Source organism: Halomonas sp. KM-1 (genome assembly GCF_000246875.1).
GTDB lineage: Bacteria > Pseudomonadota > Gammaproteobacteria > Pseudomonadales > Halomonadaceae > Halomonas > Halomonas aerodenitrificans.
Genome location: NZ_BAEU01000147.1, coordinates 1 through 57,094, shown reverse-complemented (window position 1 = coordinate 57,094; position 57,094 = coordinate 1). Strand labels below are relative to the sequence as shown.

The following is a 57,094-nucleotide window of genomic DNA, read 5'->3' as shown; positions in this document are numbered from 1 at the left end:
GGAGCCTGCGCTGCAAGCACTGGTGGAGGAGTGTCGCCGCCTGGATGACACGCCGCAGATCGAGACCACCCTGATGCTGCTGCGCCCGGGCCTCGAGGATTTCGACGACTATCTCGACTTTCTCGCCGTGGCCGAGGCGCTGCTGGTCGAGCAGGGCTATGAAGGCATCTACCAGTTGGCCAGCTTCCATCCCGATTACTGCTTCGACGGCGCCGAGCAGGATGACCCGGCCAATTTCTCCAACCGCTCGCCCTGGCCGATGCTGCACCTGCTGCGTGAGGCGGGGCTCGAACATGCCCTGGCCCACTATCCGGACCCCGAGGCGATTCCCGAACGCAATATCCAACGCATGCGTCAACTCGGCAGCGAACGCCTGGCCGCCGGGTTGGCGGCGCTGCGTGGCCAGATCCCCGACCGAGACTAGACGATATCCAGCGGCACCTTGCGCCCTGGCGCCGGAAAGGCTTCATCGAGCCGGGCCAGGGCTTCATCGGTGAGCTCGACCTGGAGAGCGGCGGCATTCTGTTCGACGTGCTGCGGCTGCACCGCCTTGGGAATGGCGATGACGTCGCGCCGGCCGTTCAGCGGGCGAATGGCCCAGGCCAGCAGTAGCTGGGCGGGGGTGATGCCGAGTCCGTCTGCCACTTCTCTCACCACCGGATGGCTGAACAGATCCTGGCGCAGCTGGCCAGCCTGGGCCAGCGGGCAGTAGGCCATCAGCGGCATGCCGAGTTGCTGCATCCGTGGCCGCAGGGCATGTTCGATGCCGCGCGAGCCGAGATGGTAGAGCACCTGATTCACCGCACACTCGCTGCCGCCGGGCAGTATCACCAGCGAGTCGAGCTCGTCTACGTCGAAGTTGGAGACGCCGAAGCGGCGAATCTTGCCCTGCTCGCGCAGGCGCTCGAAGGCTTCCAGGGTCTCCTCCAGCGGGATGCTACCGGGCCAGTGGAGCAGGTAGAGGTCGAGATGGTCGGTGCCCAGCCGCTGCAGGCTGCGCTCGCAGGCGGCAATGGCGCTGTCGCGTCCGGCGTTCCAGGGGTAGACCTTGGAGACCAGGAAGGCCTGGTCGCGACGACCGGCCAGGGCTTCGCCGACGACTTCCTCGGCACCGCCATCGGCATACATCTCGGCGGTGTCGATCAGCGTGAGACCCAGCTCCAGGCCCTGCTGCAGGGCGCGCACCTCGTCGTTTCGCGGTGCCAGGCCCTCGCCCATGTACCAGGTGCCCTGGCCGATGGCGGGCAGCTCGAGAGTTGGAGCATGAGCAGTGGCGGACAGGGTCACATGTGGCGTGCGGTGGTCGTTCATTACTGGCCTACAAGTATATTTTGGAAAATATTTTCAAAATTATTCGCCAAAGAGATGGCGAAGACAAGTCGATGCGCTATGGTGAGGGAGTGGCAGCGTCCCATGACGCTGTCGGCGTTTTTATTGCAGTTCTCCCATCGCAAGGAGTCGACCGAGATGAGCATCAAGAAAACCGGTAGCGCTGTGTGGCAGGGTAGCCTGAAAGAGGGCAAGGGTCAGGTCTCCACCGAGAGCGGTGTACTGAATGACGTGCCCTACAGTTTCGCCAAGCGCTTCGAAGGTGAAGCCGGCTCCAACCCGGAGGAGCTGATCGGCGCGGCACACGCCAGCTGCTACTCCATGGCGCTCTCCATGATCATGGGCGAAGCGGGGCTGACGCCCGAGCGTATTGCCACCGAGGCGGCCGTCACCCTCGAGCAGGACGCCGGCGGCTTCAGCATCAGCAAGATCCACCTCACCACCCGGGTACGCAGCCCGGGGGCCGATGAGCAGGCGTTCCAGGACGCCGCCAACAAGGCTAAGGAGGGGTGCCCGGTGTCCAAGCTGTTCAAGGCCGAGATTACGCTCGACGCTTCGCTGGAAAGTTGAGTCGTTCTCCGTGTGCCGGCGGCCACCCAAGGGTGGCCGCTGTCATGTTCAGGGCATGGTGCGCCGCGCAGCAACGACCAGGGCGCGAACCAGCCGCTGCTGAGGGCGATTGAAGATCAGCCACTCCGGATGCCACTGTACGCCGATCAGGAATTCGTGGTCGCGGGATTCGATTCCCTGCACCAGTCCGTCGCGGTCGCGGGCGACGATCTCGATGCCGCGCCCTGCTTCCTGCACGGCCTGGTGGTGCAGGCTATTGATGCGGCACCAGCTCACCTTGAGGATACGGCGCAGCTGGCTGTTGTCTAGGATGTCCACGGTCTTGCGCGGCAGCACGGTGCGGCGGCGCTTGAGCCCCTCATGGGTGGTGTAGATATCGGGGTCCAGAGTGCCGCCCAGGTGGACGTTGAGCATCTGGGCGCCACGGCAGATGCCCAGCACCGGCTTGCCCTGGGGAATGAAGCGCTCCATCAGCTCCAGCTCCAGCTCGTCGCGCTGCGGGTCGAGGCGCACGTCGAGCTGAACCTCGCCGCCGTAGAGATGGGCCTGGATGTCGTCGCCGCCGCCGATGATCAGCCCATCCAGGGCTTCCGGCAGCGGCCGTGAGGGAGAGAGTCGCAGTGGCCGTCCGCCGTGTCGCCACACGGCGAACCAATCGAACCACCAGGCGATGCGACTCTTGTAGTCCGACGTGGTGATGCCGATGAGGGGGCGTGTCATGAGGGGGAGCGGACCTCCTTGATCCAGGTGCGCAACTTCCCTGCCATGCGCGTCATGAGCGATTGCGTGTTGAGACTGACGAAGCGACCGGCTCGCTCGTGCAGCTCCCTGCGGTCGGCGGCGAGCCGTTCGACGGCGACCCAGCGGTTCCATTCCACCACCGCTCCCCAGCCGCGCTGCGAGAGCTGGGCATTGGGCAATCGATAGTGAAAGGTCGGCCTGGGCTTGATCAGAGTGTTGTGAATCAGCGGATCGGGGTAATCGGGGCGCAGGAAGGCGAACAGCGGGTAGAGGTCCAGCTCGCGATTGCGTGTCGGGTTGAAGCCGATGTAATCCGCGATCAGCGTATCCAGATCGGGTGCGTAGTCGGGCGACAGCACCTGGATGGCATAGTGCTTGGGGAAGGGGTTGGCATGCGGCAGCACCTCGCGGGTGATGTCGATGTCGATCTCCTTGCGCAGCCAGGCGGCCATCAGCAGATAGGCCTGCAGCTGACGCAGCAGGTAATCGGTCTCCAGGCTTGCCACCTCGGGGTTGAGATGCAGGCCGAAGCCGTAGAGCAGGCTGGCATCGGTGCCCTTGGCGCCATGGGCATGTAGCGCCGTGAACAGGTTGTCGAGCTTGTCCAGCTCGTTCCATGGCACCGGCGGACAGACGATCTCGGTCGGCACCAGCCCCATGACCACGTCGCCGATCAGCTCGCGAGTCTTGTGATGGAACTCCATGCGCATCTGGTGCCGCTGCCGCTCCCATTCAGTATCGCTGTGTGGGGCCTGTTTGGTCACTCGGGTGTCGGGATGGGCATACTGGGTATCGAGCTCGATGATGAACTCGCCCCAATGGGTATTCACGACCTTGAGACGATGAGGGCTGACCTGCTGTAGCTCGCCGCCGAACAGGTCGCGCACCAGTTCGCCCGTCTGCTGAGGGGGGAGCCCGGCAAACTCGATTTCGACACCGATCCGGCGGGGTTTGCCCTGAACGTTCAGCGGCTCGGGTGGTGATTGCGGCAGCATGAAGGCATCCTGTGCGACTCGAGAGTCTGAACGCCAGCCTAGCACAGAGCGGTGAGAAGCCGTCAGGGACCGATCCTTGTTCTACTGTTGTCCCTAGGCTTGAGTCCCAAGGCTTGGCAGAACGGACAAGGGAGTGTAAGCAATGCCAGTTGGTTTTATCCGAGCGGGGCTTGCCGGTGCCGTGCCGGTCATGATCCGTTTCGGGCTGTTGTTGAGTCTGCTGCTTGCGGCGGGAACGTTGCATGCTCAGACATTGGCCTTCGGCGGGCTGGGCCAGGATGACCAGGCCCCGGAGGAGACCCACGATGCCGAGTCGTTCCAGCAGTCGCTCAATGAAGTGATCGCGACGCTGGAGGACGAGGAGCGCCGCGGTGCGCTGCTCGGTGAACTGCGCGACATCCAGCAGGCCCACGGTGAGCACGCTGCCGACGACGGTGCCATCCAGCGCCAGGGGCTGCTCGGCGCCTTGGCCGAGACGATCAGCGAGTTCGGTGAGCAGGCCGAGGCGGGTGAGTCGCCGATCGACGACTGGCAGCGTCAGCTGGAGCAGGGCTGGGCGGAGCTCAGCGAGCTGATGGTGGATACCGGCACCAACACGCTGGTGCGTTTCGCCATCGACAGCGCCGTGATGCTCGGCATCTGGGCCGGCCTGCTGGTGATCCTGATCGCCCTGGGCAGGCTGCTGTTCAAGCGACGCGAGCTGCCGCTCGACCTGCCGCGCGAGCCGCGTGGCTGGCTGCTGGCGCTGCACTTTTTGCGGCGTATGCTGCCGTGGGCCCTCGCGTTCCTGCTGGTGATGGGTCTGGTGCAGGTGTTGCCACCCAGTCCGGGACGCACCTTGGCCCTGATCGTGGCCTATCTGGCGCTGTGCGGCCGCACGCTCTCCGTGGTGGTGGAGTGCGTGGTCTCGGTCTTCACACGCGGACATCGCTTCCCCGCCGTGTTGCTCCTGCAGCGCAAGGGGCTCAGGATGCTGTTCGTGATCGGCGCCCTGATCGCCCTTGGCGATGCGCTCAATGCGGCACGTCTGTCGCTCATCGTGGGCGAGGAGCTGGCAGCGCTGGGCTCGGTGCTGACCAACATGCTGGCTGCACTGCTCAGCATCCGCTTCATCTTCAAGTTCAAACGCGCCATCCGGCACCTTATCCGCAACCGCTCCTGGCGCGTACGCCGTGAAGGGGGCACCGGCATCGAGCTGGCGCGCATCGTTGGGGAGCTGTGGCACGTGCCGGCGCTGCTGGTGGTGGTGGGGTCGCTGCTAGCCATCTTCATCACCGTAGGCGACGTGGGGGGCGCCCTGGCTCGCTCGATCGTCTCCGCGGCACTGCTGGTACTGACGCTGGTGATCACCGGGTTGATTCAACGTCACGGCGAGCGGCGCGGCAAGCGTCGCCGCCTCAGCGAATATCGCCGGCGCCTGGAGCGCTTCGGCTACGCGCTTTCCCATGTAGTGGCGTGGATCGTCTTTGCCGAACTCTCGCTGCAGGTGTGGGGGGGCTCGCTGTTCGGCCTGGGCCGCGAGGGCGTGGCTGGCGTTCGGATTGGCCAGGCGCTGCTGGCCCTTGGTTTCACTGTGCTGCTGGCCTGGCTGGCATGGATCTTTGCCGATACCGCCATTCAGCGCGCCCTGATGTCTTCCGCCCGCTCGCGTGGGCGGCGCGTCAACCAGGCGCGGGCTCAGACCATTACGCCGATGATCCGCAACGTGATGTTCGCCACCATCGTGATCATCGCCGCCATCGTGGGGCTGGCCAATCTCGGCGTGAACGTCACGCCGCTGCTGGCTGGCGCCGGCGTGATCGGCCTGGCAGTGGGCTTCGGCGCCCAGACCCTGGTGCAGGATCTGATCACCGGTATCTTCATCATCATCGAGGATTCGCTGGCGGTGGACGACTTCGTGCAGATCAACGGCCACATGGGCACCGTCGAGGGGCTGACCCTGCGCACCGTGCGGCTGCGCGACCTGGACGGCATCCTGCACATCATCACCTTCAGTGCCATTCAGTCGATCCACAACATGTCGCGCCACTTCGGCATCGCCCTGATGCGCATCCGCATCCCCCACACCATGAAGATCGACGACGCCATCACCTTGATGCAGGAAACCGCCCAGGAGCTACGCCAGGACCCGATGATGCGACACCATATCTGGTCGCCGCTGGAGATGCAGGGGGTCGATCGCTTCGACGAGGGGGCTGCCGTGCTGCGCATGCGTTTCCGCACCGCACCGGTGATGCAGTGGGACGTGGCGCGCGCCTTCAACCTGCTGCTCAAGCAGCGCATGGAGGCCCAAGGCATCGACCTGGGCATGCCGCGTCTGAGTGTGAGCATGGAGGGCCAGCCGGGCGACCCCATGACGGATGAGCCGGCACCGGACGAGGGCAACGCGACCACCTTGCGCGATGCCAAGGGGCGCGCGCCGGGCGAGGCCGGCATCGCCGACCCCGATGGGGCGACCGGCCCGCAGCGTTCGTCGCCGGACTCCTCATAGCGATGGTCGAGTTTCTCGGCTATCGGGCCGGTCCGCGTTGGCGTGCGGACCGGTTTTCCCCGTACTATGAACGTCATACGGCCTTGCCTAGGCCTCTGGCACGAGGAGACGGGGCAACGTGATCACCGTCGAACGCAAGGACAGCTTCCACCTCAAGATTTCCCGCGTGCTGCAGGAGGAAACCTCGCACCGGTTGGATCTGTTCCTGTTCGTTCCCGGCGAACTCGGGCTCAATGAGCACGTCATCTCCGAAGATGCCTTCTACTACAGCGGCATCCACGTCAAGCGCACCTACTACAGCGACAAGCACCACCTGCCGCTGGTGCTCAGCCGCCTGGCCAGTCGTGGCAAGCTCAGCACCGAGCAGTATCGCCTGAGCCTGAGCCTCTATGCCTACCAATACGTGGTGGCGCTGGAGCGGGCGACCCAGAGCCTGCTCGACACCGCACGCAAGGTGAAGAAGGCCGAAGGCGAGGAGCGGGACGACGCGGGCGAATCCGGCACCGAGGAGAGCAAGAGCCGTGACGAGGAGAGTCGTGAGACGCTCTCCGATCCCACCTCGGTGGGGCTCGAGGAGCGCCTAGAGGAACTCTGCGAGCTGGCCCAGGGCATTCTGCGTCGACTGCGCCGTAACCGGCCCGGCGAGGACAACCTGCTCAAGTACTACGCCAATATCGACAACTACCTTTCCTGGTTCACCGAGCAGCGGCTGCTGGCGCTGTTGGCCCACCTGCCGCGCGGGCGCAACTACCGGGCCATCCGCGAACGCCTGCTGGAAATCGTTCAGGCCGAGAGCGAATACCGCGATCAGGAGGAGTACAACGCCTCGCGGGTGACGCGCGACCCGACGCGGATGTCCAACAAGATGCGGCTGCTGCGTCGCCTCATCGAGTACCCGGTCACCTTGAAGCAGAAGAGCCAGGAGCTGGGCGGCGCGGAGCAGAAGGCGGTGAAGGGGCTCGCCACTGGGCTGGTCATGATCTTCGTCTCGTTGGGGCTGCTCCAGGCGCGCGATGCCTGGGGCAACATCACCGCGCTGTTCGTGCTGGCCATGGCCGTGCTCTATGCCATGCGCGAGGTGTTCAAGGACGATCTGCGCAATACGTTGTGGCGCTGGCTGCGCAAGGGGCGCCCCAAGTGGCGGCGTCAGTACTTCGATGCCACCAGCAATGCCATGGTCGGGCGCCAGCTCGAGTGGTTCGACTACAAGCGCTTCAGCAAGCTCGACGAGCAGATCCAGCGCGTACGCCAACGCAACGTGGCGCAGCGCGAGGAGGTGGTGCTGCACTATCGCTCCAGCTCACGCATGTCGCCGACCCGGTTCCTGAGCGGCTATGAGCAGACCCGCGAAACGCTGTCGTTCGACCTCTCGCAGCTGACCCGCCTGATGGACAAGGGCAGCCACCATGTCTATCGGCTCAAGGACGGCCAGGTCAACAGGGAGTCGGTGGAGAAGCGGCATCTGCTCAACTTGGTGGTGCGGGAAGAGGTCGCTCATGCCGAGCCGATTCTGCAGCGCTGGAAGATCGTGATGAGTCGTTCGCGGATCGTCGATGTGGTCAAGGTGCACCAGGAGGGTGGGGAAAAGCGTGTGGTCGACACGGAAGCCCTCGCCAAGGAAGCATTGAATCTTCATCGCATATGAAGATTTGTCGCGCCGGGATTGCTGTAAGTCAAGATGGCGGGTTGTCTGCTCTGCTACTTTCGGAAATGTAGAAAATTGTGACGCCGAAAAAGTCGGACTAGATTTTAAGCAGGGACCAGCCAGGAGGATCCCGTCATGCACGCTGTCGATGTCATGACCCCAAGGGTCATCACCGTGTCACCCGAGACCGACGTTCGGGAAATCGCACGCCTGTTGCTCGAGCACAACATCAGCGCTCTGCCCGTGGTGGAAGACGATGGCAAGGTTCTCGGCATCGTCAGTGAGGGCGATCTGATGCGTCGCGTCGAGAACGGTACCGAACGACGCAAGTCCTGGTGGCTGAAATCCATCTTCGCCGGCGCCAACAATGCCAGCGAATACATCAAGTCTCACGCCCGCAAGGCGCATGAGATCATGACGCCCAACCCCATCACCATCGATGAAGACGAGCCGCTGCACCGCGTGGCCAAGCTGCTGGAGAAGCACCATATCAAGCGGGTACCGGTGGTACGTGACGGCAAGCTGGTGGGTATCGTCAGCCGTGCCAACCTGCTGCGTGGTTTCTCGATGACCGCACCCGATGCCGTGACGCCGGCCACCACCGACGACCGCGAGATCCGCGATGCCATTCTCGGGGAAATCGAAGAAAATACCGGGGTCTGGGTCGATCGTATCAACGTGATCGTAACCGAGGGCGCGGTGCAGGTCTGGGGCTTGGTCGAGAGCCAGGAGGAGAAGATGGCGGTACAGGTCGCCGTCGAGAATACCCCCGGCGTGAAGTCCGTGGAGAACAACCTCGGCATGCTGCCCCGCGGTATCGGTCACTTCTGAGCGTGGCAGGCCGTTGGCGGACAAAGCCTGACGCCAGCGGGGCGGCCCTGAGACCGCCCCGTGTGTGGGGATGACGAGCCGGCCGGCTCAGCCGACCTGCTTCAGCGCCGCTTCCAGATTGGCCAGGCTGCGCTCGGTCTCGTGCAGCTTGTCGAGACCGAACAAGCCGATGCGGAACGCCTGATAGGTCTCGCCCTCGTCACACATCAGCGGTACGCCGCCGGCTATCTGCACCCCGGCGGCGGCGAACTTGGCCACGATGCCGGGGTCGTCACTGTAGTAGACCACCACGCCAGGCGCCTCGAAGCCCGGGGCCGCCACGCTGCGGTAGCCGTAGCGTGACATCAGCTCGCGCACGCCTCGCCCCAGCGCCCACTGCTCCTCGCGCACCTTGTCGAAACCGTACTCGGCGGTCTCGTGCATGATGTCACGCAGGCGAGCCAGGCCATCGGTGGGCAGGGTGGCGTAGTAGGCGTGGCCGCCGTTCTCATAGGTCTCCATGATCCACAGCCACTTGCGCAGGTCGCAGGCAAAACTGGTGCTCACGGTCTCCTCGATACGCTCACGCGCCTGCTCGGAGAGCATCACCATGCCGCAGCAGGGAAGCCCACTCCAGCCTTTCTGGGGGGCACTGACGAGCACGTCGACGCCGATCTCCTGCATGTCCACCCACAGCGTGCCGGAAGCGATGCAGTCGAGCACGAACAGGCCGCCGACCTCATGTACCGCTGCCGCCACCCGACGCAGGTAGTCGTCTGGCAGCAGCAATCCGGCTGAGGTCTCCACATGGGGCGCGAATACTACGCCCGGGCGCTCTTCGCGGATGGTGCGCTCGACCTCCTCGATGGGTGCCGGAGCGAAGGGCGAGCGGTCGTCCTGCGCGTCGGCCCGACGTGCTTTGAGCACCGTGGTCGAGGTGGCAATGGCGCCCATTTCCAGAATCTGCGACCAGCGATAGCTGAACTGGCCGTTGCGCACGATCAAGCAATGCTGGTTGGTGGCGAACTGGCGAGCCACCGCCTCCATGCCGAAGGTGCCGCTACCGGGCACAATCGCCACGCTATGGGCCCGGTAGACCCTCTTGAGAGTCGCCGAGACGTCGCGCATCACCCCCTGGAAGCGTTGCGACATGTGATTGAGTGAACGATCGGTATAGACCACCGAGTATTCGAGCAGGCCGTCGGGGTCGACATCGGGCAGCAGTCCGGGCATGGGGGTCTCCCTTCTTTCAAGCGAGTGGCGAAAGCGTCATTGAGCCGGAAAGGATATGTGGTTTGCGGAAGGCGGGCCAGCGCAAAGCCTAAGTAACCTTGGAATCGACGCTGCCGGAAGCGGAAAGCAGCGCTGTCAACCGGGGCCGGTCAAGCGAATGGGGCTGGTCGAGAATGGCTCCGATCTACCGCAGGCCAGTGGGCCTGCGGTCGACGTAAGGGAGCATCACTTATGGCAGAAATAGACCTTGGCGGGTGGGATGTTGATCGGCTCGAAGGCGCTCTCCACGCGCGAGAAGATCTGGCGCAGGTCGGAAGAGACCTTGGGTGAGAACTGATAGATCAGCATGGATCCCCCTGTGGCCAGGGCTTTCTGGCTCTGCTGGAGGATACGCTCGCGGCAGTCGGCTGGCATGGTGCTGAAAGGCAGACCGGCGACCACATAGTCGGCTGCCGGCAGGCCCAGGCGCTCGAGTTCCTCCTCGATGTTTTCCGCCGAGCCGGCAATCACCTTGAGACGAGGGTCGGTCATGGAACGGTTCAGGAAGTCGACGAAATCGTCGTTGGTCTCGATGACCACCAGCGTTGCGTCGGGATGCAAGCGACCCAGGATCTCGTGGGTGATGGTGCCCACGCCGGGCCCGTATTCGACGATCACACGTGCTCGTTCCCAGTCCACGGGCTCCAGCAGCCGGCGAATGAGGAATGACGAGCTGGGGATGATGGAGCCCAGCATGCGGGGATGCTTGAAGAAATTGCGTGCAAAGAGTGTCAGTTGGGCTCGTCGTTCAGGGCCTGCCACGACCGGGGGTCGCTCTTGAACCGCCATGGGCATTCCTCCTTCAGTTGTAGCTGAACATGCCTCCACTCTAGGCCAGCCTAGGTCTGCATGAAAGGGTGGGCTTGCCTGGTGGGTTCAACCGAGTACCTGAATGGGAGGGGCATTTGCCTGTTGCGTTGAATTACGGCTAAAGAAGGATGTGGAATATACTTGACGATGTTCTTGGCGATGTTTAGCTTGAATGTTGAAACTTTCAGTGAACGTCTTGCATTATTCTTGACGTCTGCACCCCTCTGAAATCGCCATGGGTGAAACGATGCCTCACGACAAGACCAACGAATCGCACCCTCATCCGCCGCCCTTGATTACGTTTACAGGCGTTCAGAAGACTTACGACGGCGAGCATCTGGTGGTCAAGGATCTCAACCTGACGATTCGCCAAGGGGAGTTCGTCACGCTGCTGGGGCCCTCCGGCTCTGGCAAGACCACCTGCCTGATGATGCTGGCCGGTTTCGAAGTGCCGACCAGTGGCGACATCTTCCTGCGCGAGCAGCGGCTCAACAGCGTGCCGCCCCACAAGCGCAACTTCGGCATGGTGTTTCAGAACTATGCCCTGTTTCCCCACATGACGGTAGAGGAGAACATCCGCTACCCGCTCAAGACGCGTCGCATGCCGGCCGCCGAGGCCGACCGCAAGGTGGCTCACATTCTCGACATGATCCAGCTGCGCGACTTTGCCAAGCGCCGACCCACCCAGCTCTCCGGCGGCCAGCAGCAGCGCGTGGCGCTGGCCCGCTCGCTGGTCTTCGAGCCGCAGTTGGTGTTGATGGACGAGCCGCTGGGCGCGCTGGACAAGCAGCTACGCGAGCAGATGCAACTGGAGATCAAGCATCTCCATGAGCGGCTCGGGCTCACCGTGGTCTTCGTCACCCACGACCAGAGCGAAGCGCTGACCATGTCGGACCGGGTGGCGGTGTTCAACGATGGCGTGATTCAGCAGATCGACACCCCGACCAACCTCTATGAGCATCCCGCCAATGCCTTCGTCGCCCAGTTCATCGGCGAGAACAACACCCTGGCAGGGCGCATTCAGTCGGTGGAGGGGCGTCATTGCCGGGTCAGTTTCGGCGACGGTTTCAGCACGGGTGCGCTGATCGGCAGCGGACTCGCGGTGGGGGATGCCACGCGGCTGTCGATTCGCCCCGAGCGGGTCAAGCTCAACGGCTCCGCCCAGGGCCTGCCCAATCGGCTCCAGGCGCGCATCCGCGAGTTCATCTACCTGGGCGACCACTTGAGAGTCCGCTGCGAACTGGCCGACAACGACGAGTTCATGGCGCGGGTGCCGGTGGACGATTTCGAAAGCAGTATGCAGCCGGGAGATGTGATCGAACTCGGCTGGCGAGACGAGGACGTGCGCGCACTCGACGCCTCCTGCTCCGCAACAACGCAGTAAATTCAATAACAAAGGCCTTTGGCCGGGAGAAAGACAATGACTCAGCAGCGCTTCCCACTATCCCGCATCAGCCGTGGCATCGCCCTCGGCGGCCTGGTCAGCCTCGGTCTGGCGGTTTCCGCCAGCGCTCAGGCACTGACCGTGATCTCCTTCGGTGGCGCCTCCGGCGATGCCATGCAGAACGCCTACTACGGCCCCTTTACCGAGGAGACGGGCATCCGACTCACACCGGGTGACTACAACGGCGAGCTGTCGCGGATCCGCGCCATGGTGGAAACCGGCAACGTCAGCTGGGATCTGGTGGAAATGGAATCTCCCGAGCTGGTACGCGGCTGCTTCGAGGGTCTGTTCGAACCCATCGACTGGCAGCGCCTGGGGCTGGGCAGCGTGCTGATCGACGCAGCCTTCGACGAGTGTGGCGTGGGCACCTTCGTCTGGTCGACGGTGCTGGCCTACAACGCCGATGCGCTGGACAGTGCACCGACCTCCTGGGCCGATTTCTGGGACGTCGAGCAGTTCCCCGGCACACGCGGGCTGCGCCGTGGCGCCAAGTACACCCTGGAGTTCGCGCTCATGGCAGATGGCGTGGCCGCCGATGAGGTCTATGAGGTGCTGCGCACCGACGAGGGGGTCGATCGCGCCTTTACCAAGCTCGACGAGATCAAGAGCCACATTCAGTGGTGGGAGGCCGGTGCCCAGCCGCCCCAGTGGCTGGTATCCGGCGACGTGGCGATGACCTCTGCATACAACGGTCGCATTGCCGCTGCCCAGGAAGAGGGCAGCAACCTCGAGATCGTCTGGAACGAGAGCATCTACGACCTCGACTACTGGGCCATCGTCGCCGGCAGTGAACACGTCGACGAGGCCTATGCCTTCATCGAGTTCGCCAGCCAGCCCGAGAACCAGGCAGCTTACTCCAGCGAGATTCCCTACGGCCCGGTGCACCCGGAAGCCATCGCCCAACTGGATGAGACCCAGGCGCGACGCATGCCCACCTACGAGGAGAACATGATAGGGGCGTTGGCCATCGATACCGGCTTCTGGGTCGATCATGGTGAAGAGCTGGAGCAACGCTTCAGCGCCTGGGCGGCCCGCTGAGCGACGCCGAGCGGCGGCCTTGGGCCGCCGCCAGCCCTGCTTTCACTTCGGGCCCGCCCTAGGGCTGGGCCCGGCACGCTTGAACCATGGGGTAGGCGATGTCTGCGAACCTGTCGGCAACCATGTCGCCAGCCAAGCCTGGCGGTAATCTCAAGGCGCAGTTACGCCGTGCCGAACGGCTGCGCAAGCTCAAGGCCATTGGTCTGGTGGCGCCGCTGGCGCTGTTTCTGATCGTCGTCTTCGTGGTACCCATTGGCAACATGCTGTGGCGCAGCGTCGACAACACCGAACTCGATTCGGTGATGCCGCTCACGGCAGAGGGGCTGCGCCACTGGGACGGCAGCGGGCTGCCGGACGAGGCCACTCTGGTCGCCTTTGCCGCCGAGCTGCGTGATTCACGTCAGGGCGGTGGGCTGGGGCGCATCAGCCGGCGCCTCAACTACGAGGATTCCCGTTATCGCAGCCTGTTGATGAATACCCTGCGTGGCCTGCCGACGGTGGATGCGGTCGGCCCCGATACCGATTGGGTCGCGACCCTGACCGAGATCGATCCCGCCTGGGGCGAGACCGAGACCTGGCTCGGCATTCAGCGTACCGCGCCCACCACCACCGACCGCTACCTGCTGGCCTCGCTCGATCTGCAGCGTGGCACCGACGGTGAGATAGCGCGCGTCGCCGAGCGCGACCGCCTCTACCTGAGCGTGTTCCAGCGCACGCTGGTGATCGCCGGTGGCGTCACCCTGATCTGTCTGGCACTGGGCTTCCCGCTGGCCTATCTGCTGGCCACGTTGCCGGCCAAGACCAGCAACATGCTGATGATTCTGGTACTGCTGCCGTTCTGGACCTCGCTGCTGGTGCGTACCGCGGCGTGGATCATCCTGTTGCAGTCCAACGGCCTGGTGAACCAGAGCCTTATCTTCAGCGGGCTGATCGACTCGCCGCTGCAGCTGGTGTTCAACCGCATCGGGGTGTTCTTCGCCATGGTGCACATTCTGCTGCCGTTCATGGTGCTGCCGCTGTACAGCGTGATGAAGGGCATCTCACCGAGCTATCAGCGCGCCGCGGTGTCGCTGGGGGCACACCCCTTCGCCGCCTTCTGGCAGGTCTACGTGCCGCAGACCATCTCCGGCGTGGCAGCCGGCACCATCCTGGTCTTCATCATGGCGCTGGGTTACTACATCACCCCGGCGCTGGTGGGCGGGCCGGCCGATCAGATGGTGAGCTACTACGTGGCCTACTACACCAACACCACCAACAACTGGGGCATGGCGGCGGCGCTGGGCAGCCTGCTGCTGGTGGTCACTCTACTGCTCTACCTGGTTTACCACCGCCTGGTGAACCGCAAGCAGCTGATCAGGAGCTGAGCCATGTCGCTACCTCCCTACGCCTCGCCGGTAGAGAAAGTGTGGTTCTGGGTCTTTCGCATCTTCTGCGGCCTGATACTGCTGTTCCTGATCGCGCCGGTACTGGTGATCGTGCCGCTGTCGTTCAGCAGCGGCTCATTCCTGACCTACCCGCTGCCGGGCTTCTCGCTGCGCTGGTACGAGGCGATCTTCACCTCCTCGGCGTGGATGGGGGCGCTCAAGAACAGCCTGATCGTGGCGCCGCTGGCCACGCTGCTGGCGATGATCTTCGGTACCCTGGCGGCGGTGGGCCTCAATCGCGCCGAGTTTCCCGGCAAGGGGCTGATCGTGGCGCTGCTGATCTCGCCCATGGTGGTGCCGCTGGTGATCGTCGCGGTGGGCATGTACTTCTTCTTCGCCCAGGTCGGCCTGCTCAACTCCTACACGGGGCTGGTGCTGGCCCATACGGTGCTCGGCGTGCCCTTCGTGGTGATCACCGTCAACGCCACTCTTCAGGGCTTCGACTTCAATCAGGTGCGCGCCGGGGCGAGCTTGGGTGCCAACCCCATGCGGGTGTTCTTCACCATCGTGCTGCCGCAGATCGTGCCCGGCGTGGTGTCGGGCGGCCTGTTCGCCTTTGCCACCTCGTTCGATGAAGTGGTGGTGGCGCTGTTCATCGCCAGCCCCACCGAGCGCACCCTGCCGATCCAGATGTTCTCCGGCATTCGCGAGAACATCAGCCCGGCCATTGCCGCGATGGCCACCATTCTGATCCTGATCTCGACGCTGCTATTGGTTACCATGGAACTGTTACGACGGCGCAGCGAGAGGCTGAAGGGCAACCCCTGACCCACCACCCGCTGCAACCTTGCGCCCCGTCTCGACGGGGCGCAGTCGTGTCCTGAGTCCTCGGCACCCGCTGTGGCGGGACCCTGTATCGGAGCATTGCGTGAACGACTTCCTGATCGTTGGCGGTGGCGTCATCGGCATGCTGACCGCCTGCCAGCTGGCCGAGGCCGGCCATGGCGTTACCCTGCTGGAGCGAGGCCGCTGCGGCCAGGAGGCCTCCTGGGCCGGTGGCGGCATCGTCTCGCCGCTCTATCCCTGGCGCTACAGCGAGCCGGTTTCGCAGCTCGCCCGGGGCGCGGGGGAGCGCTATGCCGAGATGGCAGCGCTGCTGCGCGACGCCACCGGTATCGACATCGAGTACCGCCAGAAGGGGCTGCTCTACCTGAGCGTGGACGACGCCGAGCGTGCCTGCGACTGGGCGCAGAATCAGGGCTGGCCGCTGGAGCGGGTCGACGCGGACTTCATCTACCGCCAGGAACCCTGGCTGGTCGAGGGGCTGGGCGAAGGACTGTGGATGCCTAGCCTGGGCAGCGTGCGCAACCCGCGGCTGTGCCGGGCGCTGCGTGCACGCCTGGAGATGTTGCCCAACGTCCGGGTGGTGGAAGGGGCGGCCGTCGAGCGGCTGATCGTCGAGCGGGGGCATGTGCGGGGTGTCGTCGCCGGGCAGCAGCGTTTCGCTGCCGAGCGGGTGATCCTGTGCGGCGGCGCCTGGAGCGGCGTGCTGCTGGCCGACCATGACGTGGCGCTGCCGGTACGCCCGGTGAAAGGCCAGATGATGCTGTTCGCCACCCCACCCATGGCGGGCGGGCGACAGCTGCTGGAACGGGTGGTGCTCGCCGATGGCCGCTACCTGATTCCGCGCGGCGATGGTCGGGTGCTGGTCGGTTCGACCCTGGAGCAGACCGACTTCGACAAGAGCACCACCGAAGAGGCGCGCGAGTCGCTGTGGCAAAGCGCCGTGGCGATGCTGCCGGCGCTGGCTGAGTGCCGGGTCGAGCATCACTGGGCCGGACTGCGACCGGCGGCCCCGGACGGCATCCCCTTCATCGGCTCTGTGCCCGGCATCGACGGGCTATTCGTCAATGCCGGACATTTCCGCAACGGTTTGGTACTTGCGTCGGCGGCGACCGGGCTGCTGGTCGACCTGCTGCTCGAGCGGGAACCTGCCATCGACCCCACGCCCTATCGCCCGGCACGGCGTCTCGGGCGTGCAGGCTCAACCGCGCTGGGCGGCCTGGATCGCCGTCAGCGCGATGGTGTAGACGATGTCGTCGACCAGGGCACCGCGTGAGAGGTCGTTGACCGGTTTGTTGAGCCCCTGCAGCATCGGCCCCACGCTGACTACCCGCGCACTGCGCTGCACCGCCTTGTAGGTGGTGTTGCCGGTATTGAGGTCGGGGAACACGAACACCGTGGCGCGTCCCGCCACCGGCGAGTCGGGCGCCTTCTGGCGGCCCACGCTCTCGATGGCGGCGGCGTCGTACTGCAGCGGCCCGTCGATCAACAGGTCCGGCGCCTGTTCCCGAGCCAGCCGCGTGGCCTGACGCACCTTGTCGACGTCGGCGCCGCTGCCGGACTCCCCGGTCGAATAGCTGATCATGGCCACCCGCGGCTCGATGCCGAAGGCCTGGGCGGAGCGCGCGCTCTGAATGGCGATCTCGGCCAGCGCCTCGGCGTCGGGGTCCGGGTTCACCGCGCAGTCGCCGTAGACCACCACCTGCTCCGGCAGCAGCATGAAGAAGATCGACGACACCTGGCGATAGTCGGGCGCGGTCTTGATCAGCTGGAAGGCGGGGCGCACGGTGTTGGCGGTGGTATGAACGGCGCCGGAGACCAGGCCGTCCACTTCATCGAGCTGCAGCATCATGGTACCCAGCACCACATTGTCCTGCAGCTGATCCTCTGCGGTCAGCTCGTTCACCTTGCCGCGCCGGCGTTCCACCATGGGCGCCACGTAGCGGCTGCGAATGTGCTCGGGGTCGAGGATCTCGAGCCCTTCCGGCAGCTCGATGCCGCGGTTGCGAGCGACCTCCTCGACCTCCTCGCGGCGGGCTAGCAGAATGCAGTTGGCGATACCGCGGCGCTGGCAGATGGCGGCGGCCTCCACGGTGCGCGGCTCGCTGCCCTCAGGCAGGATGATGCGCCGGTTGGCGCGCTGAGCCAACTTGACCAACTGATGACGGAACGCCGAGGGCGACAGCCGACGGGTGAAGCCCCGGCTCAGGTGTTCCCTGAGCCATTGCAGATCCAGATGCCCGGCCACGAAGCGGGTCACCTGCTCGGCGCGCTCCAGATCGTCCATGGGAATGTCGTTGCCCATCCGGCCCAGGTTTTTGGCGGTGGTGAAGCTGTCGGTATCCACCGCCAGCACTGGCATGCCGGTCTTCAGCGCCGGGCGGCACATCTCGATCATGTTGTCGTTGGGCATGAAGCCGTTGGTCAGTAGCACGCCGGCCATGGGCACGCCGTTCATGGTGGCCAGCGCCGAGGCCAGCACGATGTCGTCGCGGTCGCCGGAGGTCACGATCAGGCTGCCGGGGCGGAATACGTGCAGGGCATTGGCGGCGCTGCGGGCGCACAGGCTGGTGGAGAGCACGCGGCGGTTGGCGGCGTCGCCCTCGTGCAGGAACCTGGCGTCGAGCGCCCGTGCCACATCGATCACCCGCGGTGCGATCAGTGCCGGGTTGTAGGGCACCACGCCGATCAGGTGGAAACGGTCGGTGGCCAGCGCCGGTGAGTGGCGGCGCAGTTCGTCCAGGAAGGTATCGTCGAGCATGACGCTGCTGGTACCGGGCGCCAGCGTGGGCTCCTCGCCGCCGGGCAGGTTCTGCATGCGCATCAGGATGCAGCCCAGGGTACGCGCCGAGCCCACCCCACCGAAGGCACTGGCATGCATGTCGAGCTGTTCGGCCAACGCTTCGGGGGCTGCGGCGTCGCCACTGCCGACCAGAATGACTCGTGCGTTGAGCGCATGGGCCAACTGGGCGTTGAGCTGGGTGGCGTAGGTGCCATGGGCGGTGGGGACTACACCCTCCACCACGATCAGATCGGGTGTGGTGCCGTCTTGGCCGTCCATGGCCTGATCGAAGAGTTCGATGACCTGCTCCATCAGCACGTCGAGACGGTCCTGTCGCAGCAGGCGCTCCATGTCAGCCTGGGCGATGGGGGCCGGCGGGCGCAGATCGAGGGTGCTGCTCACCAGCGCGGTGGAGCGGTCGGGGCCGGGTCCGTTCAGCTCGTCCTGGCGGAACGGCTTGAGAAAGCCCGTTTTCAGGCCGATGGTATCCAGCGCCTGCATCAGGCCCAGGCTGGCGGAGGTCAGCCCGACTCCCACCGCGGTAGGCACCATCAGCAGCACCTTGGTATGTGAACGTGCGTCGTGCGGCGTCATGCAGCGGTCTCTTCCAGTCGCTGGCGGGTTTCGGTGGCGATCTGCCCCTCTTCGTCGGTGGGAATGACCCACAGCTGGCGGCCACCGGCGTCGATGCGGCCCTCCTGGCCGCGGATCGTCTCGCTGTTGACGGTGCGGTTGAGCTGCAGCCCGAAGTGGGGCAGCAGGGCGACGACCCGTTCGCGTACCAGCGACGAGTTCTCGCCTATCCCGCCGGTGAAGACGAGACCGTCGAGACGGGGCAGGGCACAGGAGAGCCCGGCCAGCGACTTGGCGATGCGATAGCAGAACACCTCGATGGCAAGCGTCGCCCCAGCATGTCCTTCCGCCTCGGCGGCCTCCAGCTCGCGCATGTCGTTGGTCAGGCCCGAGAGCCCCAGCAGGCCGCTCTCGCGGTTGAGCACCTCGTCGATGCGCTCCAGCGACCAGCCCAGTTGGCGTGCCAGGTGGGCATGCAGGCCCGGGTCGACGTCGCCGCTGCGCGAGCCCATCACCAGCCCTTCCAGGGGCGTCAGTCCCATGCTGGTGTCCAGGCTCTGGCCCTTCCATACGGCACAGGTGGAGCAGCCGTTGCCCAGATGGGCGGTAAGCCAACCGCCACCCTCGAGGCCGCTCAAGGCATCGGCGCGCCGACTGACATAGGCATGGCTGGTGCCGTGGAAGCCATAACGCCGTATGCCATGCTCGCGGTAGAGCACCTCAGGCAAGGCGTAGCGGTAGGCCCGCGGCGGCAGGCTCTGGTGAAAGGCGGTATCGAACACCGCTACCTGGGGCAGGTCGGGAAACAGGCGGCGAGTCGCGGCAAGCCCCGTCAAATTGGCGGGGTTGTGCAGCGGAGCCAGGGCCGCGGTCTGCTCGATGGCGGAGACCACTTCGTCATCGATCAACGCGGCGCGGGTAAAACGCTCGCCGCCGTGCACGATGCGATGGCCGACTGCCACCGGCAGGCGCCCCTCAAGCCGCTCGAGAATGGCTTCCAGGGCGCGGGCGTGGTCGGCGCCTTCAAGGGCCTGCTCGAACGATTCGCCGTTGCTGTCGGTTCCCTTCAGGCGGGCGTCGCCGCTGCCCAGACGTTCGGCCAGCCCCGACAGGCGCGGGCGGGCAGGATCCTTGGGCACGAGGGCGTACTTGATCGAAGAGGAACCGCAGTTGATGACCAGAACCGAAGTCTCCATCCGTTCTCCCGTTGGCAGGCTGTAGGGGCAGCATAGACGTAAGACTTTAGTCTAGCATGTCCTGCTTCGCAGGCTTATTGTTAAGTCATCTTGCGGCAGCCTGTTGGGGCTGGGCAAGAACGCTGGCATGCTGAGCGCTTCGTCCCGACCGGAATCCGTCATGAGCACTGCGCTATCCGACCATTCGGCCTCCCACCCAGGCCTGTTGCCCCGCCATCTCGCCATTGCCATTCTGGTCGCTGTCGCGACGCTGTTTGCCAGCAATCACGTCGCGGCGCGCCTGGCTTTCGACGAGGGCACCGGCTTGCTACTGGCCGTGCTGGTGCGCTCGGCGACGGCGCTTGCCGTGCTGGTCGTGCTGTTTCTCTGGCAGCGCAAGCGCCTCTCCTTTCCGGCCGGTGCCGGGCGCTGGCAGCTGCTGGCCGGTCTGATGGTGGCCATCCAGAGCCTGTGCCTCTATGCGGCGGTGGCGCGCGTTCCCGTGGTCGTGGCGCTGCTGCTGATGAACACCTTTCCCATTCAGTTGGCGCTGCTGACCTGGGCGCTGGGTGGGCCGCGGCCAACGCTGCGCGCGGCGCTGATCATGGTGGCGATTCTGGTCGGTCTGGTGGTAGTGCTCGATATTCCCGCCTGGCTGGCTGCGCCCGAAGCGCTTGGTCCGGAGTGGCTGACGGGCATCGGCTTCGGCCTGGGGGCTGCGGCCGCCTTTTCCGTGGCGCTGTGGACCACCGAGCACCATCTTGGAGAGGTGGGCAGCACCCTGCGCAGCCTGCTGACCATGCTCACGGTGTTGGTACTAATGGTCGTGGCCGGTGGACTGCAACTGGTGCCGGGCGGCATGGCTCTGCCGGCGAGTCCTGTGGGTTGGGGCGCGCTCGCTGCACTGGCTCTGCTCTACAGCGTGGCTTTCTCGGTGCTGTTCATCAGCGTGCCGCGGCTGGAGATGGCGCGCAATGCGCCGGTGATGAACGTGGAGCCGGTCGCCTCGCTGCTGCTCGGCTATCTGGTGTTGGGGCAGATGCTGTCTGGTACTCAACTGGCCGGTGGGGCGATCGTGCTGGGCGGCATCGTGGCGCTGAGTCTTTCTCCACGCTGAAGGTCGGCTCTTCGTTACGAATCGAAACTATCTTCTGTGTATTCGGCTTGCATGGTCGAAAAGCCTGTACCACACTGGAGGCGGTGTAAGGAAACACCGTTTCTTAATGGAGGTGCAGACATGAAACTGCTAGCCGTTCCCGCTGCAGCACTGATGGCAGGTACATTCATTTCCTCGGCCCAGGCTCAGCAGACTCAGCCTCAGCCTCAGGCCCAACCTCAAACTCAAGCTCAAACCCAGACCCAAGCCCAGACCCAGCAGCGTACTCAGGCTCAAGGGCAGGGGCAGGCTCAGCCGCGCACCCAGCAGCAGGCTCATATGCCGATGTACCCGCAAGGCTATATCGGCGCAGATGCCATGTTCTGGGATCTCAGCAACGATGTCGGGCCTTCGGGCGATTCCGCCGGCCTGCGCCTGCGCGGTGGTGCTCAGTTCAACGAATTCTTCGGTGTCGAAGCGCATCTGGGCACGGGTGGCTCGGATGGCCCGGTCGAGCTGGATCATCTCATTGGGGCCTACGGTAAGGGTATTTTGCCGCTCTCCGATGAATTCCGCCTCTATGGCCTGGCCGGTATCACCGAGGTCGACTTCGATGTGGGGCGTGAAGACGGCCTCTCCTACGGTGCGGGTGCCGAATTCGATATCGCGCCCAACTTCTCCGTCGGCGCCGACTACATGCGCTACCTGGATCGCTCCGATCATACCTTCGATGCGGCAAGCGTCGGTTTGCGTTTCCGTTTTTAAGCCGGCCTCTTAGATGTATCGCGATAGTGACGCGCCCCGGCCCATGGCCGGGGCGCGTCCCGTCGTTCGTCCTGCCTGGCCGTAAGGCTCAGCCGCCGGGCCACCTGCCATGTTCCTTCCATTTGGCCAGCAGTGCGGGCAGGTGCCTCAGCTCTGCGCTTTCCACCACCTCGACCCGTAAGCCCTGTCGGCGCTGCAGTTCGGTAAGTCGCTGCTTGGCCTTGTCGAACTCGCCGCAGGCGAGCAGGACGCGGGTAGCCGAGAGCCCGGCGGAGTGATCGAGGATTTCATGCAGCCGCTTCAGGCCCTGCTCGAGGCAAGCTTCTGCCCCAGGGCGGGCGATCAGCCATTCGACGAACAGGAGCTGGTTGCGCTCGACCGCGAGGCAGTCCGACACCACGGGCTCGTGGTTGTGTTGAACGCTCAGGTCGAGTATGTGGGCCTCGCAGCAGGCGTGGGCCAAGCCGGCCTCCTGCGTGCTGAGCCAGGTGTATTCGGTGAGCCAGCCGCCGCCGAGGTAGAGGGCACCTTCCAGCGTATCGATGACGACACTGTGCGGATCGTCACTCGTCCACTCCAGCAGCCGGGCCTCGTTGAGGACCTTCAACGCGTCGGTGGCGGGAAAGTGTGGGGTTGCCCGCAGTCGCTGACGTTCGCCGCCGGAGCGTAGTTGCGGCCCGGAACGAGGGTCGGGTTCTGTCAGCACGCCATCGGGGCCATGCACCATGTCGTACAGCTCACCGAGCAGGGCGGCCAGCCGGTCGGCATGATGAGCAAGGTAATACGTGAGGGACTTGCGGAGCTGGCAGGCGTCGCGCCAGGCGGCACCGTCGGAGAGGGCACGAACGCGCTTGCGCCCGTTGGCCTGCAGGTAACGGTCGACATCCAGCACCGGCTCGATGGCGATGGTGTCAGGCTGCCTGTCGGTGCTGTCGCAGTCCATGCGATAAAGCACTCCGGCCTGAGTGTCCACGTACAGCCAGTCGGCCGAGCATTGCTGCATGGCCTGCTGAAACAGCAGCGCGGTCAGGGTGCCGCACTCGCCCAGGTCCAGCGTCACCGAGAGGTTCGTGGCGTCGAACTGCTCACGATAGAGGCTCTCGGCCAACTCGTTGGCATAGATGGCGCAGCGCATCGGGTCCAGAGTGGCGAGCGTTGGACACACCTCGACCTCTATTTCACCGCTCATTTCGTGACGTAGCAGGATGGCCAGGCGTTCGGCGGCCTGGGGCGATGCCTGGCACGGCACCAGCACGACCCGCTGTGGGCGCAGCTGCAGTATCGGGATCAGGCTCACTTCGGGGCGCTCGGTCACCAGCGCGACGTGCAGGTGTGACATGGGCTCGCTCCCTCCGCACTTCTCCTTGCAGATTCCTACAGGCTACATCCGAGCGTTCCCCGATGTCGCCTATGGCGGCAAAAAAACACGCCGGCCACTTGGGCCGGCGTGGGCGGAATCAACGGGGGCCTACACCTCCTTGTAGAGCTTCGCGCCTTGCTTGCGGAACTTCTCGGCCTGCTCCTCCATGCCTTTCATCACCACATCGGCATCGCCGGTGAGGCCGTGCTCGGCGGCATAGTCGCGCACCTCCTGGGTGATCTTCATGGAGCAGAACTTGGGTCCGCACATGGAGCAGAAGTGGGCCACCTTGGCGGAGTCCTTGGGCAGCGTCTCGTCGTGGTACTCGCGGGCGGTGTCCGGGTCCAGGCCGAGATTGAACTGGTCCTCCCAGCGGAACTCGAAGCGCGCCTTGGACAGGGCGTTGTCACGCCTTTGCGCTGCAGGATGCCCCTTGGCCAGATCCGCCGCATGGGCAGCGATCTTGTAGGTGATGATGCCGGTCTTGACGTCGTCCTTGTTGGGCAGGCCGAGGTGCTCCTTGGGCGTGACGTAGCACAGCATGGCGCAGCCGAACCAGCCGATCATCGCCGCGCCGATGCCGGAGGTGATGTGGTCGTAGCCGGGAGCGATGTCGGTGACCAGCGGGCCGAGGGTATAGAAGGGCGCCTCGTCGCAGTACTCCAGCTGCTTGTCCATGTTCTCCTTGACCAGGTGCATGGGCACGTGGCCGGGGCCTTCGATCATCACCTGCACGTCGTGCTTCCAGGCGATCTTGGTCAGCTCGCCCAGGGTCTTGAGCTCGGCCATCTGTGCTTCGTCGTTGGCGTCGGCGATGGAGCCGGGGCGCAGACCGTCACCCAGCGAGAAGGCGACATCGTACTGCTTGCAGATCTCGCAGATCTCCTCGAAGTGGGTGTAGAGGAAGCTCTCCTGGTGGTGGTAGAGGCACCACTTGGCCATGATCGAGCCGCCGCGGGAGACGATGCCGGTGACGCGCTTGGCGGTGAGCGGCACGTAGCGCAGCAGCACACCGGCGTGGATGGTGAAGTAGTCCACGCCCTGCTCGGCCTGCTCGATCAGGGTGTCGCGGAACACTTCCCAGGTGAGGTTCTCGGCTACGCCGTTGACCTTCTCCAGGGCCTGGTAGATCGGCACCGTACCGATCGGCACCGGCGAGTTGCGAATGATCCACTCGCGGGTCTCGTGGATGTTCTGGCCGGTGGAGAGGTCCATGATGGTGTCCGCACCCCAGCGGATGCCCCAGGTCATCTTGTCGACCTCCTCCTCGATGGAGGAGGTGACCGCCGAGTTGCCCAGGTTGCCGTTGATCTTCACCAGGAAGTTGCGGCCGATGATCATCGGCTCCGACTCCGGGTGATTGATGTTGCAGGGGATGATGGCGCGGCCGGCGGCCACCTCGGCGCGCACGAACTCAGGAGTGATCTCCTCGGGCAGGCGGGCACCGAAGCCCTGGCCGGCATGCTGATGGCCGAGGATGCGCTCCACCTCGGCGGTACCCAGGGCCTGGCGGCGCTGGTTCTCGCGAATGGCGATGAACTCCATCTCCGGCGTGACGATGCCCTGGCGGGCGTAGTGCAGCTGAGTGACGTTCTTTCCGGATTTGGCGCGGCGCGGCGTGCGGGAGAGGTCGAAGCGCAGCTGGGCCAGCGTCGGGTCGTTGGCGCGGCGCTTGCCGTACTCGCTGGTGGGGCCGTCGAGGAACTCGGTGTCACCGCGCTCTTCGATCCAGGCGCGGCGCAGCTCGGGCAGACCGCGGCGCAGGTCGATCTCGGCCTGCGGATCGGTGTAGGGGCCGGAGGTATCGTAGACCAGCAGCGGCGGGTTCTCTTCATCGACACCGGAGGTCTTGGTCGGCGACAGCGAGATCTCGCGGAAGGGTACGCGAATGTCGGGGCGCGAGCCTTCGACGTAGAGCTTGCGCGAGCCGGGCAGCGGCTGGATGGCGGCCTCGTCGACCTTGGCGGTCTCGGCGAGGAAGTGGGCGGTCTTGCTCATAAACTGGAATCCTTGATGCGTTGTTGTCGGTCAGGGGAGCGTCAGAGGCTGCGGTCGAGCCCCATCTGCCAGAAATCGATCTCGAGCCGGGTGGCATCGCGGAACACCTCGACGAGCTCGTCGAAACGTGCCGGGGTGACGTCGGCCAGGCGGTCGTCGAGCCATGCCAGTTCCGCCTGCATGGCGGCCTGGAACTCTTCGCCTTCGTACATGGCGATCCAGGCCTCAAAGGGGTTGGCGCTGCCGCGCACGGTAGCGTCCCGGGCATTGAGCCAGTTGGCGATCTCGCCGTAGCCCACCAGGCAGGGAGCCAGGGCCACGTGAAGGTCGAGCAGGTCGCCGCGGTTGCCGGTATCGAGCACGTAGCGGGTGTAAGCCATGGTGGCGCGGGCCTCGGGCAGCGCGGCCAGCTCCGCCTCGGAGATGCCCCATTCGCGGCAGTAGCCCACGTGCAGGCCGAGCTCCACATCGACGATGGCCTTGAGCCCTTCATGAGCCTGGCGCAGATCGGCCAGGGTGCGGCTCTTGTAGGCGGCCAGCGCATAGGCGCGGGCGAAGTGGATCAGGAACAGGTAGTCCTGCTGCAGATAGTGGCGAAAGGCGCCTTCATCCAGGGTGCCGGTGCCCAAGCCACGGACGAAGTCGTGCTCGATGTAGGCGCGCCAGTCGTCGTGGCAGGCGCGGGTCAGGTCGGTGAAGCGATAGCCCATCTTGCCTCCGGGTGTGAAGGGATCCGGAGCGCGGGCGAAGGGGGAAGAGTGGGTCAGGGCTGAAGCAGGAGGAACTGGTGCCTGGCCACCGCTTGATTCCTACGCCGGTACGAGCCGGATCAGGTTCAACGGGCCCCGCCGTGACGACGCGTCTGCAGCAGACATGTCGTATGGCGATCTCAGCCGGTTCCACCGGCACCCCGTCAAGCGTTGTGGCCAGTCTAGCAGGTCGGCGGCCGCTTTCCAGCCATCCGGGCCATTTGCTTCATTCCATCTGTTTTATTCCACCTGCACGTCCAGCCGTTCGAACCAAGCTTCGCTCTCAGGCAGCACCAGCTCGCTCTCGGGCAGTACCATCTCGCTGGCGGGCACCCCGCTGGCGTACCACGAGCGGGCGTTGCGCAGCTGCCAGCGGCGTCTGCCCTCGTCGATCTCGATGCCCAGCCGAAGCGGGCCATAGCGGGCGAAGGCGCGACCGGCAAGCTGGGAGTCGCGCAGAGCGAGGTTGGCCAGCAGCTCCAGGCGCTCGCCGCCCTGCACGGCGAGATTCTCCAGCCGTACGGTGTCGTCGTTCAGCATGACCCGAGCCTCGCCGTGTACCTCGCCGAGGGTGAGGCGTTCACGCAGCCAGCGTCGTTCGCGGGCGGCATCGACGAGCAGATTCACCAGCAGGCCGCTGTCGCGCATGGCCAGTTCCAGTTGGGCGTCGAGCTCCAGCGGCCGCTCCCAGCGCATGCGTCCCTCGGGCAGCTCGAGCCGCGCCCACCAGCCGTGGCTGAGACTGCCGCCGGCGTCCGCCAGGCGCACACCGTCGAGACTGAGCCGCGAGCCGGAGACGTCGAAGTCGAGACTCTCCAGGTCGCCGTCGGTGAGCCGGGTCTCCAGATGCAGAGCGCCCGCGAGAGTCTGCTCGTGCAGGGCGAGGCGGGCGTCCGGTGCATGCAGCTCCAGCCGGCCGCTGGCGCGCATGCCTTCGAGCTGCAAGTGAGTGGCGATGCGCGCCTGGCCGGCGAGCAGCTCGATGGCGCCGCCCTGGGGCAGGTAGTCGTTGAGCGCGGCGAGATCCGGCGCCACCAGGTGGGGAAGGTCGATGCGCGTACTCAGCTCGCGCAGCCCCTCGGGCAGATCGAAATGGCGTGCGCGGCTGTGAATCTCCAGCAGGCGGCCCTCGATCAAGGCGCCTTCGTCCGACTGACGGCGTAGGCCGAAGCGGGGCAGCGACAGGCTGAGCTCGGCGCCGGGGTCGTCGATCGTCACGATCAGCGAGCCGTCGCCGAAGGCCTCGTAGTGCATGAAGCGGGCGCCGAGCCGCTCGGAGTGAACGCGCAGCTGGCTGCCGGGCGTGGCTTCGCCGTCGCTGAAGCGTAGGTCGGCGCTCAGGCGTCCGCCACCCTGAATGGCCAGGCCGTGCTCGTCGGGCAGGAAGGCGTTGAGAAAGCTGAGCCGGTCGACCAAGCCGTCCAGCCGCAGCGTGCCGGAAAGCGGTCGGCGCGGCGCCTCGCTGCCGGGCCAGTCGAAGCCGCCCTGGAGACTGGCCTGACGGGCCACCAACTGGGTACGCAGGGGCTCGGCGCCGTTGGTCGCAGCATCGAGAGTCAGGCGACTACCGGAGAGGTCCAGGCGCTGGCGGGCGGGGTGGAGGTCGCGTAGCTCGAGGATCAGCTCCAGTTCCCCCTCGAACGCTTCCTGCAGCAGGCGACCACGAATGGCATCGCCCGACAGGGTGACCTGCCCTCGGGCGCGCTCCTCGTCGATCAGCAGTCGCCCATTGCTCCCGGCCTGGCCGCCGTGCAGCCGCAGCGGGGCCGTTGACGGCAGGTAAGCGTCGAGCACGCTGACGTCGGGGATGCGCGCGCCGCGCCACTCGATCTCAGCGGTGTCGGGGCGTGTGGCCTGTGAGTCCGCCTGAGCGGCGGCGGCAAGCGCGAGGTGCTCGGCTTGGAACAGCCGGCGGCCATCGCTGAGGCGGGTGAGGTCCACCTCGCCGAAGACGAGCTCCACGCTTGCCTCGGGGTGGGGCTCGCCGGAGGTCAGGGCCAGATGGGCGCGACCGTCGCCCTGGGTGTGAAAGTCGAGAAAGCGGGCGCCCAGCGCCTCGGATCGAACCTCGAGGCGGCTGCCGGGCAGCGAGTGGCCGTCGCGAACCTGGAGCGCGCCATCGAGCCGGCCGCCGCCCTGCAGGGCGAGGCCGCGCCCACCGAACAGCCCGCTGAGAAAAGGATCGAGTACGGCGAGATTGGCGACATGACCGCGCAGCTCCAGCTCCGCTTGCCATGGTGTTTCTCCATCACGCAGAGCGTCGTCGTCCAGTTCGCGCCACGCCAGCGGTGAGCGAAAGCGGGCGGTGGCCAGCGACAGGGCCGTGCTGAGCGGCTGCGCCTCGCCAGGGGCGGCCGCCTCGAGCTCGAAGCGCGTGCCGGAAACGTCCACTGCGCCGCGTTCCACGTCGAGCTCGACGATGGGCAGGTGCAGGCCGAGCCAGCCGGTCAGCGGCTGCTCGCCGAGGCGCACCGAGATGGCCTCTCCGGTGAGGTCGAAACCGCCGGCCAAGCGCTCGTCGTCATAGACGAGCCCGCCCTGTAGCCGTGCCGAACCGCCTTCCAGCGTCAGCGGTACGGGTGGCGGCAGGTAGCGCTCGAAGGCGGCGATGTCGAACGCCTCGGCGTTGCGCCAGTGCAGTTCGGCACGCCGCAGTTCGTCCGGCGGAGCGTACAGGCGCAGCACGGGGGTCTCAAGCGCCAGCCGGAACCCTTCGCCGCCGAGCAGCGGTTGGGCCGTGGTGGCGAGCGAAGCGTCGGGTGTCGCTTCGGTCATCTCGATGTCGTCGAGCTCAAGCGCCAGACGCGCGCTTTGCGCCACCTCGACCTCGACGGCGCCGGAGCCGTCGATGCGGTAGAGCGTTCCCGCTTCCAGCCAGTGGCGCTCATCGAGCCGCACGCTCAGGCGAGGGGAGTCCAGGCGCAGACGGCTGCCCGGCAGCACCTCGCCGCGCTTGATGGCGATGTCGCCGGTGAGGTCGCCGCGCCCGTCGATCTCGAGCCAGCCCAGCGCAGCAAGGTAGGGATTGAAAACGTCGTAGGCGTCACTGCGCCCGGCCAGGGCGAGGCTGCCGGAGACGAAGCGTGCCGCTTCGCTGCCGGGGTGTTCGGCCAGGATCAGCGGTGCCAGGCGCAGGTCGGCATCAAGCGTTACGCCTTCCACCAGTAGCGTATCGCCATGCAGCACGCTGCCCTCTTCCAGCTGCAGCGAGAAGCGCTCGGCGCCGATCTCGCCGGCGCGCCAATGAAAGCCGGCCAGCTTTAGGGTACCGCTGCCTGCAAGCCGGTAGGCGTCGAGGCTGGCCTGACGGATCCCCTCGGCTTCCAAGGTGCGAATGCTGACTTCACGGTCGAGCAGGGGAGTGAGGGCGAAACGCAGAGAGGCGCGTTCGGCCGCCAGGGTGAAGTCACGCTCGGCGGCGCTGCCGGCCAGGCTCAGCTGAGTGACCTCGAGCTGACCGGGAAAGAGCGTCCAGGCGCGCTCCCATTCCAGGGAGAACCGCGGCGTGCGGTCGAGCTGGGCACGCCCCCAGGCGCTGGCGAGCAGGGCATTGGCAGTGGCCAGATAGAGCGCGTAGAGCAGTGCCAGAAAAAGCACGAGCCATGTCAGCGCCTTGAGCGGCCTGGGGTGGATCATGGATGGCGTTCTCGTCCTTGAGGCATTCACCCCCCTGGGTACGAACGGCGGCAGCGTTCAGTAGAGCCGAAACTCCTGGTGGTTCGGCACGCCCTGCTGCTCCTCGATCACCTTGCGATAGCGCTTGTATTCCCACTGGTACTGGGCCGGGTCCAGGGCGATGGCGTCTTCCACGCAGGCGTTGACGCCGGTGGCCGATTGTTCCTCGTCGGTGTCATAGACGCGCTCGTCGGCGGCCAGGAAGTGGATGGCGAAGCCGCGCCCGGGAATGCGTCGGGCCACGCCGGTGACGACCCGGGCGTCGGTGCGTGCCACCAGCTTGGGTAGCAGGGTCGCGGTATAGGCCAGGCGGTGGTAGAAGGGCGCGAACACGCCGCTGCCCCAGTTGGGCTCCTGATCGGGCAGGATGCCCACCGCTTCGCTGCGCTTCAGCGCCTTGAGCAGGGCGGCCACTCCGCGCGGGTTGGTCGGCACCAGGCTTGCGCCCATGCGCTCGCGCCCTTGGCGGATCACCGGATCGAGTTCGGCGATCTTGGGCGGCTCGTACATGGCGGTGAAGGGGAAGTGGCTGGAGAGCCAGAAGTTGAGCACCTCCCAGTTGCCGAAGTGCGGGGCCAGCACGATCACGCCGCGTCCCTCGGCGCGGGCTTCGTCGAGCAGTTCGCGGCCGTGGATCTCGAGAATCGAGTCCTCTACCCGCTGCGGCTCGCCCATCCAGGCGAAACCCAGTTCGAGCATGGTGGCGGTGGAGTGGGTCAGGCTCACCCGGGCCAGCCGGCGGCGCGTGGCGAGATCCTGTTCGGGGAAGACCTCGGCGAGATTGATCTCGGTGACCTCGCGCTCGCGCCGGCTGAAACGATGCACCAGCGGGCCGGAAACACGTGCCAGGCGCCACAGCATGGCGGGGCGACGCCCGGCCAGGGTGCGCCACAGGGTGGCAATGGCGCGGCCTTGCAGGGTAGCGGAAGGGGGCTGCGACTCGCTCATGGTTCAGATCAGCCAGGCATCCACGTTGTCGGGCTCGCGGTGCTCCTGCAGGCGCTTGATGCCCTTGACGCAGCGCACCACCAGCCACACCACGGCCAGCAGCCAGGTCACGAAGCCGATCATCACCAGGGTGAGCACGCCGGAGATGGCAAAGTAGAGCACGGAGAGCCAGAAGGTACGGATCTGGTAGCGATAGTGCTCGTCGAACCAGTGGGGACCCTGGCCGCGATAGACATAGGCGATGACCACGCCGACGATGGCCGTCAGCCCCCCGCTGACCACGCCCGCCAGAAGCAGGGCATAGACGACGATGGGCAGGGTGATGTCGGGAGTGCCATTCGGTTCGATGACGTTGCGGCTATCGGGGCTGTCGTTCATGGGCCATCCAGTCAAACACGATTTGCCCCAATGATACCGGTCACGCGCGTCATTGCCAGCGGGGCCATTATTCCAGCGTTTCTTTCAGCGGCCGGCTGAGTTCGAGCAGGTTGCCGTCGGGGTCGCGCAGATAGAGCGATTCGATGGGGCCGGTGGCGCCCTGGCGGGAGACGGGGCCGAGCTCGACCTCCACGTCCAGCGCTTCGAGGTGGCGCTGGACCTCGTCCAATGGCAGCAGGCTGCGCAGGCACAGGTCCAGGCTGCCCGGCGTGGGCGTGGCGGCACGCGGCTCGATGTCGGTTGCCGTCCAGTGCAGGCGCAGGGCGATGTCGCCGAGCAGCAGATCGACTCGCTCACGATCGCGATAACGCACCTCGAGTCCGAGTACGCGAGAATAGAAATCCACGGCGCGGGAGATGTCGGTCACGGTGATGACCAGGTGGTCCAGACCTGACAGCATTGCCGGCCTCCTCGTTATGATGTGTTTTTTCGTCAGGCCATGAAGGATACGACGATGCCGACCTGCCCGCTATGCGCTAGCCCGCATTCGCGCCATTTTCATCACGATGCGCGGCGCGACTACTACCGCTGCGAGAATTGCTGGCTGGCTTTCGTGCCGCCTGAACAGCGTCTGTCGCCCGAGCAGGAGAGGGCGGTCTACGACCAGCACGAGAACCGCCCTGATGACCCCGGCTATCGGCGCTTCCTGTCGCGCCTGTTCGAGCCGCTACAACATCGGCTGGCGCCGGGAGCCAGCGGCCTCGATTTCGGCGCCGGCCCTGGCCCGACCCTGTCGCTGATGCTCGAGGAGGCGGGCCACCCAATGGCGATCTACGATCCTTTCTATGCCCCTGACACCGCCGTGCTCCAGCGCCGCTACGACTTCATCACCGCCACCGAGGTGGTGGAGCATCTGTTCGCCCCCGGGCTTGAACTTGCGCGGCTCGCGGCGCTGCTGCCAGCGGGCGGCTGGCTGGGGCTGATGACCAAGCGGGTGACCGACGAGGTGGCGTTCGCACGTTGGCACTACATTCTCGACCCCACCCATGTCTGCTTTTTCAGCGAGACGAGCTTCGAGTGGTTGGCCGAGCACTTGGACATGAGCGTCGAGTTTCCGGCCGCCGACGTGGCCCTGCTGCAGAAGCGGTAATGCAGGCTGTTTTTGGCCTGTCTTGCTGTTTTTCTGATCTAGAATGGTGGATTGCTCTGACTGGCAGAGAGGAAGAGGATTAAGCATTTGACACCGGCGCTGCCAAGCGTATGATTCGCGCCGCCCCACCCAAGCGTTGGCCGTTCGAATGCCAAACGCCAGGGAGATGGGCAGCGTTCCACGGCGTTTTCTGCCATCTTTCTTCCTTTGTACAGTCTACGGTTCTGTCGAGAGGCGCGCTGATGTCGCGGCAACTGCTGGCCATGGCCCTGGCCCCCCTGCTGGGTCTTTTCATTCTAGGTATCGGCAACGGCTTCCTGGCCACGCTAATCACGCTGCGGCTCGACGCCGCCGGCGAATCGCCGGTCGTGATCGGCTGGGTCTCCTCGGCCTACTTCATCGGCCTGGCGCTGGGGGCGATGTTCAACGACCGGCTGCTGCTGCGCATCGGTCATATTCGTGCCTACGGCAGCTTTGCCTCGCTGGTGGCTGTCACGGTGCTGCTGCAGGCGCTGATCTTCGACCCCTGGGCCTGGTTCGGCCTGCGCCTGATCGGCGGCTGGGCCACCGTGGGGGTCTATCTGGTCATCGAAAGCTGGCTGCTCACCTCGGGCGACCAGAAGGTGCGCGGCCGGCTGCTCGCCCTTTATATGATCTCGCTGTATGCCGCCGGCGTCCTCGGCCAGCTGCTGCTCGGTGTCACCGATGCCATGGGCGAGGCCGCGCCGTTCATGGTCATCGGCATGCTGGCCTCGCTGTCGGTGCTGCCCATGGCGATGATTCCGCGGGTCTCGCCGCTGATCGAGCACGCCGAACCGCTCTCGCCGATGCGGCTTATCGTCATGACCCCCACCGGGGTGATGGGCAGCTTCGGCTCGGGCCTGGCGGTCGCCGCCGTCTACACGTTATTGCCGCTCTATTTACAGCGCATCGGACTCACGGTGGCGCAGGTGGGGCAGATGATGGCGGTGGTGATCCTCGGCGCCATGCTGCTGCAGTACCCCCTCGGGCGTTGGTCGGACCGCCACGATCGCCAGATCGTGCTGATCATGATCGGAGCGTTCTGCACCCTGATCTCGGCCGGCATGCTGCTGCTGCCGCTTACCACCTGGGTGCTGGCGGCGCTGCTGTTCCTGCTCGGTGGCGGGGTCTTCGCACTCTATCCGGTGGCAGTGAGCCATGCCGCCGACCGGGCCCCGGCCGGAGCGCTGGTGCGCATGAGCCAGGGCCTACTGTTGATCAACGCCATCGGCTCCACGGTCAGCCCGCCGCTGATTTCACCGGCCATGGCCTGGGTGGGCGATGCCGGGCTGTTCTGGGCTTTTGGCGCTCTGGGGTTGTTCCTGGTGGGCTTCTTCACCTGGCGGCGCAGCGTGCGCCCGGCGCCGGTACCGGTGGCGCCATTCTCGCCCAATACTCCCATGTCGCCGGTGGGTGCCGAGCTCACCGTCACCGAAGAGCTGGTGCAGGGCGCTATCGAGCACGAGCACATGGAGGATCTCTCCAACGTGGTACCCGAAGTGGAGGTCGCCGAGCCCCTGGTTGGCCCGCCGCCACCGGACGAGCCGCATATCGTCTTTTATCATGGTGAGGATGACGTCCCGGCCGTGGAGCGAGAAAAGGAAGCGCTCGACAGCGATCCTCGACGCTGAAACTGCTGACCCTCTATGACGCCCGATGCCTTCGCATCGGGCGTTTTTCATGCGCCCATGAGAGCGGCACTGGCCACCAGGCTGCGACCTAGTGATAATGGCCAACTAAAAGTAGTATATCTACTATCGCTGTTATCATTTTTCCTGAGGTGCTTCCATGTTTCCCTTCGTCGCTCCCGTTCGTGACCTTCGCTTCGTGCTCGAGGAACTGCTCGAGCATCGCTCCCTCGATCTGCCCGGCTTCGAGGAAGCCAGCCCCGACCTGGTCGAAGCGGTACTGGAGGAGGCGGCCAGGCTCGCCGGCGAAGTGTGGGCACCGCTGAATGCCAGCGGCGACCGCCAGGGCTGCGTGCGGCGTGAGGATGGCGGCGTGACTCTGCCGGACGGCTTCGCCGAGGCCTACCAGGCTTATGCGGAAGGCGGCTGGAATGGCATCGGTGTGTCCCAGGCGTTGGGCGGCCAGGGTCTGCCCGAGGTGGTGGCGAGCAGCGTGCAGGAAATGCTCCACGGCGCCAACATGGCGCTGGGTCTGTGCCCGATGCTGACCGCCGGTGCCATCGAGGCGCTGGCCCACCACGGCAGCGACGCACTCAAGGAGACCTACCTGCCCAAGCTGGTCGAGGGCAGCTGGACCGGCACCATGAACCTCACCGAGCCCCAGGCCGGCTCCGATCTTTCCAAGGTGCGCACGCGAGCAGTTCCATGCCCTGATGAAGAGGGCGATCACTACCGCCTGTTCGGCCAGAAGATCTTCATCACCTGGGGCGAGCACGACGCCAGTGAGAACATCATCCACCTGGTATTGGCTCGTACACCTGATGCCCCCGAGGGCAACAAGGGTATCTCGCTGTTCTTGGTACCTAAATACCTGGTCAATGCCGATGGCTCGCTGGGGGAGCGCAACGACGTCACCTGCGCCTCCATCGAGCACAAGCTGGGCATCCACGGCTCGCCCACCTGCACCCTGAGCTTCGGTGAGAACGATGGCGCCATCGGTTACCTGGTGGGCGAAGAGGGACGCGGCCTGAATCACATGTTCACCATGATGAACGAGGCGCGTCACAAGGTCGGCATCCAGGGCATCGGTGTGGCCGAGCGTGCCTGCCAGCATGCCTTCGCCTATGCACTGGATCGCGTACAGGGCAGGGCACGCGGCGCCGAGGCCACCATCAGCGAGCATCTCGACGTGCGCCGCATGCTGCTCTCCATGCGCGCTCGTACCGATGCGCTGCGGGCGCTGGCGCTCTACTGCGCCGCCCAGCTCGACGTGGCGCGCCACGCGGCAGATGCCGCCGAGCGCGAAGCGGCCCAGGCAAGGGTCGACGTGCTGATCCCGGTGGTCAAGGCGTTCTCCACCGATCAGGCGGTGGAGATAGCTTCGCTCGGCGTTCAGGTGCACGGCGGCATGGGCTTCATCGAGGAGACCGGCGCCGCCCAGCTGCTGCGCGATGCCCGCATCGCACCGATCTACGAGGGCACCAACGGCATTCAGGCGCTCGACCTGGCCGGGCGCAAGCTCTCCCGCGACGGTGGGGCGGCGCTGAGTGGGCTGATCGACGAGGTCGAGGCCACCGCCAACGCGCTGCGCGAGAGCGGCGAACTTGCCGCCCTGGGCGAGAGCCTGGCCGCCGGTGCCGCCGATCTGCGTGCCGCCATGGCGCTGGTGCTCGAAGCGAGCCGCGACCCGCAGCGCGGAGCCGACGCCGTGCAGGCCTATGCTACGCCGTTCCTCAGCCTGGCCGGCCACGTACTGTGCGCCTGGCAGATGGGCCGGGCCGCCCTCAAGGCGCGTGCCGTCGAGGCGGGTGGCAGCAGCGACCCCTTCTATCGCGCCAAGCTCGCCGCCGCCGATTACGCTCTGCGTCAGTGGTTGCCGGTCGGGCGCGCCAACCGCAGCGTGATCGAGGCCGGCATGCAGAGTCTGGCCGACTATCGGGTCACGCTTCCCTGAGCCGTTACTCTACCGGCCGCCACGCCGGCGGTCGGTGGTCAGGACAGTACCTATAAGAACGATACCCACTCGGAGCCCACCATGAACGACAGCATCTTCGAACAGGACCTGCCCAAGACGCAGGCCAACTTCGTGGCGCTATCGCCGCTGACCTTCATCGAGCGCAGCGCTTCCATCTACCCGGACTACCCGGCAGTGATCCACGGCGACATCTGTCGCAGTTGGCGAGAGACCTGGAGCCGCTGCCGGAGGCTCGCCTCGGCGCTGGAGAAACGCGGCATCCAGCCCGGTGAAACGGTGGCCGTCATGCTGCCCAACGTGCCGGCCATGTTCGAGGCGCACTTCGGCGTGCCGCTGGCCGGCTGCGTGCTGAATACCCTCAACATCCGCCTCGACGCCGAGGCCATCGCCTACATGCTCGAGCACGGCGAGGCTCAGGCGGTGCTGGTCGACCCCGAGTTCGCCGGGGTAATCGAGGACGCCGTCTCGCGCCTGGCGATCAAGCCGCTGGTGATCGACGTGGACGATGCCCTGTACGAGGGTGAAACACGCCATATCGGTGAGCTGGAGTACGAGGCGCTACTGGCCGAGGGCGATCCGGAGTACGCCTACCAGCTCCCGGAGGACGAGTGGCAGGCGATCTCGCTCAACTACACCTCGGGCACCACCGGCAAGCCCAAGGGGGTGGTCTACCACCACCGCGGCGCCTACCTCAACGCGGTGAGCAACATTCTCGAGTGGGCCATGCCGCATCATCCGGTCTATCTCTGGACCCTGCCGATGTTCCACTGCAACGGCTGGTGCTTCCCCTGGACCATCGCCGCCAACGCCGGTACTAGCGTGTGCCTGCGCAGGGTCGATCCGAAGAAGATCATGGACCTGATCGCCGACGAGCAGGTCACCCACTTCAGCGGTGCGCCCATCGTGCTCAACGGTCTGGTCAACCTGCCGGCGGAGCAGAAGCGTGAGTTCGATCATCCGGTGAAGGTCACCACCGCCGGCGCCGCGCCGCCCGCCTCGGTGATCGCCGGGGTCGAGAAGCTTGGCATCGAGGTGACCCATGTCTACGGCCTCACCGAGGTCTACGGTCCGGTGACCGTGTGCGCCTGGCGCGAGGCATGGGACGAGCTGCCGCTGGAGGAGCGGGCCAGGATCAAGGCGCGCCAGGGCGTGCGCTACCACATGCTGGAAGCGCTCTGCGTTGCCGACCCCAACACCCTCGAGCCGGTGCCCAAGGATGGCGAGACCATCGGCGAGATCCTGATGCGCGGCAACAACGTGATGAAGGGCTATCTCAAGAACGAGGCCGCCACCGAGCAGGCGCTGGAGGGTGGTTGGTACCACACCGGCGATCTCGCCGTATGGCATGCCGACGGCTACATCGAGATCAAGGACCGTTCCAAGGACATCATCATCTCCGGCGGCGAGAATATCTCCACCATCGAGGTGGAGGATGCCATCTACTCCCATCCCGCCGTTGAGGAGGCCGCGGTTGTGGCCAAGCCCGACGAGAAGTGGGGCGAAACCCCCTGCGCTTTCGTCAAGCTCAAGGTGGGCTACGGCGAGGTCACCGAGGCCGACATCATCGAGCACTGTCGACAGCACCTGGCGCGCTTCAAAGTGCCCAAGACGGTGATCTTCACCGAGCTGCCCAAGACCTCCACCGGCAAGATCCAGAAATTCGTCCTGCGCGAAGAAGCGCGCAAGCAGTGAACGGGAGCAAGACAATGACACGACAGGCAATCGGTGTGGTTGGCGCCGGCACCATGGGGCAGGGCATCGCGCAGGTACTGGTGGCAAGCGGCTTTGCCACACGACTCTACGACGTGGCCGACGAGCAGCTGGGCCGCGCCCAGGCCGCCATCGACAAGGGCCTTGGCAGGCTGGTGGCCAAGGAGAAACTCAGCGAGGCCGAAAAGGCCGAGGCCATGGCGCGTCTGGAGACGACCACTTCGCTCGAGGCCCTGCGCGACTGCGAGGTGATCATCGAGGCCGCGCCCGAGCAGCCGGCGCTGAAGGAGAAGCTGTTTCGAGACCTGAGCCGCCTGAGCCACGATGCGATTCTGGCCTCGAACACCTCATCGCTGTCGCTGACCCGGCTCGCCGCGGTGTGCGAGCGCCCCGAGCGGGTGGTGGGCATGCACTTCTTCAATCCGGTGCCGGTGCTAAAGCTGGTCGAGGTGATCCGCGCCGAGCAGACTTCTGATGCCACCGCGGCGCGTATCGAGGAGTTGACCCGACAGCTCGGCAAGACGCCGGTGGCCATTGCCGACTCGCCCGGGTTCGCCGTCAATCGCCTGCTGATTCCGATGATCAACGAGGCCGCCTTTCTGCTGCAGGAGGGTGCTGCCAGCGCCGAGGACATCGACCAGTCGATGCAGCTCGGCGCCGCTCACCCCATGGGGCCGCTGGCCCTGGCCGACCTGATCGGACTGGACGTCTGCCTGGCGATCATGGAGGTGCTGCAGGAGGGCTTCGGCGATCCGAAATATCGCCCCTGTCCACTGCTCAGGCGCATGGTGGCGGCCGGTTATTTGGGGCGGAAGAGTGGGCGCGGCTTCCATATATACCAGTAAGCGACGATTCACTACTGCGCTCGATATTCTGATTGCCGGCGGTCCTCGCTCTCCTCATGTAGCAGGCTACACTCCGGGAGCTGCGGTCCGGCGGCAACCAGCCTCTCTTCGCTCGTGACGTGAATCGAGCGCTTCCTTTGCGCTAATTCACTCGACTTCACCTAACAGGGGATTGCCGACCAACCAAGCGTTCGCTAGGGTTGGTCGGTATCGTTCTGACTGCAAGCAAGGAGCCCCCATGAGCGAAAAGCTGATCGAGATGGTCGACAACGCCGGCGTCGTGCGCCTGACCATCAACCGCCCCAAGGCGCTGAACGCCCTCAATAGTGCCGTACTCACCGAGCTGGAAGCGCTGCTCACCGAGCTGGAGAAGCGCAGCGACCTGCGTGCCCTGCTGATCACCGGGGCGGGTGAGAAGTCCTTCGTGGCCGGTGCAGACATCACCGAAATGCGCACCAAGACCCCGGAGGAGGCGCGCGCCTTCGCCAGTCAGGCCCTGCGTACCATCAAGCGACTGGAGACGCTCCCGGTGCCGGTGGTCGCCCTGGTGAACGGCTTTTGTCTTGGCGGCGGCTGCGAACTGGCGCTGGCCTGCGACTGGGCCGTAGCCAGCGACAACGCAATCTTCGGCCAGCCCGAGGTGCTGCTCGGGGTGATTCCCGGCTTCGGCGGCACTCAGCGCCTGCCGCGTCGGGTAGGACCGGCCATGGCGCTGGATCTGGTCACCACCGGGCGCAAGATCGATGCCCAGGAGGCCCTGCGTATCGGCCTGGTCAACCGCGTGATGCCCCAGGCCGAGCTCGAGGCCTACGCCGAGGAGCTGACCAAGCAGCTGGCCGGCAACGGCCCGCTGGCGGTGCGCAGCGCCAAGCAGGCGGTGCACGATGGCATGGATCAGGACCTCGACAGTGCACTGGCGCTGGAGACCAGCCTGTTCGCTCTTGGCTTTGCCGGCAGCGAGCAGAAGGAGGGCATGAGCGCCTTCGTCGAGAAGCGCAAGCCCAACTTCTGATTCATCAGCGGTGCAGTAACGAGAGAGCGGCAGCGTAACGACGCTGCCGCTCTCGTTCGTTTACGCCGTGTCGGTTCAGGCCAGCTCGCGGCGCCGCCAGCGAAGCATGCCGGTGGCAATGGCGGTACCTGCCAAGGTAATGGCCATGCCCACCAGCACCTGCAGGCTGAGCCGTTCGTCCAGCAGCAGGTAGCCCCACAGCAGGGCGCTCACCGGCACCAGGAAGGTGACCGTCGAGGTGGCGGTAGCGCCGGCGCTGGAGATCAGCCCGAAGTAGAGCAGGAAGGCCAGGGTGGTGCTGAAGATGGCCAGGCCCAGGGCGTTGCCCCACGCCAGGCCGCTTATCGGCTCGCTGGGCCACAGCCACAGCCCGGGGATCAGCAGAATCAGCGCCGACATGGCGGTACTGCCGGCGGCCAGCACCCGTACCGGCAAGTGCGACAGGTAGGTCTTGGAGTAGTTGGTCGCCACCCCGTAGCAGAAGGTGGCGCCTACGGCGGCCAGAATGAACCAGCCGTCGCCGCCCAGGGCGAAGTCCAGCCGGTTGGCCGAGAGCACATACACGCCGAAGAAGGCCAGCGCCAGGCCCAAGTACTGCTGACGCTGTACCGGGGTGGTGAAGAACAGGGCACCGAGCAGGGCGGTGAATATCGGCGTGGTGGCGTTGATCAACGAGGTGAAGCCGGCCTCCAGGCGAATGGTGGCCATGGCCAGCAGCACGAAGGGCAGCACATGGTTGACCAGTCCAAGCAGCAGCAGGCCGCCCTTGTTCTCCCACACCAGCTTGAGATAGCGCAGGCTGAGCAGCAGCGGAAGCAGCAGCAGCGCACCGATGCCCATGCGCACCAGGATGAGCGGTACCGGGCCGAACTCGGGTACTGCCACGCGCATGAAGATGAACGACATGCCCCATAGCGAAGAGAGCAGAATCAGGCGCAGAGAATCGGCCGGCGTCATGCAACGGTCCTTGGTGTGCTGTGGCTGAATGACGAGCGTAAACGAAACGGCCGGGTGATAGATAGCCTTCTATCCATCAATAAACATGATGGTACACATCAACGCTTACCAGCTCGCTGGCTCAACCGATGACGATCCAGCCCTCGGCATCGACGCTCACCGGCACCGGGTCGAGCGCACAATCAATACCAAAGCCGCCTGTGCCCTCACCGGTACGGGTAGAGAAGGTGGCATCGTGATTGGTGCAGCGAAGTGACTCGCCGTCCTGGCTGAGAATGCGCGAGCCGCGCTGGTCGAGTGGCAGGTACTGGTGAGGGCAGGCGTTGACATAGCCGAGCAGCACATCGTCGAGGCGCACCAGCAGCAGCGGGAAGCTCCCTTTTTCACCCTGCAGGGTCAGGCTGTGGGTAGTGCCCACCGCCAACTCGTCGTGTCGAACGAGGCGCGTGCCAAGTGCGGGTGCGCTACGATACTGTTGCCAAGCCTGGGTCATGATGGTGTCCTGAAATGCAAACGGGCCGACATTGTCGCCAATGCCGGCCCGCCTGTCAGTGCTGCGAGTGCGGTCAGTCCTCGAGCTCGATCTCCTTGGCGAGGTGACGTTCGCCGTCGTAGTCGAAATCGATCTCGACTCTTTGTCCTTCTTCGAGATCGTCGAAGCTGCTCAGGCCGTCGTCATAATCGGTATCGTCATCGGTATGGAAGACAATGCCTTGAACGGTGAGGGTGCGCGCTTCGCGATCGAGCGACTCGATCTCGCCTTCGAGATCGTTGGCATGAGCGGCTGTCGAGAAGGTCAGCAGCAGGGCAGCAGCCAACAAGGCAAGACGTTTCAGCATGGTTCCTCTCCTTGATCCATGGTAGGGGCTTCAACAGCTTAATTAGAACGGTTCGCGAAAGCGAGTTACAAAATGTTCAGCAGAGGAAGCGCTGTGAAAATCTCGGAGCTCAACGTTTATCCGGTCAAGTCGCTGGGCGGTATCGGCCTGGAGCAAGCCACGCTGGGGGTGCGCGGTCTGGCCTACGACCGTCACTGGATGGTGGTCGATCAGGTGGGTCGCTTCGTCACCCAGCGGCAGCTGCCGGGCATGGCGCGAGTCTCGGTGCGTCTCGAGAGCGACTGGCTGGTGTTGGAACATCCCGAGGCGGAACCGTTGGCCATCGAGCTGGTGCATCGAGACCGGCCGCGGCTGACCGCCTATGTGTGGGACGACGCCTGTCAGGCCTTTGACGAGGGGGCCGAGGCCAGCGACTGGCTGACGGCGGTGCTGGGCGACCTGCGCGGCAGCAGCCTGCGTCTGGTGCGCTTCGACGAGGAGCATCGCCGCCCGGTCGAGTCGCGCTACCTGCAAGGTGAGGAGGCTCATACCGCCTTCGCCGACGGCTATCCGTTCCTCATTGCCTCGCAGACCTCTCTCGAAGCTCTCAATCGGAATCTGGCGCAGAAAGGGCTTGCACCGCTGCCCATGAACCGCTTCCGTCCGAACATCGTGCTCGAAGGTGCCCCCGGTTTCGCCGAAGATGGCTGGAGCGAGGTTGCCGCTGGTGATGGCAGGTATCGCTTCGGTCTGCGCAAGCCCTGTCAGCGTTGCAAGATCACCACCGTCGACCAGGCCCGCGGCACCATCGACATTCCCGGTGAGCCGCTGCAAACGCTGATTGAGATGAAGACCCAGCCGCTGCGTCCTGGCGCCTACTTTGGTCAGAACGCCACGCTTCTCCGTGGAGCGGGAGAGAGTCTCATGGTCGGGGATGAGCTGCAGATCGGCTAGAAGCGATAAAAAAGAAGCCCGCTCTCAGAGCGGGCATAAGCAAGGGACTCACGACTGCTGTGCAAGAACCGGCGTGAGTAACTTTAAGGTAGCGCTTTTTCATCAGTGAGAATGTCATCTATTCACTCTCTGTCTTGTAAGAGTTTGCCTACAACTTGTGTAGGGAACCGTCTCGTCGCTGAGTTCCGCTGCAGCTGAGAGGGGCTCGCTACGGTACACAGGCCTTGTATACAAATGTTGGCCGGCTATGATGGAGGCCCATTCCCCTTCAGGAGAGCTCCGATGAGCTTCTACGTTTACCTATCCGGCGAGATCCATACCGACTGGCGTGACGAGATCGAGCGCGGCGCCAAGGCCGCCGGTCTGGACATCGTATTCACCGCGCCCGTTACCGACCATGACGCCAGCGATGCCGCAGGGGACCACCTGGGACGTGAAAGCGACGCCTTCTGGCGCGACCACAAGTCAGCCAAGGTGAATGCCATTCGCACCAAGACCCTGATCGAGCAGAGCGACCTGGTGGTAGTGCGCTTCGGCGACAAGTACAAGCAGTGGAACGCGGCCTTCGATGCCGGCTATTGCGCCGCCCTGGGCAAGCCTTACGTGACCCTTCACGGCGAGGAGATCGTCCACCCGCTCAAGGAGGTCGATGCCGCCGCCATGGCCTGGGCAACCACCACCGAGCAGGTGGTCGAGATCCTGCGCTATGTGACGCGCGGCTGAGGCCGGCTAACCAACGCCAGGTGAGTTCATGACGATGAGTCGTGAGCCTGTCTCGCTGGCGTGACAACCGACACGACAGCGAGGCAGATGGCAGGCCGCTGATTTCTCCAATCTATTGTTGTCATTAATTTTTTTGGTTGGCATGCATGTTGCTGATACGGGTTGCCGTTCGCGGTAACCATAACGATATCAGGAGCATGTCCATGCCGATCAAACCTCTGACGGCCATTCTGGCCACCACCACCCTGGCCGCTGTCGCGCCGGTAACGTCGTTGCTGGCCAATGAGTCGGAGTGGGAAGACGAGTCGCTGAACGTCTTCATCCCTCACGAAAACGACAGGTTGATGGCCCTGCGGGTGGCAGCCGTCTACAACGACGATGAGATCCAGATCCGCTACGAATTCCCCACCGACAACCCCAGCTGGTACCACCAATATTGGATATATGAGGGCGGTGAGTGGGTGCGCTATGGCAGCGGTGCCCAAGGTCAGGACCCCCATGGCCTCTACGAGGACCGCATTTCGATGCTGCTCGACGACGGTTCGGTGGAGGGCTTCGAGCACTACGGTGGCTACATGACCGCTCATGAGGGGATGCGTACCCTGAGCAGCGCCGTCGATTCGAGCGAGGTGCAGGCGCATCCGGTGCTTGGTGAAGAGCTGGGACGCTCCGATGTGCGCAAGTATCTTCCCGGCACCCGCGATGCGGAGTCAGGCGAAGCTTCCTGGGATACGTTGAGAGCGGAGGAAGAGATCCAGGCCATGCAGGAAGCGGGGCACTTCCTCGACCTCTGGCAATGGCGTGCCCATCGCAGCCACCCGGTAGGCTATGCTGACAACAATTATGTGCTGCACTACCGGCTCAACAGCGAGGGGCGTGGCCCATTCACCGATAACTGGGACAGTGACGCGGAGCAGCCGGCCTGGATGTATGACCCCGAGCAGACGGGCATTACCCATCTCGAGCGGGACAGGCTGTTTGCTCAGGGTTACAGCCAGGACGATTGGTACTATCTCTCGGAAGACATCGCGGTGCCGTTCGACCCGGAGCGCGACTGGCAAGAGGGCGATGTCTTGCCCCAGCGCTTTCTGCGCGAGCCTGACGGTAGCCGCGGTGCGATTCGTGCTGCGGGAGGCTACGAGGATGGCGCATGGCGAATTCGCCTGACCCGCAGCCTCGAAGCCCCCAATCCGCTGGACAGCAAGACGCTGAGCGAAGGAGAAACCTACGATGTCGCCTTCGCCGTGCATGCCAACGCTTCCGGCGCACGCTGGCATCTGGTTTCTCATCCGCAGACGCTGGGGCTCGGAGTCGAAGAGGCCGACATCGTGGCGAGCCGGGTCGAGGGGCCGCTGGACCAAGCCGACGTGGAGTGGACCGAACTGCAGGTCTACTATCCTGGCCAGACTACCTGGCAATGGTTGCACGGCGCTGAGCATGCCGGCCAGCCCGCCGTGCAGACAGGCGAGATCGGGATTCGCGACATCCATCTGTCGCTGGAGGAAATCGCTCGCTTCGCCGTCGAAGTAGAGCGTCAGCGTGTCGAGCAGCAGAACTGATCCATAGCGCCGCTTGACTTCCATCGAGCGCCTGGCAACGGAGGCCGATCCTTGCCAGGTGTCAACCAGACAGCTGTCATGACTCTGAGACGCTCACCATTGCTGACCTTCCTGCTGGCCGCCGTGCTGCTGGTCGGAACGCTGGTGAGCGTATCCGGCCTGGTGGCGACTCGGTTCTTTCAACATGCCATTCTGGAGCGGGAAAGCCAGCTGGTGAACGAGTTGGCCAGCTCGCTGCTGGCCGAGCCTGCCGAAGGCGAAGCGACGCTGACCGCTGGCTTTCTCGACAAGCAGCTGCATCATCTTCTTGCCTTGGATGACATCCTGCGCATCAACGTCTTCAGCGCCGAGAAGTACCTTCTATGGTCCAGCGAGAGCGACATCATAGGGCGACGAGCCAGAAACGATGCCCCTCTCGGGCGTGCCCTGTCCGGCGAAGTCGTGCCGGTGACCCAGCCGTTCCAGCGCGCATCGCACCGGGACTGGAACCCCAAGGCCGATGTCATGGAAGTCTATGTGCCGATCCGGTCGGCGGGCGCTAGCCAACCTCTGGGGGCGATGGGGATCTATCGGGATGCCGGTCAGATCAACCAAACGCTGACACGGGGTGCCATGCTGATCTGGGGCTCGGCCGGGCTGGTGGGTGTGCTGCTGATCGCGATCATCACGACGCTGCATGGCATGCTGCTGCATCGTCATCGCGCGGCTCTGGCATCGCTGGGGTCGCTGGACGAGAAGCATCGGCGCATCGTGCAGCTGGAAAAGATGTCGGCGCTGGGCAAGATGGTGGGCGAGGTCGCTCATCAGGTGAACAGCCCTCTGGTGGGGGTCGTCAACAAGGCACAGCTGGCCGCTCGCCGGCTCGACGACCCGGAAAGAATCAGGGGCTACTTGCGCGATATCGAGGCGGCGGGCAAGCACTGCGCCGAGTTCGTCAAGCGGCTGCTCGACCTCAGCCGGGTATCGCGCTTCGAGAAGGAGTCCGTGGACCTCAAGCGGGTCGTGCAGGAGGCGGTACAGCTGGTCTCCCAGGGCAGCGGCATTGGTGGCGTCATTGCGCTGGCGCTACCTGCACATGAAGCCAGGGTAGATGCAGACCCGGTGTTGCTACGCCATGAGCTGTTCAACTTGCTGCGTAACGCGACAACGGCTTCTCCTGCGGACGAATCCGTCACGGTGAGGCTGTTCTTTTCCGATACGAAGCACTGCTGGTGCATCGATGTGGAGGACCAGGGGCCTGGGGTGCCGGAGCCCATGCGCGAGCAGATATTCCAACCCTTCTTCACCACGAGCCGCGATGGCAACGGCCTCGGTCTGGCGGTGGCCAGCACCGTGGCCAATCTGCACGGTGGAACGCTCGAGGTGATGGATGGTGATGAAGGTGGAGCGCTGTTCCGGCTGGCGATCGCGGCATCGCCGACCGGCAGCCTGACCGAGGAGTGGAGATGAAGCGGCGGGCGCTGATCGTCGACGACGATGTGAATACCTGTGACCTGCTCCAAGAGCTGGTACAGGCTCAGGGGCTGGAAGCCGAAGTGGCCGGCAACGTGCAGCGGGCAAGGGAACTGACGGCACGATGTCGCTATAACCTGCTGCTCGTCGATCAGCGCCTGCCCGATGGCAATGGGCTGGATTTCGTGCGTGAACTCAATGTCAGCCAGACCCGACAGGTCGCGGTGCTGATGACCGGCTTCGTCGATGTACGCGATGCCGTCAGTGCCATTCGCGAAGGGCTTTTCGACTATCTCGAAAAGCCCTTCGAAAGTCTCGATGCCCTCGAAGCCGTGATTCGCCGGGCGCTGGCCTATGACACGGCGCTGTGCGAAGCCGATGCCTACCGGGAGATGGTCGCCACCGTCAGCGGCCACGACAACCTAGTGGGGCAGTCGCCGCCGATGCAACAGCTGATGAAACAAATCGCCCAGGTGGCACCGCTGGATACCACCGTGCTGATCGAGGGAGAAAGTGGCACCGGCAAAGAGCTGGTGGCGCGCCTGCTGCACGGCGGCAGTCCACGCAAGCGCAGCCCTTTCATTGCGGTCAACTGCGGAGCGCTCACCGAAGAGTTGCTGGAAAGCGCGCTGTTCGGCTATGAGCGGGGCGCTTTCACCGGTGCCGAGCGCACCACGCCTGGCTTTTTCGAGGCAGCCAGCGGTGGCACGCTGTTTCTCGATGAGATAGCCGACATGAGCCCACGGCTGCAAGCGGCCCTGCTGCGTGTGGTTGAAGAACGCTGCTTCAAGCGTCTGGGCAGCCAAGCGGTGCAGGCGGGCGACTTCAGGTTGGTCTGTGCCACCAATCAGCCCCTGGAGGGGTTGGTGGAAAAGCAGCGCTTTCGTGAGGACCTGCTGTGGAGGCTGAGTGTGGTGACCTTGCGTACACCGCCTCTGCGTGAGCGACGCAGCGACATCGCCACCTTGGCCAGCTACTTCCTCGATCAGTTGAACCAGCGCTATGGCCGTCAGGCCGGCCCGCTGACGCCGGATGCCCTGGAGGCGCTGGAGAGTGCCCAGTGGCGGGGAAACGTGCGGGAATTGCGGCACGTCATCGAGCGGGTGGTTGCCCTGCAGCCGCTAGGGGCAATCACGGCTTCGGACCTGTTCGATACGGTTGGTCGTAGGCGTAGTCGCGGGCCCAACTGGGGCGGATGGCAGTTGCCGTTGGACTATACCGAGGCCAAGGAGCAATTCGAACGGCTCTGGCTCGAGCGCCTGCTTGAGGCTGCTCAGGGTAACGTCTCGGCGGCAGCCCGTATGAGCGGCCTGGCGCGGCAGAACCTCTACACCCGGCTGCATCGCTACCGCAAGATAGGGGCGGGAAATGAAGGGGGAGGTGCTTGATGCTAGGCACCGACAGGATGAGGCGCAACTGGACGAGGCTGGAAGGACCAACGGCAGCAGCCAGCCCATGGGCCCCAAAGCGGGAGCGCTTGCGACTCGCTTGCGAGCATGGAAGACTAGGCGCGACCCTGGCCTACACCCGGTTGATCCATTTCGATGCGTTCTCGTCCTTTCGCCTGGCTGCTCTGTCTACTCTTCGGCATCGTGCTTACGCTGCCGCAGGTGGCCATGGGCGCCTGGAAGTACGCTGACGCTGATTGTCAGGCGAGCCCCCCTTCGGCATTGGACGCTGCTGTCGTCTTCGAGCTCGACAGCAGCCAAGCGCAAGGGGGCGAACAACCTGCCTGTACCAGTGCCACGCCGGTTTGCTCCAGTGCCGGCCTCTCGCTTCCCTCACTGGCCCCGCGCTCGCTCGAGCCTCGTCGCCCCGTCGATATGGCACTCCTCCACGCCCCTCGCGAGCGGCCGGAGCGTCCACCGCGGGTATAGTGCCTGCACCTTTCTGAATGATGCTTGCCAGCACAGCCGTGTCGTTGCGCACGGCATTGGATTTGGAATGTCGGTACTCAGCGGCATTCTCACCTGATTTGCCGCAGGTGTGGTGGCTACGGCCAAACTCCTGCAAGGAGCACGATCAAGATGAACTATCCCGACATCGACCCGGTGGCCATTGCCATCGGTCCGCTGCAGATCCACTGGTATGGTTTGATGTACGTGGTGGGCTTCGTGGCCGCCTGGCTGCTGGGGCGTCATCGTGCCCATCGCCTGGGGCTCACCCATGACGACATTGGCGATCTGCTGTTCTATGCCGCCATCGGGGTCGTCGCCGGTGGCCGCCTGGGGTATGTGCTGTTCTACGGCATGGAACAGTTCCTGGCCAATCCGCTGTGGGCCTTCAGGCTCTGGGATGGGGGGATGAGCTTTCACGGTGGCCTGATCGGTGTGCTGCTGGCGGCGCTGCTGTTTGCGCGCAAGAAGAATCTCGCTTTCTTCCAACTGACCGATTTCATCGCACCGCTGGTGCCGATAGGCCTGGGCGCCGGGCGCATCGGCAACTTCATCAACCACGAATTGCCGGGGCGTGTCAGCGATCTGCCCTGGGCCATGCCGTTCCCGCACCTGGGGCCGGAGCCGCGCCACCCTTCGGCGCTCTACGAGTTTGCTCTCGAGGGGGTGGTGCTGTTCGTGGTGCTGTGGTGGATCTCGAGTCGCCCCCGGCGCAGAGGCTTGGTGTCAGGGCTGTTCCTGCTGCTCTACGGCGTCTTCCGCTTTGCCGTGGAGTTCGTGCGCCTGCCCGACGCTCATATCGGTTTCATCGCCTTCGGCTGGGTGACCATGGGCATGCTGCTGACCCTGCCGATGATCGCCGCCGGCGCCGCGCTCATCGTATGGTCGCGGCGTCAGGCTCGCGATGAGCAAGCCGCGGCGTCGACTTCCGTACAAGAGGCGAGTTGATGGTCGCCTGGCTGACGCGCACACGACCCCGGGGGCGTCGCTCCTGGGGCAAGCTGGCCATTTTCATGCTGGTGGCGCATGTGGTGGGGTTGTTCTCGTCGGTGGAAGCGCTGATGTCGAGCCGCACGTCCCAGGGGGCAATCGCCTGGATCGTCTCGCTCAACACCATTCCCTACGTCGCGGTGCCGACCTACTGGATCTTCGGGCGCAACACGTTCGAAGGCTATGTCACCTCGCGGCGTGACGAAGATTCCGAGCTGGCCCGAGCCCTGGCGGACAAGCTGGGCGAGCTGCGGGCGCATGGTGTCTCGTGGCCGCAGGAGCATCGTCACTTGGCCGGCGTGGAGCAACTGGCCAAGCTGCCTTACCTGGGCGGTAACGAAGCCACGCTGCTGATAGACGGTGAGGAGACCTTCGCCAGCCTCTTTGCCGGTATCGACGCCGCGGAGCGCTATCTGCTGGTGCAGTTCTACATCGTGCGCAACGACGACCTCGGCCGTGAGCTTCAGCAACGCCTCATTGCCAGGGCCAGCGAAGGTGTCGAGGTCTATTTCCTGTACGACGAGATCGGTAGTTACAAGCTGCCGAACGCCTATCTGCAGGCACTGCGCGACGCCGGGGTGAACGTGCACCGATTCCACTCGACCCGTGGGCCGGGCAATCGCTTTCAGCTCAACTTTCGCAATCACCGCAAGATCGTGGTGGCCGATGGTGCGAAGGCCTGGGTCGGCGGTTTCAACATCGGCGATGAATATCTGCACGGGCATGACAAGTTAGGCCCCTGGCGGGATACGCACCTCAAGCTGGAAGGGCCGGCAGCGCTGGCGTTGCAGCTCGTCTTCATCGAGGACTGGCACTGGGCCACCGAGGAGGTCCCCGACCTGCCATGGGAGCCGTCCGTGCCTTCGGTCAACGGGGTGCCGGCGCTGATTCTGCCCACCGGCCCGGCGGATCGCTTCGAGACCGCCAGCCTGATGATCCAGCAGGCGATCCATTCCGCGCGCGAGCGGATCTGGATTTCGAGCCCCTATTTCGTTCCCGACGAGGGCGTGCAGGGCATGCTCAAGTTGGCGGCGTTGAACGGCATCGATGTCAGAATTCTGATACCCGAGCGGCCGGACAATCTGCTGACCTTCTATGCGGCCTACGCCTTTCTGGGGCCGCTGATCGACGCTGGGGTTGAAATTCATCGCTATCAGGAGGGCTTTCTGCACGGCAAGGCGTTTCTGGTGGACGACGCCTGGGCCGCCGTAGGCACCGTCAACCTCGACAACCGCTCCTTCCGCCTCAACTTCGAGGTGACAGCGCTGATCATGGATCGGCAGTTTGCCCGCGATGTGGAGGCGATGTTCGAACGGGACTTTGCCAGATCGCGCCAGATGACGGTCGAGGACTTACTCGACCGGCCGCTTTGGCATCGCGTCGCCGGGCGGGGCGCCTATCTCTTTGCCCCCGTATTGTGAGCCGGCGCACGGAGAAGCCTAAGCCCGTGAGGTGTCGAATTTTGCAGAGGATCGTTATGATAGGGGCAATTTTCATTAGTTTACTAAAGATAGACAGGCAAGAGGCAATGCTATGAATCTTCATGCAGTGGTACGTGAGCGCAACTGGCCCTTGCGACGCCAGACCTGGCTGTCCCTTGGCCTGGGCATATTGGCCACCGTTCTGCTGGCCGGGATGAGCTGGGCCGAGGAAGATTCGGCGGAAAACGGCAACGAGGCGGAGCAGGAGTGGCCCAAGGGGCACTACCCCTTGCCCGAGCGGGGCGATGTCATCGGTAAGGATTACATCGTCGAGGCGCGTGAAGACGAGACGCTGATCGACATCGCGCGTGCCAACAACGTCGGCTACGAAGAGATCCGCCGTGCCAACCCCGACGTCAGCGTGTGGATGCCGGGCGAGGGCACTGAAGTGCTGATTCCTGGCCGCTTCATCCTGCCCCCGGTGGAGCGCAAGGGCATCGTGATCAACGTGGCCGAGCTCAGGCTCTATTACTACCCGCCGACGAGAGAAGGTGAGACACCGCGAGTCGAGACCTATCCCATCGGTATCGGTCGCGAAGGCTTCGACACGCCGCTGGGTATCACCAAGACCACCATGCGGCTCAAGGACCCGGCCTGGTATCCGCCGCGTTCGGTGCGTGAGGAAGCGGCCGCTCGCGGCGAGACGGCGCCCGCGGTGGTGCCGCCGGGGCCGGACAACCCCTTGGGCAGGCATGCCATCCTGCTCGACATCCCCGGCTATCTGATTCACGGCACCAACCAGCCTGACGGGGTCGGCATGCGGGCCAGCCGTGGCTGCGTGCGCATGTTCCCGGAAGACATCGAGTCGATCTTCGACCGTGTGCCGGTCGGCATGCAGGTACATCTGATCAACCAGCCGATCAAGGCAGGTTGGGACGGCGACACGCCCTATGTGCAGGTCTACGAGGCGCTGGGCGAACAGGAAACCGGCATGGCCAATCTGATGGAAACGCTGGCCATGCTGCAGCGTGACGACGACGAGCCGACCACGGCCCTGAACTACGAAATGCTGCGTGAACTGCTCGAGAACCCCAGCGGTGAGGTCATTGCCCTGACGCCGGCTCCAGAGCCGGAGCCTGAGGAAGAGGAGCCTGAAGAGGAGCATCTGCTGTGGCGAGAGCTGGCGGTATAGTTCTGGTCAAGGCAGAACGAATCGGGCGCCCTTGGGCGCCCGATTCGTTTTCAGTGCTCATGAGCCTGGGCGTACTGCTCATCCGCCAGGCCATGGCGAATGTAGTGCACCACGGACCAGATCTCGTTCTCGTTCAGCTTGGTGCCGAAGCGTGGCATGGCGCTCTGCGGATTGCCCGCGCCGATTACCCAGGCGTATTCCACAGCGCCATGGGCCGGCCCGTGCAGGGCCAGGTTGGTGGGGCTGGGATCGAAGTAGGCGACGGCGGGCGCCAGGCCATCGCCTTGGCCCAGCGGGCCATGACAGGCGGAACAGAACTGCTCGTACACCCGCTGCCCCATCGCCAGAGTCGCCGCGTCGAGCGGCAGGGGATTCTCCTGCACTACCCACTCGTCGGGAATTTCCCTGTCGTGAGTATGCTCATGGGCGTGCTCATGACCATGACCCGCGTGGCTCGCTTCCTTGTCGTGGTCATGACCATCATTGGCGTGGTCGTGGGTGGCATCGCTGCTCGCTCTGGCATGATCGTCGTGGTCGTGGTCGTGGTCGTGGTCGTGGTCGTGGTCGTGGCTCGCATGCTCGTGCAGGCCATGATCGTGCGCATGGTCTGCATGGTCTGCATGGCTCATGCTCTGCTGCGCGGCATGCGCATGCTCCGACTCGTCGTGCGCGAAGCCTTGAGGGACCAGCGCTCCGGTCAGCAGCAGGCCGACCATGAGCGCGGTTGCTCGTGCCGTGATTCTTGTGCTGGTGCAGTTGGTGTAGTGCTGCCCCGACAGGAAGGGGCTTGCTGCGGTGAGGATGGTGGCCATGATGGGCTCCTGATAAACGGCATACGAGGTCATGGCGCTGTCGCGCCGGGTCGCTAGCGGCAAAATCAGGCAGCTCTGGGAGGTCGCTCATCCATGAAGCAGGGCGGAGTGGGCCGGGCCCCGGTGGGGCAAGGGGGCCGCGTCGTCAGGGCAGGCACGTTCAGGGTCGCAGCGAGCGGCATGGCCCCACTCATGCAGTGGCTGCTGCTCAGGCAGCTGGCCTGACACTCGTTCACATCGGCGTGGGCCGTCTGGCCGCAGGCGGGCTGCTCGTCTCGAGCGCCATCATGCTGGGCATGGGAAGCATCGCGCACAGCGTCGAGGCCGGCCAGAGCCGTTGAGCCTGCCGACAACGACAGGACCAGGCACAGGCTGACCAGGACAAGCAGTGTTCTGCGCATGAGCGGCTGATATCCGATGGAGTGTTACCCGCTCATCATCGCGACGCGAGGCAGGGCAAACAAGCGCCGCCGGCCCGCAGGCCGCGAAAAGTCACGATTTCCTGATCTCGATCAGCCGTCCATCCGGTTCGCCTAGTGGTCATTGGACACGCCAAGGTGTGTGCAGGACCCAGGTTGCGGCGATTCTCCCGAGCATGAAATACTCCGTTCACCACTGGCTCATAAGTCTCTACATTTCATGCGTCGATTCTCCTGGCACTGGCTGCTAAGCCTGTCCATGGCCCTCATGCTGGCCATCGTGCCGCCCGTGGTTGCCGGTGGGCACCACGGCGATGCCGACTGCCTGCAGAGCCTGGTCGGTCAGGAGCAGCCGATGGCCTGGGAAATGACCGATCCGGATGAGCCGCATTCCTCCGCAGCGTCTCCCTGCTGCTTACCCTGTCTGCAGTGCGGAACCGTCGTGATGTCGTCGAACGGTCACGCCTTGGCGTCCTCATTGGTCTTGTTCGGTGCCGTTCCCGACACTCCTTTCGGGCCGCCGGATCCCATCGAACGTCCTCCTCGGGTCTGAACCTCTTTCCCCCCTGATGGCGCCGCGGATGATCGATTCGCGGTGAGAGCGTACATGTCTCGAGGACAAGTCAATGAAACGCCGTGAATTCCTGGGCTACTCGGCGCTGGGCGCGCTGTTGCTTTCCACGGCTGGCACCATGGGTTACGCCCTGTCTCGCCAGCACCCCCATGGGGCATCGCCTGCCAGCCTCGCCGCCTTGCCGAAGGGCGGCCAGCCGCTGCAGCCTCTGCCTCGGATCGCCAACTTGAGCGAATCTGCCGGCCGCTTTCGCAGCGTGCTGACGCCTGGCCCTCACAGCGTGCCCCTGAGCGATGAGCTAGAGGCCAGGCTGTGGCTCTACAACGGCAAGGTGGCGCCGCTGATCGAGGTGCGAGAGGGCGATGAGCTGGATATCACCCTGATCAACGAGCTGGAGCAGGAAACCACCTTGCACTGGCACGGTGTGCCGGTGCCGCCGGCGCATGACGGCGCTCCCTGGGACGCCGTGGCGCCGGGTGAGTCGCGCCAGTACCGCTACAACTTCCCCCAGGGAAGCGCGGGCCTGCATTGGTTCCACCCCCACCCTCACGAGGGCACGGCCAGACAGGTGGCGCATGGCCTGGCGGGAGCGCTGCTGGTGCGGCCCGCCGAGGATGTGCTGCTAGCCGAGGTGGAGGAGCACCTGCTGGTTATCAGCGACCTGCGCCTGAGGGCGAGTGGCGAAATCGCAACCCACACCGCCGAGGACTGGATGAATGGCCGCGAGGGCGAGCTGCTGCTGGTCAATGGCCAGCGCGAACCGCGGCTCGATGTGGCGCCGGGCACTACCTTGCGCCTGCGGCTTATCAATGCCTGTGCGGGACGCTATCTGCGCCTGCGTCTGGATGAGCATGAGCTGATCCTGATCGGCACCGACGGCGGACTGATAGAGCGGCCGCAGCCGCTGGAGGAGCTGCTGCTCACCCCGGGCGAACGGGCTGACCTGCTGGTGCGTGTCAGTGAGCGGGCCGAGGGACACTTCCAACTGGCCAGCCATCCCTACGAGCGTGGCTGGATGGGCGACAGGCCGCCCCATCTGGACGAAGTGGCACCGCTGCTGGCGATTTACACTCTCGACTCGGACGCTCGTGCCCCCGTCTCGCTGCCCGAGCGCCTGGGGCGTGTCGAGCCGTTGGGCGAACCGGCAGTCCAACGCCGGGTGGCGCTCACCGAGGTGATGCCGGGCCATGACGATCACGGTGCCGGCGATAGCGATCCACATGCCGCTCATGGTGATCCGAATACTGGCCATGGCGATCCGCATGCCGGCCACGGCGGCGGCAGCGGCAGCCATCATGGTACCCATGGACCTGGGAATGGGGTTGACCATGCCATGGATGAAGCGGCTGAGCGCCCCGAGGTGGATTTCCTGATCAACGGTCGTGCCTTCGCCATGGATGAGATCCTGTTCGAAGGCAAGGTGGGCGAGGTCGAGGAGTGGGAGGTCTTCAACGACTCCCACATGGACCACCCCTTCCATGTGCACGGCACCCATTTTCAGGTGATCGCCACCCGCGATGCCGATGCCGATGGCGAGGGTGAGGGCGAGGGCGAGTGGCAGGAGGCGCCTTGGCTGGCCTGGAAAGACACCGTCAATCTGGCACCTTATCAGCGCCTGAAGCTGCGAATGGTGTTCCGTGAACCGGGTGACTGGCTGTTACATTGCCACATCATCGAGCACGAGGAGCTCGGCATGATGGCGACGATTCGCGTGAGCTGAGCCATCGGGGCACCTCTGGCGCCATGTCGCAGCTGCGCATGGCGCCAGAGCGGACATCCTTATTTCGGCAACGGTTCCACCAGCCCCAGCGCCACGCAGATGCGTACCAGCTCGGCCAGGTTGCCGGCGCCCAGCGCCTTCATGCCTCGCAGGCGGTAGATCTCCACCGTCTTGGCACTGACGTCGAGGCGCTCGGCGATCTCGCGGCTGGTCAAGCCTTCGGCTACCAGCGCCAGGATCTTTCGCTCCTTGGGGCGCAGGGCGTCGTAGCGAGCGCGCAGGGTGTCGATGCGCTCGCTCACGGCGCGCTGGCGCTGATACTCGGCGAGCGCCTGCTGCACGGCATCGATCAACTGCTGCTGGTTGAACGGCTTCTCGATGAAGTCGAAGGCGCCGGCCTTGAGGGCAGCTACCGCCATGGGCACGTCGCCGTGGCCGGTCATGAAGATCACCGGGGCGATAGCGCCGCGCTCCAGCAGGCGCTGCTGTACCTGCAGGCCGGAGAGTCCGGGCATGCGTACGTCGAGCAGTACCGCATCGAAGCGTTCGGGCTCGGCGGCGAGAAATGCCTCGCCGTCGGCAAAGGCGCGGGTGGCCAGGCCTACGGAGTCGAGCAGCCAGGCCAGTGAGTCGCGCAGCGCCTCGTCGTCGTCGACCACGGCGATACGGGGGGCACGGGTAGGCTCGGTCACGGCTGGCTCCGGGGCGGCTTGCTGCGGTGGATGGGGCTTGGTTCGGCCAGCAGTGTACCGGTAAAGGTGGCGCCCTCGGAACCGTCGGTGAGGTCCAGGCTGCCGCCCATGGCTTCCATCAGCGAGCGGCTGATGGCAAGGCCCATGCCGAGGCCCTCCGGACGGCTGGAGTGGAACGGTGCGAAGATAGCCTGAGCGTCGTCGTCGGTAACGCCGGGACCCTGGTCGCTGACGCTGAAGGTCACCTCGCGCCGGCCGCTGCGTCGTGCGCGGATCTCGACCCGCACGGCGGCAGGCCGTTCGCGGCTCGCTTCCAGGGAGTTGAGCAGCAGATTGACCAGCACCTGCTCCAGGGCGATGGGGTCGGCCATCACGCGGGGCAGCGTTTCCGGCAGGTCATGGGTCAGGCTCACTCCGGCCTGCTGGTACTGCCACTCGCACAGCCGACAGGCGGCATCAACCACCTCGGACAGCATCACCGGGCGCGGGCGGGTCTGCCCCTTGCGCACGAAGGTGCGAATGTGGCGCAGCCGCTGCGCCAGTCGCTGTACCTGGGTATCGATCCGCTCCAGCGGCAGGGCGAGATCGCTGGCCGGGCGATTCGGATCGGCACGCAGTTGCAGCAGCGCGCCGCTGACGTAATTGGCGATGGCGCCCAGCGGCTGGTTCAGCTCGTGGGCGATGTTGGAAGCGAGTTCACCGGTGGTGGCCAGGCGGTTGGCATGGGCGATCTGCTCCTGGTGGCGCCTTGCCTGGGCCTCGGCGGCCTTGCGCAGGCCGATGTCGCGATTGAGTAGCGAGAGGTGGTCAGGCTCGGCGCCGGGGCCGCGGTGGGCCAGCACCACGCTGAGTACCGGCACCGGCCCCTTGGGGCCCGGCATCTCCAGCTCGCCGCTCCAGGAGCCGTAGCGGGCCACGGCGGGCAGCACGATCTCACGCAGGATGGCAAGCGATGCCGGGGTATAGGCCCGTTCGAGCCGGGCATCGAGCCCTTCGCGCGGCAATCCCAGCAGGCGTCGCGCCGCCTCGTTGGAGTAGAACAGCCGCTCGTCGCCGTCGCAGAACAGCACGTAGTCGGTGGTCGATTCCACCACCCGGGCCAGGCGCTCGCGATTGGCCTCGGCGTGAATGCGCCGGCCCACGTCACGGGAGACGCAGAGCACGTCGATCAGCTCGCCGGTGGCCGGGTCGCGGCGGGTGCGGCTGGTGGTCTCGAACCAGACGTAGTGCCCGTCCTTGGCGCGGAAGCGGTAGGTCTGTTGATAGAAACCGTCGTGGTAGTAGACCCGCGGCGACTTGTTGAGCAGGTCGGCGAGATCGGATGGGTGGAACAGGTCGTAGGCCGAGACGCCGCTTAGCTCCTCGGGCTCGTAGCCGAGCAGGTCGCGGGCGGCCTGGGAGGCGTAGAGGAAGGTGCCGTCGCGGGCGTGACGCGAAATCAGGTCGGTGGTGCTCTCCGCCAGCCAGCGATAGTGGCGCTTCTCCTCATCGAGCGCGGCGACTCTGGCTTCGAGCTCTTGTTGGCTTAGTTCGAGCGCGGCATTGCGGGCCTCGAGTTCGGCCAGCCGTGCGCGCAGCGCCTCGAGTTCGCAGGCCATCAGCGCGCCGGATCCACCAGGCCGCCCAGCGAGGCATTGCGCCGGAACCAGCCGGCGATGCTGGCTCGCGGCAGGCGGGTGGGCAGCACCTCGTGGGGCACGGTTTCGGCGAGAAACTCGCGATAT

At 65.0% G+C, this 57,094-nt stretch carries 48 protein-coding genes, 1 pseudogene and 1 riboswitch (1 of these 50 cut by a window edge); of the genes and pseudogenes, 28 read left to right on the top strand and 21 right to left on the bottom strand.

Going from position 1 to position 57,094, the window contains the following annotated elements:
* Positions 1-424, top strand: the 3' portion of a protein-coding gene (locus B8115_RS18780) for a DUF1415 domain-containing protein (RefSeq protein WP_010629389.1). It extends 143 nt beyond the left edge of the window; the window shows 424 of its 567 coding nt (coding positions 144-567); its start codon lies beyond the left edge, outside the window; it ends in the stop codon at positions 422-424.
* Here the strand turns inward: B8115_RS18780 and B8115_RS18775 are convergent.
* Positions 421-1,311 (bottom strand): aldo/keto reductase, encoded by an 891-nt coding sequence (locus B8115_RS18775; RefSeq protein WP_010629388.1) that lies wholly within the window; start codon positions 1,309-1,311, stop codon positions 421-423. The genes B8115_RS18780 and B8115_RS18775 overlap by 4 nt on opposite strands.
* Positions 1,312-1,467: 156 nt before the next feature.
* Between B8115_RS18775 and B8115_RS18770 the strand changes: the two genes are divergently transcribed.
* On the top strand, positions 1,468-1,899 hold the full coding sequence (locus B8115_RS18770; RefSeq protein WP_035591632.1) for an OsmC family protein: 432 nt from the start codon (positions 1,468-1,470) through the stop codon (positions 1,897-1,899).
* A 48-nt stretch (positions 1,900-1,947) separates the two neighbouring features.
* Here B8115_RS18770 and B8115_RS18765 read toward each other — a convergent pair whose 3' ends face one another.
* Complete coding sequence (locus B8115_RS18765) at positions 1,948-2,619, bottom strand: gamma-glutamyl-gamma-aminobutyrate hydrolase (RefSeq protein WP_010629386.1); 672 nt, start codon at positions 2,617-2,619, stop codon at positions 1,948-1,950.
* Positions 2,616-3,635, bottom strand: coding sequence for an amidoligase family protein (locus B8115_RS18760; protein WP_010629385.1), 1,020 nt, complete (start codon positions 3,633-3,635; stop codon positions 2,616-2,618). The genes B8115_RS18765 and B8115_RS18760 overlap by 4 nt, the downstream gene beginning before the upstream one ends.
* A gap of 142 nt (positions 3,636-3,777) precedes the next feature.
* Here B8115_RS18760 and B8115_RS18755 point away from each other — a divergent pair, with 142 nt between their 5' ends.
* The 3 genes from B8115_RS18755 (at position 3,778) to B8115_RS18745 (ending at position 8,602) form a co-directional block, all read left to right on the top strand.
* The gene (locus tag B8115_RS18755) at positions 3,778-6,126 is read left to right on the top strand and encodes a mechanosensitive ion channel domain-containing protein (RefSeq protein WP_010629384.1); all 2,349 of its coding nucleotides are present in this window, start codon (positions 3,778-3,780) and stop codon (positions 6,124-6,126) included.
* Between the two features lie 118 nt (positions 6,127-6,244).
* A complete protein-coding gene (locus tag B8115_RS18750) occupies positions 6,245-7,771 on the top strand; it encodes a hypothetical protein (protein WP_010629383.1) in 1,527 nt (508 codons plus the stop codon).
* A gap of 135 nt (positions 7,772-7,906) precedes the next feature.
* Positions 7,907-8,602 (top strand): CBS domain-containing protein, encoded by a 696-nt coding sequence (locus B8115_RS18745; protein ID WP_010629382.1) that lies wholly within the window; start codon positions 7,907-7,909, stop codon positions 8,600-8,602.
* A gap of 87 nt (positions 8,603-8,689) precedes the next feature.
* Here the strand turns inward: B8115_RS18745 and B8115_RS18740 are convergent, their stop codons facing one another.
* Positions 8,690-9,814 (bottom strand): aminotransferase class V-fold PLP-dependent enzyme, encoded by a 1,125-nt coding sequence (locus B8115_RS18740; RefSeq protein ID WP_010629381.1) that lies wholly within the window; start codon positions 9,812-9,814, stop codon positions 8,690-8,692.
* 225 nt (positions 9,815-10,039) lie between these two features.
* The gene (locus B8115_RS18735; protein WP_010629380.1) at positions 10,040-10,642 is read right to left on the bottom strand and encodes a class I SAM-dependent methyltransferase; all 603 of its coding nucleotides are present in this window, start codon (positions 10,640-10,642) and stop codon (positions 10,040-10,042) included.
* A gap of 268 nt (positions 10,643-10,910) precedes the next feature.
* Here B8115_RS18735 and B8115_RS18730 point away from each other — a divergent pair, with 268 nt between their 5' ends.
* From B8115_RS18730 to thiO, 5 genes are all read left to right on the top strand, one after another.
* Complete coding sequence (locus B8115_RS18730) at positions 10,911-12,047, top strand: ABC transporter ATP-binding protein (protein WP_010629379.1); 1,137 nt, start codon at positions 10,911-10,913, stop codon at positions 12,045-12,047.
* A gap of 36 nt (positions 12,048-12,083) precedes the next feature.
* Positions 12,084-13,145 carry an ABC transporter substrate-binding protein gene (locus B8115_RS18725; protein ID WP_010629378.1) on the top strand — a complete coding sequence of 354 codons (1,062 nt, stop codon included), beginning with the start codon at positions 12,084-12,086 and terminating at the stop codon, positions 13,143-13,145.
* A 98-nt stretch (positions 13,146-13,243) separates the two neighbouring features.
* Positions 13,244-14,509: an ABC transporter permease gene (locus tag B8115_RS18720; RefSeq protein ID WP_010629377.1), complete on the top strand. Its 1,266-nt coding sequence runs from the start codon at positions 13,244-13,246 to the stop codon at positions 14,507-14,509.
* 3 nt (positions 14,510-14,512) lie between these two features.
* Positions 14,513-15,337 (top strand): ABC transporter permease, encoded by an 825-nt coding sequence (locus B8115_RS18715; RefSeq protein ID WP_010629376.1) that lies wholly within the window; start codon positions 14,513-14,515, stop codon positions 15,335-15,337.
* Between the two features lie 100 nt (positions 15,338-15,437).
* Positions 15,438-16,628, top strand: coding sequence for a glycine oxidase ThiO (thiO, locus tag B8115_RS18710; protein WP_010629375.1), 1,191 nt, complete (start codon positions 15,438-15,440; stop codon positions 16,626-16,628).
* Here the strand turns inward: thiO and pta are convergent.
* Together pta and B8115_RS18700 are read right to left on the bottom strand one after the other, a co-directional pair.
* Positions 16,554-18,728, bottom strand: a complete 2,175-nt coding sequence (gene pta / locus B8115_RS18705; RefSeq protein WP_010629374.1) for a phosphate acetyltransferase — start codon at positions 18,726-18,728, stop codon at positions 16,554-16,556. The two genes, thiO and pta, sit on opposite strands and share 75 nt — an antisense overlap.
* Positions 18,725-19,903: an acetate/propionate family kinase gene (locus tag B8115_RS18700; protein WP_010629373.1), complete on the bottom strand. Its 1,179-nt coding sequence runs from the start codon at positions 19,901-19,903 to the stop codon at positions 18,725-18,727. Before B8115_RS18700 ends, pta begins: the two co-directional genes overlap by 4 nt.
* 160 nt (positions 19,904-20,063) lie before the next feature.
* Between B8115_RS18700 and B8115_RS18695 the strand changes: the two genes are divergently transcribed.
* Together B8115_RS18695 and B8115_RS18690 are read left to right on the top strand one after the other, a co-directional pair.
* Positions 20,064-20,999 carry a DMT family transporter gene (locus B8115_RS18695; protein WP_026038233.1) on the top strand — a complete coding sequence of 312 codons (936 nt, stop codon included), beginning with the start codon at positions 20,064-20,066 and terminating at the stop codon, positions 20,997-20,999.
* Between the two features lie 120 nt (positions 21,000-21,119).
* The gene (locus tag B8115_RS18690) at positions 21,120-21,743 is read left to right on the top strand and encodes a porin family protein (protein ID WP_010629371.1); all 624 of its coding nucleotides are present in this window, start codon (positions 21,120-21,122) and stop codon (positions 21,741-21,743) included.
* Positions 21,744-21,831: 88 nt separating this feature from the next.
* Here the strand turns inward: B8115_RS18690 and B8115_RS18685 are convergent, their stop codons facing one another.
* From B8115_RS18685 to B8115_RS18655, 7 genes are all read right to left on the bottom strand, one after another.
* Complete coding sequence (locus tag B8115_RS18685; protein ID WP_010629370.1) at positions 21,832-23,082, bottom strand: Card1-like endonuclease domain-containing protein; 1,251 nt, start codon at positions 23,080-23,082, stop codon at positions 21,832-21,834.
* A gap of 129 nt (positions 23,083-23,211) precedes the next feature.
* A complete protein-coding gene (gene thiC, locus B8115_RS18680; protein WP_010629369.1) occupies positions 23,212-25,101 on the bottom strand; it encodes a phosphomethylpyrimidine synthase ThiC in 1,890 nt (629 codons plus the stop codon).
* Between the two features lie 41 nt (positions 25,102-25,142).
* Positions 25,143-25,811: a thiaminase II gene (gene tenA / locus B8115_RS18675; RefSeq protein WP_010629368.1), complete on the bottom strand. Its 669-nt coding sequence runs from the start codon at positions 25,809-25,811 to the stop codon at positions 25,143-25,145.
* A gap of 79 nt (positions 25,812-25,890) precedes the next feature.
* Positions 25,891-26,024, bottom strand: a riboswitch (TPP riboswitch).
* Between the two features lie 66 nt (positions 26,025-26,090).
* Positions 26,091-29,486: a hypothetical protein gene (locus B8115_RS18670; protein ID WP_010629367.1), complete on the bottom strand. Its 3,396-nt coding sequence runs from the start codon at positions 29,484-29,486 to the stop codon at positions 26,091-26,093.
* A gap of 57 nt (positions 29,487-29,543) precedes the next feature.
* Entirely contained in the window at positions 29,544-30,473 is a 930-nt protein-coding gene (locus B8115_RS18665; RefSeq protein ID WP_010629366.1) for a lysophospholipid acyltransferase family protein, read from the bottom strand.
* A gap of 3 nt (positions 30,474-30,476) precedes the next feature.
* A complete protein-coding gene (locus tag B8115_RS18660; protein ID WP_010629365.1) occupies positions 30,477-30,851 on the bottom strand; it encodes a membrane protein in 375 nt (124 codons plus the stop codon).
* Positions 30,852-30,918: 67 nt separating this feature from the next.
* Entirely contained in the window at positions 30,919-31,311 is a 393-nt protein-coding gene (locus tag B8115_RS18655; protein ID WP_010629364.1) for a VOC family protein, read from the bottom strand.
* Positions 31,312-31,365: 54 nt separating this feature from the next.
* Between B8115_RS18655 and B8115_RS18650 the strand changes: the two genes are divergently transcribed.
* From B8115_RS18650 to B8115_RS18625, 6 genes are all read left to right on the top strand, one after another.
* Positions 31,366-32,001 (top strand): class I SAM-dependent methyltransferase, encoded by a 636-nt coding sequence (locus B8115_RS18650; protein ID WP_010629363.1) that lies wholly within the window; start codon positions 31,366-31,368, stop codon positions 31,999-32,001.
* Positions 32,002-32,243: 242 nt separating this feature from the next.
* On the top strand, positions 32,244-33,653 hold the full coding sequence (locus B8115_RS18645; RefSeq protein ID WP_010629362.1) for an MFS transporter: 1,410 nt from the start codon (positions 32,244-32,246) through the stop codon (positions 33,651-33,653).
* Positions 33,654-33,810: 157 nt separating this feature from the next.
* On the top strand, positions 33,811-35,604 hold the full coding sequence (locus tag B8115_RS18640) for an acyl-CoA dehydrogenase (protein ID WP_010629361.1): 1,794 nt from the start codon (positions 33,811-33,813) through the stop codon (positions 35,602-35,604).
* Between the two features lie 81 nt (positions 35,605-35,685).
* Positions 35,686-37,317 (top strand): acyl-CoA synthetase, encoded by a 1,632-nt coding sequence (locus tag B8115_RS18635; protein WP_010629360.1) that lies wholly within the window; start codon positions 35,686-35,688, stop codon positions 37,315-37,317.
* Between the two features lie 14 nt (positions 37,318-37,331).
* Positions 37,332-38,180: a 3-hydroxybutyryl-CoA dehydrogenase gene (locus tag B8115_RS18630; protein ID WP_010629359.1), complete on the top strand. Its 849-nt coding sequence runs from the start codon at positions 37,332-37,334 to the stop codon at positions 38,178-38,180.
* A gap of 238 nt (positions 38,181-38,418) precedes the next feature.
* Positions 38,419-39,192, top strand: coding sequence for an enoyl-CoA hydratase-related protein (locus tag B8115_RS18625; protein ID WP_010629358.1), 774 nt, complete (start codon positions 38,419-38,421; stop codon positions 39,190-39,192).
* 75 nt (positions 39,193-39,267) lie between these two features.
* On the opposite strand, the gene B8115_RS18620 is transcribed toward B8115_RS18625, so the two are convergent.
* From B8115_RS18620 to B8115_RS18610, 3 genes are all read right to left on the bottom strand, one after another.
* Positions 39,268-40,149, bottom strand: coding sequence for a DMT family transporter (locus B8115_RS18620; RefSeq protein ID WP_010629357.1), 882 nt, complete (start codon positions 40,147-40,149; stop codon positions 39,268-39,270).
* Between the two features lie 121 nt (positions 40,150-40,270).
* Positions 40,271-40,642, bottom strand: a complete 372-nt coding sequence (locus B8115_RS18615; RefSeq protein ID WP_010629356.1) for a Rieske 2Fe-2S domain-containing protein — start codon at positions 40,640-40,642, stop codon at positions 40,271-40,273.
* A 73-nt stretch (positions 40,643-40,715) separates the two neighbouring features.
* Positions 40,716-40,988 carry a DUF5666 domain-containing protein gene (locus tag B8115_RS18610; RefSeq protein WP_010629355.1) on the bottom strand — a complete coding sequence of 91 codons (273 nt, stop codon included), beginning with the start codon at positions 40,986-40,988 and terminating at the stop codon, positions 40,716-40,718.
* Between the two features lie 93 nt (positions 40,989-41,081).
* Here B8115_RS18610 and B8115_RS18605 point away from each other — a divergent pair, with 93 nt between their 5' ends.
* From B8115_RS18605 to B8115_RS18570, 8 genes are all read left to right on the top strand, one after another.
* On the top strand, positions 41,082-41,921 hold the full coding sequence (locus tag B8115_RS18605) for an MOSC domain-containing protein (RefSeq protein ID WP_035591607.1): 840 nt from the start codon (positions 41,082-41,084) through the stop codon (positions 41,919-41,921).
* Positions 41,922-42,203: 282 nt separating this feature from the next.
* Complete coding sequence (locus B8115_RS18600; protein ID WP_010629353.1) at positions 42,204-42,644, top strand: YtoQ family protein; 441 nt, start codon at positions 42,204-42,206, stop codon at positions 42,642-42,644.
* A 203-nt stretch (positions 42,645-42,847) separates the two neighbouring features.
* A complete protein-coding gene (locus B8115_RS18595) occupies positions 42,848-44,203 on the top strand; it encodes an ethylbenzene dehydrogenase-related protein (protein ID WP_010629352.1) in 1,356 nt (451 codons plus the stop codon).
* Positions 44,204-44,281: 78 nt separating this feature from the next.
* Positions 44,282-45,652: a sensor histidine kinase gene (locus tag B8115_RS18590; RefSeq protein WP_083861890.1), complete on the top strand. Its 1,371-nt coding sequence runs from the start codon at positions 44,282-44,284 to the stop codon at positions 45,650-45,652.
* Positions 45,649-47,043 carry a sigma-54 dependent transcriptional regulator gene (locus tag B8115_RS18585; protein WP_010629350.1) on the top strand — a complete coding sequence of 465 codons (1,395 nt, stop codon included), beginning with the start codon at positions 45,649-45,651 and terminating at the stop codon, positions 47,041-47,043. The genes B8115_RS18590 and B8115_RS18585 overlap by 4 nt, the downstream gene beginning before the upstream one ends.
* Positions 47,044-47,682: 639 nt before the next feature.
* Positions 47,683-48,498, top strand: a complete 816-nt coding sequence (gene lgt / locus B8115_RS18580) for a prolipoprotein diacylglyceryl transferase (protein ID WP_010629349.1) — start codon at positions 47,683-47,685, stop codon at positions 48,496-48,498.
* Positions 48,498-49,961 carry a cardiolipin synthase gene (gene cls, locus B8115_RS18575; protein WP_010629348.1) on the top strand — a complete coding sequence of 488 codons (1,464 nt, stop codon included), beginning with the start codon at positions 48,498-48,500 and terminating at the stop codon, positions 49,959-49,961. Before lgt ends, cls begins: the two co-directional genes overlap by 1 nt.
* Positions 49,962-50,073: 112 nt before the next feature.
* Positions 50,074-51,153 (top strand): L,D-transpeptidase family protein, encoded by a 1,080-nt coding sequence (locus B8115_RS18570; RefSeq protein ID WP_010629347.1) that lies wholly within the window; start codon positions 50,074-50,076, stop codon positions 51,151-51,153.
* A 50-nt stretch (positions 51,154-51,203) separates the two neighbouring features.
* Here B8115_RS18570 and B8115_RS18565 read toward each other — a convergent pair whose 3' ends face one another.
* Positions 51,204-51,965 carry a c-type cytochrome gene (locus tag B8115_RS18565; protein ID WP_010629346.1) on the bottom strand — a complete coding sequence of 254 codons (762 nt, stop codon included), beginning with the start codon at positions 51,963-51,965 and terminating at the stop codon, positions 51,204-51,206.
* 639 nt (positions 51,966-52,604) lie between these two features.
* Here B8115_RS18565 and B8115_RS23465 point away from each other — a divergent pair.
* Both B8115_RS23465 and B8115_RS18560 read left to right on the top strand, forming a co-directional pair.
* The gene (locus tag B8115_RS23465; RefSeq protein WP_141638661.1) at positions 52,605-52,937 is read left to right on the top strand and encodes a hypothetical protein; all 333 of its coding nucleotides are present in this window, start codon (positions 52,605-52,607) and stop codon (positions 52,935-52,937) included.
* A 73-nt stretch (positions 52,938-53,010) separates the two neighbouring features.
* Complete coding sequence (locus B8115_RS18560; RefSeq protein ID WP_010629345.1) at positions 53,011-54,678, top strand: multicopper oxidase family protein; 1,668 nt, start codon at positions 53,011-53,013, stop codon at positions 54,676-54,678.
* A 59-nt stretch (positions 54,679-54,737) separates the two neighbouring features.
* On the opposite strand, the gene B8115_RS18555 is transcribed toward B8115_RS18560, so the two are convergent.
* The 3 genes and pseudogenes from B8115_RS18555 to B8115_RS23460 all read right to left on the bottom strand — a co-directional run.
* Positions 54,738-55,370 (bottom strand): response regulator transcription factor, encoded by a 633-nt coding sequence (locus B8115_RS18555; protein WP_010629344.1) that lies wholly within the window; start codon positions 55,368-55,370, stop codon positions 54,738-54,740.
* Positions 55,367-56,968, bottom strand: coding sequence for a PAS domain S-box protein (locus B8115_RS18550; RefSeq protein WP_010629343.1), 1,602 nt, complete (start codon positions 56,966-56,968; stop codon positions 55,367-55,369). Before B8115_RS18550 ends, B8115_RS18555 begins: the two co-directional genes overlap by 4 nt.
* Positions 56,968-57,094: pseudogene (locus B8115_RS23460) on the bottom strand (2OG-Fe(II) oxygenase); the annotation flags it as partial. The gene B8115_RS18550 and the pseudogene B8115_RS23460, both read right to left, overlap by 1 nt.

Excerpts from the sequence above, each read along its gene's own strand:
- B8115_RS18775 (WP_010629388.1), bottom strand. The coding sequence starts at position 1,311 with ATGAACGACCACCGCACGCCACATGTGACCCTGTCCGCCACTGCTCAT.
- B8115_RS18770 (WP_035591632.1), top strand. The coding sequence starts at position 1,468 with ATGAGCATCAAGAAAACCGGTAGCGCTGTGTGGCAGGGTAGCCTGAAA.
- B8115_RS18765 (WP_010629386.1), bottom strand. The coding sequence starts at position 2,619 with ATGACACGCCCCCTCATCGGCATCACCACGTCGGACTACAAGAGTCGC.
- B8115_RS18760 (WP_010629385.1), bottom strand. The coding sequence starts at position 3,635 with ATGCTGCCGCAATCACCACCCGAGCCGCTGAACGTTCAGGGCAAACCC.
- B8115_RS18755 (WP_010629384.1), top strand. The coding sequence starts at position 3,778 with ATGCCAGTTGGTTTTATCCGAGCGGGGCTTGCCGGTGCCGTGCCGGTC.
- B8115_RS18745 (WP_010629382.1), top strand. The coding sequence starts at position 7,907 with ATGCACGCTGTCGATGTCATGACCCCAAGGGTCATCACCGTGTCACCC.
- B8115_RS18740 (WP_010629381.1), bottom strand. The coding sequence starts at position 9,814 with ATGCCCGGACTGCTGCCCGATGTCGACCCCGACGGCCTGCTCGAATAC.
- B8115_RS18735 (WP_010629380.1), bottom strand. The coding sequence starts at position 10,642 with ATGGCGGTTCAAGAGCGACCCCCGGTCGTGGCAGGCCCTGAACGACGA.
- B8115_RS18730 (WP_010629379.1), top strand. The coding sequence starts at position 10,911 with ATGCCTCACGACAAGACCAACGAATCGCACCCTCATCCGCCGCCCTTG.
- B8115_RS18725 (WP_010629378.1), top strand. The coding sequence starts at position 12,084 with ATGACTCAGCAGCGCTTCCCACTATCCCGCATCAGCCGTGGCATCGCC.
- B8115_RS18720 (WP_010629377.1), top strand. The coding sequence starts at position 13,244 with ATGTCTGCGAACCTGTCGGCAACCATGTCGCCAGCCAAGCCTGGCGGT.
- B8115_RS18715 (WP_010629376.1), top strand. The coding sequence starts at position 14,513 with ATGTCGCTACCTCCCTACGCCTCGCCGGTAGAGAAAGTGTGGTTCTGG.
- pta (WP_010629374.1), bottom strand. The coding sequence starts at position 18,728 with ATGACGCCGCACGACGCACGTTCACATACCAAGGTGCTGCTGATGGTG.
- B8115_RS18700 (WP_010629373.1), bottom strand. The coding sequence starts at position 19,903 with ATGGAGACTTCGGTTCTGGTCATCAACTGCGGTTCCTCTTCGATCAAG.
- B8115_RS18695 (WP_026038233.1), top strand. The coding sequence starts at position 20,064 with ATGAGCACTGCGCTATCCGACCATTCGGCCTCCCACCCAGGCCTGTTG.
- B8115_RS18690 (WP_010629371.1), top strand. The coding sequence starts at position 21,120 with ATGAAACTGCTAGCCGTTCCCGCTGCAGCACTGATGGCAGGTACATTC.
- B8115_RS18685 (WP_010629370.1), bottom strand. The coding sequence starts at position 23,082 with ATGTCACACCTGCACGTCGCGCTGGTGACCGAGCGCCCCGAAGTGAGC.
- thiC (WP_010629369.1), bottom strand. The coding sequence starts at position 25,101 with ATGAGCAAGACCGCCCACTTCCTCGCCGAGACCGCCAAGGTCGACGAG.
- tenA (WP_010629368.1), bottom strand. The coding sequence starts at position 25,811 with ATGGGCTATCGCTTCACCGACCTGACCCGCGCCTGCCACGACGACTGG.
- B8115_RS18670 (WP_010629367.1), bottom strand. The coding sequence starts at position 29,486 with ATGATCCACCCCAGGCCGCTCAAGGCGCTGACATGGCTCGTGCTTTTT.
- B8115_RS18665 (WP_010629366.1), bottom strand. The coding sequence starts at position 30,473 with ATGAGCGAGTCGCAGCCCCCTTCCGCTACCCTGCAAGGCCGCGCCATT.
- B8115_RS18660 (WP_010629365.1), bottom strand. The coding sequence starts at position 30,851 with ATGAACGACAGCCCCGATAGCCGCAACGTCATCGAACCGAATGGCACT.
- B8115_RS18655 (WP_010629364.1), bottom strand. The coding sequence starts at position 31,311 with ATGCTGTCAGGTCTGGACCACCTGGTCATCACCGTGACCGACATCTCC.
- B8115_RS18650 (WP_010629363.1), top strand. The coding sequence starts at position 31,366 with ATGCCGACCTGCCCGCTATGCGCTAGCCCGCATTCGCGCCATTTTCAT.
- B8115_RS18645 (WP_010629362.1), top strand. The coding sequence starts at position 32,244 with ATGTCGCGGCAACTGCTGGCCATGGCCCTGGCCCCCCTGCTGGGTCTT.
- B8115_RS18640 (WP_010629361.1), top strand. The coding sequence starts at position 33,811 with ATGTTTCCCTTCGTCGCTCCCGTTCGTGACCTTCGCTTCGTGCTCGAG.
- B8115_RS18635 (WP_010629360.1), top strand. The coding sequence starts at position 35,686 with ATGAACGACAGCATCTTCGAACAGGACCTGCCCAAGACGCAGGCCAAC.
- B8115_RS18630 (WP_010629359.1), top strand. The coding sequence starts at position 37,332 with ATGACACGACAGGCAATCGGTGTGGTTGGCGCCGGCACCATGGGGCAG.
- B8115_RS18625 (WP_010629358.1), top strand. The coding sequence starts at position 38,419 with ATGAGCGAAAAGCTGATCGAGATGGTCGACAACGCCGGCGTCGTGCGC.
- B8115_RS18620 (WP_010629357.1), bottom strand. The coding sequence starts at position 40,149 with ATGACGCCGGCCGATTCTCTGCGCCTGATTCTGCTCTCTTCGCTATGG.
- B8115_RS18615 (WP_010629356.1), bottom strand. The coding sequence starts at position 40,642 with ATGACCCAGGCTTGGCAACAGTATCGTAGCGCACCCGCACTTGGCACG.
- B8115_RS18610 (WP_010629355.1), bottom strand. The coding sequence starts at position 40,988 with ATGCTGAAACGTCTTGCCTTGTTGGCTGCTGCCCTGCTGCTGACCTTC.
- B8115_RS18600 (WP_010629353.1), top strand. The coding sequence starts at position 42,204 with ATGAGCTTCTACGTTTACCTATCCGGCGAGATCCATACCGACTGGCGT.
- B8115_RS18595 (WP_010629352.1), top strand. The coding sequence starts at position 42,848 with ATGCCGATCAAACCTCTGACGGCCATTCTGGCCACCACCACCCTGGCC.
- B8115_RS18590 (WP_083861890.1), top strand. The coding sequence starts at position 44,282 with ATGACTCTGAGACGCTCACCATTGCTGACCTTCCTGCTGGCCGCCGTG.
- B8115_RS18585 (WP_010629350.1), top strand. The coding sequence starts at position 45,649 with ATGAAGCGGCGGGCGCTGATCGTCGACGACGATGTGAATACCTGTGAC.
- lgt (WP_010629349.1), top strand. The coding sequence starts at position 47,683 with ATGAACTATCCCGACATCGACCCGGTGGCCATTGCCATCGGTCCGCTG.
- cls (WP_010629348.1), top strand. The coding sequence starts at position 48,498 with ATGGTCGCCTGGCTGACGCGCACACGACCCCGGGGGCGTCGCTCCTGG.
- B8115_RS18570 (WP_010629347.1), top strand. The coding sequence starts at position 50,074 with ATGAATCTTCATGCAGTGGTACGTGAGCGCAACTGGCCCTTGCGACGC.
- B8115_RS18565 (WP_010629346.1), bottom strand. The coding sequence starts at position 51,965 with ATGGCCACCATCCTCACCGCAGCAAGCCCCTTCCTGTCGGGGCAGCAC.
- B8115_RS23465 (WP_141638661.1), top strand. The coding sequence starts at position 52,605 with ATGCGTCGATTCTCCTGGCACTGGCTGCTAAGCCTGTCCATGGCCCTC.
- B8115_RS18560 (WP_010629345.1), top strand. The coding sequence starts at position 53,011 with ATGAAACGCCGTGAATTCCTGGGCTACTCGGCGCTGGGCGCGCTGTTG.
- B8115_RS18550 (WP_010629343.1), bottom strand. The coding sequence starts at position 56,968 with ATGGCCTGCGAACTCGAGGCGCTGCGCGCACGGCTGGCCGAACTCGAG.